The following is a 57,671-nucleotide window of genomic DNA, read 5'->3' as shown; positions in this document are numbered from 1 at the left end:
GTGCAGGATTTCGAAATCATCGGAAGACGGCGGATCGCGAAACTGGAAGGCGATCACATCTTCGATCGAACCGTGAAGCCAGCGATCGTATTCTTGCCGCTCGAGCAAAACGGGCATTCGGTCGTTGAAGGGCCTGATCTTATCGTTTGCGGTCATGGTCATGCCGGCGAACACCGGGCCGAAGTCTGGAGTGTTCTTGCAGAACCCCGCCCAAGCCATCAAGGGTTGCCGGTTCTTCGAAAACCACGATCTGGTTTTCTCGCCTTTGACACCTTCGGGGTTGGCGAAGTGGGTGAGTGGGATCAAACAGCGGTATCTGGGGTCAACGACGATGCGATCCCAAAGCGGATTGGTGAGATCGGCAACGAGGCCAATGCGGCTCGGTGGCTCGCCTTCACGCCTCATGTCGCGTGTCTGTCGCGGAAAACCCCATGGGACGGACTTCAACAGCCGCAATCCGTCCTTCTCAAGGACGATCAGTCCCCGGGTTCCTTCCACGGTTTCGCTCGGCACCTCAAGCGCCGGTGCGTTATCGACCGCGAAATGGGCGACAATCTCCTCCAGGCTTTTGGTGACTGCAAACAGGCGCGACACATCGGTCTCCTCAATGGAAGTTTCTGGATTTGATCTTCAGATTATCGATATGAAGGTCTGGAATATAGATCTCGCGCGCCTGTACGACGGGTTTGGGATTGTCCCGTGGATCGGGCCCTCCTCCGTGCTTGACCTGGTCGCCGCGACCGTGCGGAAGTGGGAAGTCGCCGTCCCGATTACCAACGCTCGACAGGTCGGCGGAGAAATCGAACAGGCGCTGGGCAACGAGGTGAACGACGTCACCCTCCCGCTGGATGCGGCCATTGATGGCCATCATGCTCGCGGTCATCAACACCCGCCGCTGGCGTTCGAACAGCGATGGCCAGACCACGGCGTTGACGATGCCTGACTCGTCTTCCAGCGTGAGGAACATCACACCCTTTGCCGATCCCGGCCGCTGTCGCACGAGAACCAGGCCGGCAGTCCAAAGCCATTTCCCGTCGCGTTGCCCCATCGCCTCGGCGCAGGTGACGATACCTTTCCGGTCGAGGTCTTTTCGGAGAAACGAGACCGGGTGCGCCCGCAAGGTGAGACCGGTGTGCGAGTAGTCCTCGACGACCTCCCTTCCCTCGGTCATCGACTTCAGCGCCACGTCGGGCTCCTGCATCTCGGCGATCACCTTGGCTTCGCGCTCAGCGGCGGCCGCCCAAAGCTCCAGTGGTTCCTCCCGGAGCGCTTTGATATCCCAGAGTGCCTGGCGCCGCTCCAGTTGCAGCGACGGCAGGAAAGCATCTGCCTCCGCAAGCTTGACCAGCGACGACGGCGATACGCCGGAACGCCGCCACATGTCATCGGCCGAGACGAATGGCTGTGTCGTTTTGCATTTAACCGTGAGATTCAAGTCCTAACAGTTTCAATAAGATAGCCCGGCACTTAATTTGAGACTTGGCATTTAATTTGAGATTCTGGCTTCACTCTTTGGCACTTAATGTGAGATTCGCCGCCAGGGAGAGATGGCTGCTTACGGTCACGCTTCCATGAGAAAATGACCTATATTACAGATGGTTACAGCCGAACTGAAAGGCGTTTGGCACGGAAAATTACACCGAGGAATCTCAAATTAGATGCCATCACCAGTCTGAACGGGCGCATTCTTACAGTTAAATGTCAAACGACACACAGAGATCGAACGCCCCAAATCCGAGCTATGGCATTGTTCATGCTTCGTTCGGCCTTAGCGTACGATTTCGGACTGCTCTTGTTCTGACCCCAAGATCGCTACATCTGGTTCCGAAGTCATGTCATCTCCGCGCCATCAGGCTTGCTGCGCTGTCGGCCTGAACAGGATCTCGTTCACGTCGACGCTCTCCGGCTGGCTTATGGCAAAAAGCACCATTTCGGCAAAGGTTTCCGGAGGAAGAGCATATTTGGCGGCGTTCTGCATGTGATCGGCGAGACTGTCATCCTTAACCAAGTCCATCAGTTCGGTGGATGATGCACCCGGAGAGATGATCGTCGAGCGAATGTTGTGCGGGGTCATTTCCTGGCGCAGACCTTCCGACAGGGCTCGGACCGCATGCTTGGTCGCAGAGTAGATCGCCGTCGTCGGACCGACACGGTGACCAGCCGTCGACGCGACGTTGATGAAGTGACCCGACTTGCGTTCGATCATATGAGGCAGCGCTGCTGCAATACCATACATCACGCCCTTCAGATTGATGTCGACCATCACCTCCCATTCGTCGACCTCGAGCCGCTCAAGCAAGGACAGTGGCATGACGCCCGCGTTGTTCAACATCACGTCAACCGTTCCGAACGTCCTGAGAGCCTCATCGACCAGCGCCTGAACATCTCTTCTCTTCGAGACATCAGTCGGCACGGCCACTGCCAGTGCACCGTTGGATTTGAGCTCTTCGGCGAGTTCTTCGATCCGCTCGGCGCGCCGCGCGCCGAGTACGACGCTGGCACCCTTGGCGGACAAAAGGCGCGCCGCCGCCTGGCCGAGGCCGCTGCTGGCACCGGTGATGATGATGACTTTTCCTGCGACGTTATTCATAAGAGCCTCCTTGTTTGGTACTGATGGGCAGAGATCCGAGCGGTCGACCGCCGAGCATTGTCAGCCTTTGAGTATGGGACCGAGTGCTGCGAACACCTCGGAGCCGGGCGTACTGACAAAGTCTTTCACGAGCCTTGTCGAAAGGCTGAGGACGGATGTTGGGATTGCTCCGGCCTGCTCCATCTCCTCGAATGCCGCTCTCTCAGTCCGTTCGGACGCGCTGCCGATCGTGTCGACCACGAAATAGACGCGATAACCCGTAGCGAGGGCATCGAGGGCTGCCTGCAGCACGACGGCTTCGGCTGCGAAGCCGGAAATCACGAGCGTCCTGCGCGGGGTCTTGCGAAGTGCCGCGACCGTCGCCGCGTCCCCGAACGGGCTGATTGGCGTCCGCTTGATGGTATTAGTTTTGTCGGCGAAATCTTTCAGGCCTGGAATGAGGTCGGCGGAGCCGCCAGCGACGTCCACGACGCTGAAAAGAGTCGGAAGCTCCAGGGTCGTGCCGACCTTGGCGAGTACGCTCGCCGCGCGCGAGATCGCTTCAGGAGAATTCGTCTTCGAACCAGACACAAGACCGACCTGAAGATCGCCGAACAGAAGCTGCACGTCATTTGGGTCGATGCGTGATGTGGATTCCTTTTGTCCCGTCTGCGCCAGAGCAGGCATCGAGCTAAGGGCCACGGCCGCAGCGGCAAGGGCACCGCCACGAAACACGTCGCGGCGGCTGAGAATGTTCTTCATGTCATGATTTCCCAGTTTCGGTCCGTATTGCGTCAGACGCGGCCAAGCGGATGCTTTGAGCCGCCCGTCACTGGAAGTCCTGGTGCTGGTACGCCGTCCTTCATGTCGCGGTTGCGCTGGCCCATTCCAAATGCTCCGTAGGGATAGCCGCCAGGCGTGGGGCGACTTACGGTTTCCAACGCCTCGCTCGCCTTATCATCAAGGACCAGGTCCGCCGCGCCGAGATTGTCGTTGAGCTGGTCCAGCGTTCGTGCCCCGAAAATCGGAGCCGCGACGCCCGGACGATTTGCGATCCAGCTCAATGCGACTTGGCTCGGTGTGGCACCGCACTCGTTCGCGATCCGGATTACGGCATCGATCGTCGCCCAGTTCCGGTCCGACTCGGCATACTCCTCGGAAACCCATTGGTAGAGTTCCTTATTGGAACCCGCGCGCGTGTCGGATGCAGGAACCCCTCCTCGCTGGTATTTCCCGGACAGGAACCCGCCGGCGAGTGGCGACCAGGGAAGAATACTCACGTCATTGTAGAGTGCTGCAGGGACCACTTCCCATTCGTTCTCGCGCGACAGGAGGCTGTATTGCTGCTGCAGGCTGGCCGGGACCTGCAAGCCCATCGCCTTGGCTGTGGATGCAAAGAGTTGAAGCTGCCAGCCTGTAAAGTTCGAGAGCCCGAAATAATGGATCTTACCTGCCTGCACGGCCTCGTCGAGGAACCTAAGCGTTTCTTCTACAGGGGTTTGCATGTCCGAGGCATGGAGCTGGTAGAGATCGATGGTGTCGACGCCAAGCCGCTCGAGAGAACCGTCAAGGGCTCGGTGCAGGTGACGGCGCGAAAGGCCGACAGCGTTCGGATCCTCGCCGCTGCCAGCTCTGCCCTTGGTCGCAAGAATGACCCGGTCTGTGATTTCGTTCGGTCGCGATGCGAACCATCTGCCTACGACCTGTTCGGCGACACCGCCTACATAGACGTTGGCGGTATCGATCAGATTGCCGCCTGCTTCCAGGTAGCCGTCCATGATCGTAAACGCTTCATCCTCCGGCGTTTCGTCGCCGAAGGTCATGGTGCCAAGAGCAAGCTTCGATATCGAAATACCCGTGTTTCCGAGTTTATTGTGCTTCATAATTATATGCCTCCATATCTCGAACGGTCGGTCAGACCGCAACTGGACACGAATATAGGCCGCACGATGGGCGGGATTACCCGCGATAATCTACATGCCGCTTTAAGCAGGGCTAAAGAATACCAACTGCTTTTAGACGCAAATTGCTACTTCGTTTCCCGGTACCGAAGAGCGTGGAGCAACAGACTGAAAGCCGGGGTGTGCTGACGGCGGCTCGGATAATAGATGTGGTAGCCGGGATAGAGCGGCGTCCAATCCTGTAAAAGTGGAACGAGCGCACCGCTGTCGATATGAGGATGAACCTCTTCTTCAGGAAGATAAGCCAATCCCGCACCTGATAGTACGGCCTTAAGGATGATGCCGAGACCGTTGAAAGTCACCTGCCCATCGACACGAACGTTGATGGTGCGGCCACTCTTCTCGAATTCCCAGGCATACAGCCCACCGAGCGTCGGCAGCCGGAAATTGATGCATCGGTGATTAGTCAGTTCCTGCGGCACCTTGGGCTTCTGACGGCCTGCTATATAGGAAGGCGCGCCGACCACAATCATGCGGGTCTTCGGCCCGATCGGTAATGCGATCATGTCCTTGGCGACAGTCTCGCCTAAACGAACGCCCGCATCGTATCGCTCACCTACGATGTCGCTGAGGCCGTAGTCGATCGTAACCTCGACCTTGATGTCTGGATACTCGGGCAGGAAGCGTTCGAGGACGGGCCAGATAATGGATTCGGCTGCGTGCTCGTCGCTTGTCAGACGGACGGTCCCCGCTGGCTTCTCCCGCAGCTCGTTCATCGAGGTCAGCGCTGCGAGGATGCCGTCGAGGCGCGGTCCGATCTCGTTCAGAAGTCGATCCCCGGCCTCTGTAACGGAGACGTTCCGGGTGGTTCTCGTTAGCAGACGAACCCCAATCCTTGCCTCCAAAGCCGTGATCGTTTGGCTGATTGCAGACGGCGAGACTCCGATCTTAACCGCCGCGCGCGTAAAACTTTGTTCCCTGGCCACTGCGACAAAGGCCTGCAAATCATCAATACTTTCCCGCGCCATTTGTTAGCCCTGCTTAATGCGAAATCCGCATTCTACCGAGTAATCGCCGAGGTTTACATCCCCTATGGTGGCCCAAAGACAATGGAGCCGATCGAAACTCATGCCGGATACGATTTCAGAAGCAGAACCCTCGACGCCTCTGTGGGCAGCCGTCTGGGCAACGGGCCTTGGCGTTTCCAGCCTGACCGCGGCCGAAATGCTTTCTTTCAGTCTACTGACTCCGATTGGGGAGGACCTCGGCATCACGGAGGGCATGGCGGGTCAGGCTTTGACGGCAACGCTGTCGTCGCCTTTTTCACTAGCATTTTCGTCGCCGTCCTCACGCGCAGGCTCGATAGGCGCAATCTGCTGCTGTGGCTCTCGGTGATCCAGATCGTATCCAACCTGATCGTCGCTTTCGCACCGAACCTTGCGGTTCTTCTCATAGGAGGAATGTTCCTCGGCCTCTCGCTTGCCGGAGGCAACTGTAGCGTTTTCGCTCGCGGAGACTACATCGTCGGCTTCGCATTGCCGCAACAGCGAACTCGAGTGCGCGGGTCCTTCTCGCGCACTCGAGCCCCGTCGCCGGGGTAAATGCTGAACGCATTGTCGCCACGGCATTCATGCGTCTCCCGCATAAGCGCTATCAAAGAACCGTGTCTAATCTGTCGGCTCCTTATTACTAAATCCATCAGGGCAAGCGAAGGAGCGTAAAATGGAATACAGACATCTTGGCCGCACAGGCCTGAAGGTCAGCCCACTATGCCTGGGGACCATGAACTTCGGCGAATACGCCGATGAAGAGACAAGCTTCCAGATCATGGACAAGGCGCTGGAGGTCGGCATCAATTACTTCGACACGGCGGATGTCTATGGCGGCCCTAACTCACCCGATATGAAGAAAGGCTATGGCATTTCAGAAGAATATATCGGACGATGGCTCGCGCAGGGTGGACGCCGCGAGAAGATCGTGCTGGCCACCAAGGTCTATCAACCGATGGAGGTTGGGCCGAACGACAAGTACCTGTCGGCCTACCATATCCGAAAGGCCTGCGAAGACAGTCTGCGCCGTTTGCAGACGGACCACATCGACATCTATCAGATGCACCACGTCGACCGAAAAACGCCGTGGGAGGAGATATGGCAGGCGATGGAACTGCTCGTGCAGCAGGGCAAGGTTCTCTATGTCGGATCCAGCAACTTTGCAGGATGGCACATCGCCACGGCCCAGTCGAACGCCAATGCCCGCAATTTCCTCGGGCTTGTCACCGAACAGAGCCTTTACAATCTCACAGCGCGGACGATCGAGCTGGAAGTCATTCCCGCCTGCCGTCACTATGGTCTGGGTCTCGTGGCATGGAGCCCTCTCGGCGGCGGGCTCCTCGGCGGAATTCTGCAGAAGGCGGCAGATGGTCGCCGCTCCAAACCCAAGGTCACGAAGCAGATCGACAAGCTCCGTCCCCAACTGGAAGCCTATGAGTCGCTCTGCCAGGAAATTGGTGAGAAGCCTGCGGACGTAGCGCTGGCCTGGCTACTGCAGAATCCTGTCGTCACCGCTCCCATCACTGGTCCGCGCACCGTCGAGCAGCTTACCGAGAACCTCGGAGCGTTGAACGTCACCCTGTCTCAGGACACGCTGAACCGCCTCGACGAGATCTGGCCCGGATACGGGGTCGGCGCACCGGAAGCCTATGCTTGGTGATCATGCCGAGAACTCCACCGGGCGACGCCCGGCTTTAAACCGAACTCGCATTCGAAAGGAACGGACATGAACAAACTTGCCGCTACGGCTCTGTCGATGACACTCGCAGCCTCGCTCCCCGCGCTTGCAGATGAGGACAAGAAGCGTTTCGGGTCTTTGCCCGTTACCATGGCCGACGTTCAGTCGGTCTCTCCCGCTCTGGCCAAATACACGCAGAAGGATTTGTTTAACGACCTCTGGAAGCGTCCTGGCCTTTCACCGCGCGACCGTAGCGTCGTCACGGTGGCGGCCCTGATCGCCCGGAACCAACCCGTCGAGATGCCGTATCACTTCAATCTGGCGCTCGACAACGGTGTCACGGCCGCGGAACTTTCGGAGATCATCACTCACCTTGCCTTCTATTCAGGTTGGGGGAATTCAATGGGCGCGGTTGCTGTAGCCGCGCAGGTCTTCGCCGAACGTGGCATCGGTGCGGACCAGTTCCCCGAAGCATCGCCTGCGCCACTTCTACTCGATGAAGCAGCAGATGCCGAGCGTGCTGAGGGGGTCGAGAAGAACGTCGGCTCTGTTTCACCGGGTGTTGTGGAATACACGAACGGTGTCCTGTTCAAGGATCTCTGGCTCCGTCCTGGCCTAGCTCCACGCGACCGCAGCCTCATCACCGTCACGTCCCTTATCTCGTCCGGCCAGGTCGGTCAGATCAACTACCATCTCAACCGCGCGATGAATGCCGGGCTGACGCAAGATCAGGCCTCGGAAATGCTGACACAGCTCACTTTCTATGCCGGATGGCCGAACGTCTTCTCCGCCGTTCCGGTGGTGAAAGACGTGTTCGAAAAGCGACCGAGCTAATCTCGCCGCGGGATATCGTGCCCGCTTCCGAGTGACTCGGGCACGATCACTATCGCTCACGCAGGGCATCGACGACGACCTTGAACGCCGCGGAAGACTGTCGTCGGCTCGGATAAACCAGATGATAACCGGAATAATACGGGCACCAGTCCCCCAGCACCTCGACCAGCCTCCCAGCCTCAATCTCGGGCTGGGCGAGCCCTTCCGGAATGAAGCCCAGGCCGAAACCGTCGATTGCCATATTGCGGATCTGGGTGATACCATTGCAGGTCATCTGGCCATCGACCCGCACTCGGAGCTCCTGACCGTCCTTTTCGAACTCCCAGACATACAACCCGCCCTTGGTCGGCAGGCGGAGGTTGACGCAGTTGTGGTGCGTCAAATCCTGTGGAATGATCGGCGCTGGATTGCGGACTAGGTAATCCGGCGATCCGATGACCACCATTCGCTGTTCCGGACTGATCCGCACCGCTATCATCCCCTGCGAGACGATCTCCCCAAGACGGACACCGGCATCGAAGCGTTCGGCAACGATGTCCGCCAGACCGTAGTCGACGACGAATTCCACGTTGATGTCCGGATAATCGTGCAGCACCTCACGGAGCTTCGGCCAGAGCACGTGGTCGATCGCGAAATCCTCGGCTGTGATGCGAATGGTTCCGGCAGGCTTTTCCCGCAGATCCGTCAGCGCGATCAACTCGCCTTCGATCTCTTCGAACCTCGGGCCCACCATCGTCAGCAGGCGTTCGCCTTCCTGCGTGGGCGCAACGCTGCGGGTTGTTCGCGTCAAGAGGCGCAACCCGAGACGCTCCTCAAGGCCGCGGACAGTGTGGCTCAGGCCCGACTGCGAAACGCCGAGTTTGGCAGCGGCCTTGGTGAAGCTCCGCTCGCGGGCGACGGCAAGAAACGCGAGCAGATCGTTAACGTTCTCACGCAGCATTCATGGGATCCTCACATCAATCGAGTGTGATCCTAGCAGGATCCAGCCAAGACGCCACCCTCTATTCATGCGCTGAGTCCATATGTCTTTGCAGAATTGGACACCTAATTCTTCTAAATGAGCTGCACTATCTTCTAATCAACCCGATCAGGAAGGATCAGCTCATGGACATCACGAGAAACGGCAGCACGCCCTCGAACAAGGGACCAGCGGATTGGTTCACGGGCACGGTGCGCATCGACCCCATGTTTGCAGCCAATGACGCCCGTCGCGGCTCGGCCGGAACTGTCACGTTTGAGCCGGGCGCACGCACGGCGTGGCATACGCACCCGCTTGGCCAGACCCTTATTGTGACCGCCGGCTTTGGCCGCGTCCAGCGCGAAGGCGGACCAATCGAGGAAATCCGTCCGGGCGACATCGTGTGGTTTCCGCCTGGCGAAAAGCACTGGCATGGCGCGTCACCGAAGACCGCGATGACCCATATCGCCATCCAGGAGCATGTCGATGGCAAGGTGGTCGACTGGATGGAACACGTCACGGACGACCAATACCAAGGCTGATCCGAACGTACCGAATTCGGAACATCGAACCCTCCGAACTCCCGCGAGCGGGATCCAAGAATGCTGTCCAAACCTTTAGAAGGAGATCGCGAATGTGCGAAGCGTGTGGTGATTTTACACATGGGGCTGGAACGAGCCGTCGTAGCCTGCTGATCGGCGGCGCAGGACTGGTGGCAGCGCCACTCATGGCAATGGCTGGACGTGCAAATGCGCAGTCCAGCGCAGATGGTCAGGCCGTCGACATCGGGCCGAGCAAGGTGCGGGCCTTCGGCGCAACGAGCGCGACATCCAAATTAAGACAGATCGAGATCGATCGTCGGGCCGTTGGACCAAGCGACGTGCTTCTCGACATCCTTTACGCGGGGATCTGCCATTCCGACATCCACTCCGTGCGCAGCGACTGGGGTCCGACGAATTACCCCATCGTTCCTGGTCACGAAATCGTCGGTCGAGTGCGTGCTGTCGGCCGCAACGTCACGAAGTTCAAGGTCGGCGACATCGGTGGCGTCGGCTGCATGGTTGCCTCCTGCGGGGAATGCGAGAACTGCCTTGCCGACCGCGAACAAAATTGCCTCAAGGGAACGACATTCACTTATGACGCTCCGGACAAGGTCAGCGGCGGACGCACTTTCGGTGGCTATTCCGACGCCATCGTCGTCACCGAGAAGTTCGTCATCCGGATGCCTCCCTCCGTCGATCTGGCGGCTTTCACGCCGATCCTTTGCGCAGGCGTAACCACCTTTTCGCCGATGCAGCACTGGGAACTGGAACCTGGCCAGAAGATCGGTGTCGTGGGACTGGGCGGTCTCGGACATATGGCAGTCAAGCTCGCCGTCGCAAGGCGGGCAGAGGTCACGGTCTTCACGACCACGCCCGAAAAGGTTGCGGATGCCAGACGTCTAGGCGCAAAGAACGCCGTCCTGTCGACGGACACCGAAGCCATGAAGCGGGTCTCAGGCCAGTTCGACCTGCTGATCTCGACGGTTCCGAAACCCTATCAGATGCAGCCCTTCATCGACACGCTGAAGCTCGATGGCACGATGGTCAATGTCGGGGCGCTCGGCACGCTGCAAGGCGGACTCAGCGGCATGCTGATGGGGTTCGGCCGCAAAAGTCTTGCGGGCTCGATGATCGGCGGCATCGCTGAAACCCAGGAGGTTATCGACTACTGCGCCGCGCGTAACATCAAGGCCGATGTCGAGGTCATCACGCCTAACCAGATCGATCGCGCCTACGAGCGCGTCATGGCCAAGGACGTTCGTTACCGCTTCGTCATCGACATGTCCGCGGGCCGGAAGGCTTGATTGCGCGAATTCACATCTCCCCTGTTCTGAAAAGAAAGAACGAACCATGAAACAGTTTATAGCTACTGCCATCACTCTTGCCCTCTACGCTTCGACCTCGGCCCACGCCGAAACATCGCAGTTCTCGCAGGGCGGCTCGCGCCCTTCGATGAAAGGACCGGAATCCAATTTCACCGGGTCGGTCACGGTCGATCCTCTTTATTCCGACAACGAGCACACAAGTAATACAGGCGGCCACGTGACATTCGACCCGGGTGCCCGCTCGGCATGGCACACGCACCCTGCAGGCCAGATCCTCATCGTGACGTCGGGGACTGGCTGGGTGCAGGAAGAAGGCGCGGAAAAGCGCGTCATGCGACCGGGAGACGTGATCTGGTGCCCGCCCGACGTGAAGCATTGGCACGGCGCGACCGCAACGACTGGCGTCGGCCACATCGCCATCACCAACATGAAGGACGGCAAGAACGTTGCCTGGATGGAGAAGGTGTCGGATGAGCAATATCTCGACTGAGCACTGAACCGGGGATCCGTCGATGAGACATGCAATGACATTGACCGGGGCGCTCGCGCTGGCCACCGCTCTGACATCGTTGGAAGCTCGGGCTCAGGATCTTCGTCCGGAGTCGCTTGCTTCCGCCACAGCCAGCTCGGACTGGACAGCCGAAGTGGTTGCCGAAGGGTTGGATTATCCTTGGGAGATAAAGGAGGCTGACGGTCGGATCTGGATCACCGAGGCCGCGGGCATTGTCGTCTCGGTCGCAGACGGACGACTGACCCGCCATGCGGTCCAGACATCCGACGCAATCGCCCGCGAAGGCGGCGGCGGTCTGTTGGGCATGGCGCTGTCGAAGGACTTCGGCACAAGCGGTACCGCTTATTTCTACCAGACCTATCGGGTCGGTGGCGATCTTGCGAACAAAGTCATCGAGGCGCGCTTCGACGGAAACTCATGGCGGGAAACACGGGTTCTGATCGACGGGATTCCCGGCCACCGTCTCTACAACGGCGGCAGGGTCGGGATCGGTCCGGATGGGAATTTGTATGTGACGACCGGATGGACGGAGAACCGCCAGCGCCCCCAGGATGTCTCGAGCCTTGCGGGCAAGGTCCTGCGCATGACGGTAGATGGAAAGGTGCCGGCCGACAATCCCTATCCCGGCTCCTACGTCTATTCCCTCGGGCATCGAAACCCACAAGGTATCGCCTGGGATGCGGATGGTCGGCTGTTCGTTGCGGAACACGGGCAGTCCGCCCATGACGAGATCAATCTGGTGCTGCCCGGCGGGAACTACGGATGGCCGATCGTTTCCGGCAATGAAAACCGTCAGGGGATGGAGCGCCCGCTCATTCACTCCGGCAACCAGACCTTGGCACCGTCCGGCATCGCATTCGCGGGCAATGACCTGCTTGTCGCGACGCTCGTCGGCAAGGGCCTCTACGCCTTCGACGAACGAGCAAAGGTCTTCAAGCCGATCTTCACGTCAGGCGACAGAGTTCGCGACGTGCAGCCCGTTGGCCGCGACATCTACCTCATCACCACGAACCGATCCCCGCGGGCGGAAGGCCCATCGCAGGATCGGCTGCTGAAACTGACCCGGACGCCATAGTCCGACCAACACATCGATACGACAGGAAAACCAGGAATGACATTCGATTTTCAGAACAAGGTGGCACTTGTCACGGGCGCTGCATCCGGCATGGGACTGGCCACCGCGAAGAAGTTCGCGGTAGCAGGCGCAGCGGTTGCTTTCGCCGATGTCAACGAAGACGCGGTCAAGGATGCGGCCGCAGAACTGGTTGCGGAAGGCCATCGTGCCATCGGTATCCGCTGCGACGTCGCGAACATGGAAGAGGTCGAGGCGATGGTTAGCGAGACGATCGCCACCTTCGGCGGTCTCGACGCAGCCTTCAACAACGCAGGCGTCCAGAGCCCCGTGGCGGAGACCGCGCTGGCCGAAGCTTCCGACTACGACTTCGTTATGGGCGTGAACCTGCGCGGCATCTGGAACTGCATGAAGTACGAGCTGCTGCACATGCGCGAACAGGGGAGCGGCACGATCGTCAACAACTCTTCGCTCGGGGGCCTCATCGGTATTGCCGAGCGCGGTATCTATCACGCCTCCAAGCACGGCGTCGTTGGCCTGACGAGGAGTGCTGGTCTCGAATACGCCCCGAAAGGCATCCGCATCAACGCGGTTTGCCCAGGCATCATTTCGACGCCGATGGTCACCGAAATGCTTGAGACGCAGCCGGAAGCAATGGACGTGATGATGAAGGATGTTCCGATCGGCCGCCTCGGTACGGCCGAGGAAATCGCCGATGCCGTGCTGTGGCTCTCCAGCCCAGCCTCGACATTTGTGATTGGGCACGCGCTGCCCGTCGACGGCGGCTACACGGTTCGGTGAGCGGGAACGAGGATACGATCCGATGACACGAGAGATCGACGCAACCCAGACGGATCCACCTCCGGCCGCCATGGTGTCCGAGGTCTGGCTAATGATCGTGCTTGGCACGCTCCTGGCCTTCGCGTCGATCTCCACTGACCTTTACCTTCCGGCCATGCCATGGATGAGTGCCGCGCTGCAGACCAGCCAGGGCACTCTCCAATATACCGTCTCGGGATACCTCGTTGGGTTCAGCATAGGGCAACTCTTTTGGGGACCGATCTCCGATCGGTTCGGACGGCGCATTCCGGTTGCCGTGGGTCTCGTGCTTTTCATGGCCGGATGCGCGGGCTGCGCCCTCTCGACCACCGTCACGCAACTGATTGCCTTCCGGCTCCTGCAGGCGGTAGGTGCCTGCGTCAGTGTCGTGCTTGCCCGGGCGATGGTGCGTGATCTCTACCAGCGCGACCGCGCGGCAAAGTTTCTGTCGACACTCGCGAGCGTCACGGCAATCGCGCCCTTGCTCGGACCAAGTGTCGGTGGGCTCATCCTGAGGGTAGCGGATTGGCAGGCGATCTTTTGGTTGCTGGTCGCGATCGGCTTCGCGACGCTAGTCGCTCTGTTCACCATACCGGAGACGCTTCCTGCGGAGCGTCGCAATCCGCAGACGGTGACAAAAGCCTTCAAAGCCTATGGATCGCTGCTCCTGGATAAACGTCTACTCGCCTATGCCGGGGCGCTAGGGTTCTTCTATGCCGGGATCTTCGCCAATATCTCTGGTTCGTCATTCGCCTATATCGACTACCACCGTCTCTCGCCACAGGCGTTCGGGTTGGCCTTTGCCGCGGCGACCATCGGCCTGATGGGGATGAACGTCGTCAACGCCCGTCTGGTGGTGCGCTATGGCAGCGATCGGATGTTGAAAGCAGGGACGATCGGCGCTGCTCTTGCAGGCTCCCTACTGGCGTTCGTGACCGCAACGGACTTCGGGGGCGTCTATTCGATGGCTGCGGGTCTCTGGCTGTTTGTCGCGATGAACGGCCTCATCAGCGCAAATTCGATTTCCGGAGCGATGACCGATTTCCCGATGAGGGCTGGGGCGGTATCGGCGTTCATGGGTGCAATCCAGTACGGCAGTGGCGTGATAGGATCCGCGATATCGGGTTCCTTCGCAGATGGCACCCCGTGGCCCATGGGAGCTGTGATTGCTGCCAGCGGCTTTGGATCCCTTATATGCGCAACGTTGATCGAATCTGGAAAAAAACATAACCGAACGCCATGATAGGACGCACGCTAACAGCACGCGGCTGAAATGCGATGACCAACTGACCGCTATGGCCAAGTTTCTCACTAGGCGTAGCCTGACTGCGTCCCCTTTGGGCGAGCAAGTTGTGTCTGAACGCGAACGTCAAGCATTAGATCTCCCCTATAAGCTGATGCATAGGGGAGATAACAACAGACCCAATTCCGCCCACCGAAGGCCGGGCGAAATGGAATGCCGAGTTCACTAGAACTTGTAGCTGGCGCCTACGAGAACCTTATGCTGTGTTGCGCCAAACTCACCGATCGATGAGCCGAAGTCTTTGTTGCCGAAGTCCGAGTACCGATACTCACCACGAACCAGGATATTATCGGTGAGGGCGTGCTCGACACCGCCACCAGCAGTCCATCCGATCAGAATGTCGTCCTTCTTGTCCGCACCAGCAATATCGACCTTGACGCCTGCCGCTGCAACACCTGCGGTGGCAAAAAACAGAGTGCGATCCCATGCATAACCAACGCGGCCGCGGCCAGACGCATCCCATTCGACAGTTGCGTTGTTGGTCTTCTCAAAATTGTAGTTGAAGTCGTTCTCGATACCGAAAACGATGTTTCCATGCTGGAAATTGTAGCCGGCATGCAGACCCGCCGACCCGCTGTCGAGATCCACGTCGGAGCCGAAAATCGTTGCTTGGTTCCAATTATATCCACCCTGGGCGCCGAGATAGAAGCCAGACCAATCGTAAGCAGAAGAGACCTGCGGCTCGCTTGGAGGCGAGGGCTGCTCATAGACTAGATCGGCTGCAAGAACCGGTGTTGCAGAAGAAAGCGCAAGTGCTGCGAAGGCCAGAAGTCTGAGTTTCATGGGATCGTTCCTGTGTTGTGTTTCGAAGCAGGATCGCCTCGTGCTCGGCCTGCTTATGCAGCCCACTATGGTTCAGAGGCATGTTGCAGAGTGTCTTTTCAGATTATGTTTTGTTGCGATGCGGAATTTCGATCGCCTGCGGTGCCTATCGAGTTGTCGTATTTCAGCAGCGTCCATGACGGGTCGCCATGCGCTCTCGACTAATGTTGGCCAGCAGTTGCTGGCTGGCTTCAGTCAACAAGCGCCCTAACTGATCGACGGATATGCCGTCGGCATGCATCATCTGACGGATCAGCGGGTCTTTTAGAACGTCTTGAACTGTCAATTCACCATCGAACATGATGATCTCCTATGTGGGGCACTTATGGACGTCTCAGATCGCCTTGAGTTGTCGAAATCAGGCCGTATCGAGGCGGAGTGTTTGATTAGATTACACTGTGGGCAGAGATGCTGGAGGGCGATCTCACTGCAATGCCTGACTGCGCTGTGGTTGCCCTACAACACTTGCCTACGCCCTACAGCCGCGTGCTGCGTTAAACAACTACTGTCAAAGACGCGAGTGCCACCCAAGCGCAAGGCGGCCCGGCAGACAATCCCCAATGCTCGTCAGTCGTTTCTGCAAAACACTGACGATGGAGCATTCCTGCAGAACCGGCGGTGATCTTGGGCTTCTCGATACGCTGCTTCGTCTTGACGACGATTTTCGTCCCGCCGCGCCTGCTGTCGCTGCCATGCTTCCCGGGCACGATCACGCTGCTCGGGCGTGCCGTAATAATTACGAGAGTATTCCGATGATTGATCGTAGGGGTAGTCGTCACTTACGCAGCCGGAAAGTATCGGTAGAACGATCACCCATAGACTAACGGCTACCTTCGCTTTCAATGTCGGCATGTCTCATCCTCGCTGGTTCTTTATGGAAAATTACTGCCGCCGCAGCTTTGCTGCACCGAGCGGTGCCAGCCACCATCAATCCAGCTTCGCCATTCCCCGCGCCGCATCTCGACCAAATTTCAGCGTCGTGAACGGCAAAGCCGCAGTCTGAACGAGCACAAATCCCGCGCCGTTCACCACAGCCGCTCCGATTTCCACGGCTTGGCTCGGACGTCCGGCGTCTGTCTTTTCTGCGGCAATACCGGACGGCATTGCGTGACCCCCGGGTGAGATCGAGCCGACAACCAAGGGACCTCGGGTGTCGCAAGCCGGGTCGCATCGATCGTAGCGGGTAACCTGGATCGAATTCTTTATCGCTGCCGCGTAATTGACCTTCTCGACCCGACCCGATTTGACGGGTTCAATGACCGGACGTTTGGTTGGAATGACAGTGTATGGTTGTGAGGCGAATTGCGTTTTGCTGACCGGCTTCAGTAATGGCGCGGCATCGACAATGTCCCGCAGTGCCGTTGGAACGCTCACTGTTTCCGGACCGCCAGGATACGAGACCATGGCCTTCTCCGGAACAGTGACATGTGTTGGCCCAAGATCGCTGTAGGCGAACATGCAGATTGTACCGAGAACAAGGCTGCTTACCCCCAATGCAAGTGATGTCAAACGATTGAAGCGCGGCTTTGGTATCGGCTGTATTTCAAGATCATGGCGATGCTGCCACACGCGCTCTGCTCGGACTACACCGGCATTGGATGTTTCGCGTGGGGAAATGATATCGTCTTCGTGATAGCTGGACATTGGATGCCTTTCTTTGGCAATTAAAGATGGCAGGCAGAGCCTGTACGACCCAACTATTGGAGCAGAGCTCGAAATAGGTTGGAATTGCAGAACTGCTTCGTCATGGCTCAGTACCGCTCGTGAACGACACCCATGATATCGCCATACCGCGACACGCTTACGAGGAGATCGTCGCCGCTCCGGCTTGCGTTCACCAAATAACGCTCGCCGACATCCTGAACGCTCCTGACCCTGTAGCCCCGATCTTCAAGCAAGGTGATGACGTCGTCCGGTCCAAAGCTCGACCGTTCCCTTGACCAATGGTTCTGATCGTTATGGAGGCGATTCCACGAATGCAGAAAGTTGGCTTCCGTATTACCGTCGAACGCGTAGGTATCTGAAGGCTGGCCGTCATGGATAACCACCTGCGGGAAGGCCGGGAGGGCGGCGGTAGCGCTTAAAGCAGCAGCCGCACTGAAAACGATGATGTAGCGTCTCACGAAACTCTTCCTTGGATTGAGCGCCGCACGGATTGACCCGGGACCGAGTGCGATCATTGCGCGTGCGACGAACGAAAACTATGCCAACATGATGCACCAAGCCGCTGTTGCTGTGTGTCGTTTGTTGTTGCAAAATGTTGCGTCCGCTCTCACTGGCGCAACTGCGCAAGCAGAGCATCGGCTCCCTTATCGATCGCCACCTGCGAGGCCTTGAGAGCTCCAAAGCTTGCGCCGACGTTCATCGCGTTCGGGTACTGCTTGGTGACATAAGCCGACAACAACGTGTTGCTCGTGGCGTCGTAAATCTCGACTGCGTAGGCCACGGATCCAGTCATCGACCCTTCCTTGTCGCGTGCTGCCTGCACGGCATTGTAGACACCACCTCCGACGTCGAGATGCGAGAAAGGGCCAAGCACGGGCGTGGTCGTCTTTGCTCCGGTGAGCGTCAGATGGATCCTTAAAGTGCCTGGCGCAGATGAATTGACAACGGAAAACCGTGTTCGCAGTTTCTGCGTGAACTGGGACTGCATGTAGGTAGCAAGTGTATTCTTGTCCTGCTCGCTGATCTTGACGAACTGGTTGTCCTGACCGCGATAGATGGTGACCGGATCGACAATGATCTTGTCGTACTGCCGCCAGTTGGTGCCGCTGTTGTACCGGTAGAGAATGCGGCCGCTGCGGTCACTCGGATCGGGTTTCAGGTGCTGGGCGGATGAAAGACCGGCATAAGCAGTTGGATCCGCCGTTGTGCAACTGGCAAGAGTGCCGCTAACGATGAGGCAGGCGCTAGCTTTCAAAAGTATTTTCAAAGATTTGGCTCCAGCCGGGGTTAGCGCCGTGCGGCGAGTGTGGCTGGATGAGCGATAGCCGAAGGGAGCGTTACTGTGTTTTAAATGATGTTAGGAAATGTTCGCGCCATGAAAACCTTAAACACCTTACGCGTGGTCGGTTATTTTTTCGCGCTGAACGGCTTCGCCCTTCGGCAGGATCATTTCTACGACAAGGCCATTTGGCTGACGATCCAATAGCGTAAAAAGGCCCTTATGACCTATCGCTACAACCCCTTGGGCAATCGAAAGCCCCAAACCGAAACCGCCGCTTTTTGCGCCTGTTTGCCGGGATTCATCAACCTTGAAAAAAGGCTCAAGAACCCTCTGCTTCAGGTCATCAGGCAGACCAGGACCATCATCGGAAACTTTGATAATGACCGCGTCACCGCGGTCTTCCAATTCGATCTCGATATGCTGGGCGTAGCGGGACGCATTGTCCACCAGATTTGACATTGCCCGCGTCAGCCCCTGTGGCATGCACATATATGTCAGACGCCTAGGGCCAATAAAGCGGATGTTAACGCCAGTATCTGCGAAATCGTCCGAGATCGTTTGAAGAAAACTTGACAGGTCCACCTTTCGGGCGGGCTCGAATTTGTTGTCCAGAAAACTGAGGCTGGCGTCGATCAGCGAGGACAGCATTGTGATGTCAGCCAGCATCATCTCTTTCAGCGCCGTTTCGTTTGATCGATCAATACGCATGCGCAAGCGGGTAAGCGGTGTTCTGAGGTCGTGGCTGATCGCTCGCAGCACCCTCGTCCGCTCTCGCAACATCGTCTGAATCCGGCCTTGCATGACGTTGAGTGACGCTGCCAAACTCCGGATCTCGGATGCACCTTCCGCTTTGAATGGTTCCTCAGAGTGATCGTCCATGCTGACGCGCTGTGCTGCGGCCGCAAACCGCACAAGGGGCTCCGTGATCAGCCAACTGCCGAGATAGGCAAGAAGTATAAGCGGTATGACGATTTTGAGAAGCCCGCTTGCCATGGCAGGCGCCAGCCAGACACTGGTCGGGAACTGCGGCATGGCGAAAGCTAGGGCCCTCGTCTCACCAACTTTGACAGTGAGCACCGACGGTCCGTCATTGCCCCAGATCGCGGAACGGATCGATGTCAGAATTCCATCGTTGATGAGGTCTTTGACCCGCGTCAAAATCTCCGGGTTTGGTGTGCCGGCTCTATAAGAAATGGACGCTTGGGAGGGCGTTGCACGCTGGGTCGGAACACCCAACCGACCAGCGTATTGAAGTGCTGCGTCTTCCTCACTCGGCGTCCGTCCACGCGCAAACTGCTCAAGTATCGTTTCGATGCGTCCGGCGTACAAACCGATCTCGATTCCCTTGTCATGGCGTCCATAGATGAACGGCTCCGTCGTGGCCGCAACTGTTGAGACAAGAACGACCAGCAGGATCGCGAGGAAAAAAAGCTGTTTGCGGATAGAGGCTGTGCGGAGGCCCCTCATAGAAGGCGCTCTACCTTGGAGGCAAATAGGTATCCTCCAAGCCGGACGGTCTTGATGTATGTCGGGTCCTTCAGATTGGGCTCAATTTTCTGTCGGACGCGGCTGATATGGGCATCGATACTTCTTTCGATAGGGCCCGCTGAGCCAGCGTGAGTCATCGCCAGGAGTTGCTCACGTGTCAGTATCTTGTTTGGGTGGCAGCAAAAGGCCCAAAGCAGATCGAACTCCGCTGTTGTCATGGAAACCTGGGCTCCTTCAGGGTCGAACAGCTGGCGGCTCTTCGGATCAATCCGCCATCCTGAGAACGTCATCGGTTCAAGTTCAGGCTCCGGCTCACTGTGATCGGACGCCCTGCGCAGGATGTTTTTAATACGCGCTATCAGCTCGCGCGAATTGAATGGCTTTGTAACATAGTCATCAGCACCCAGTTCCAAACCAAGGATGCGGTCGATATCTTCGCGCAGGGCCGTCAGCATCAGGATCGGCGTTTTTCCGGAGGACCTCAGCCTTCTACAGATGCTGAAGCCGTCCTCGCCGGGCAACATGCCGTCGAGAAGGATCAGATCAAAGCTGTGACGGGCAAGCATCCTGTCCATTTCGACCGCGTTTGCGACCGAAGCTGCCTCAAAACCGTTACTTTTGACCAGATCGACCAGCATATCGGCAATATCTCGGTCGTCCTCAACGACCAGAACCCGTGCCTGGGTTGGGGTTACCATTCGAATCGTTGAATTGTTGCCCGGCTGCTGCGGAGACATCGCCATAAAAACTCTTGCCGGGTCTATCCCGTGTGTTGCGGTGAGCGAGATGCGGCACCGTGCCGCACTTCATTCTACCTCTATCCCATCTCGTGCAAAACTTTATTCGGAAATGTTGCAAGATGTTGCGGCGCTCTTTGCATATAAATCTGGTTAGCTAACGTTCCAATACCGTAGATCGGAGTGGGTCTTATCGAAACCGGGCATCGACAATGACAGCGGCGATGTAACAGGCTCTGATTGTCAACAAAGAGAAAAACGCCGCAGACACCCAGGCGATTAGATGACGTCTGGAATGCGATCGCCGAGGCAATCTCTCTGCCAGTGCGAGACATTTGTGCTTGGCGAACCGTGCCGCTGCAACAAGAATGAAGAATGCGAGGATGATGTAACCGCTGAACGATGCAGCATTGATCAACCACAACATCATCAAACGTCCTCCCAAAAATGACTGTTCCTGTCTTGGAGCGACAATCTGCGTTACGTGAGAATACCCCGAGCGCCGCGGCTTGCCCTTAGCTCTATGGTCTGCCGCATGACATCCCTCCGAGTCGGCCGGAAAGCCAACTTCGCGAGCAATATTCGGGCGGAACGACATATCTCGCCTCATGACTGAACGTTCGTCTCCCGTCTGATGAACCGTCTCTGGCGCAGAGCATTTGCCGCGATGACCCACCAACGTGCGTTCCGCTGCATCTTCGGTAATCCCGCACGATCACTCTCGACGTCCATCCGTGGGGCTGTAGACTGTGCGAGAAACTTCACCCTTTCGAAGAAGGCGTTGCTGTCGAACAGCTTCGAGTTGACCTCGCTCCCATGTCTGAGGATACCGGCATGGAAGAACACTTCCAGATTAATGACCGGGATGGCGCGAATATTGCGCAGCACGTCAATGTCAGGTCGCGTCGTGATGGCAAATACGAACTGGTCGGAGCGGAGCGCGTCGAATGCTTCGGGCACCGTCGATACCATCACCGACTCGTATCCATGCTCTGCGAGTTTGGAAACGATCGTAGCTCCGGCGGCCTGTGGTAGAAAGACAAGAATTTTTAAAGGATTTCGAGCTTGGAGCATGTTGCGGTCTTCCTCATCGCTGGTGAGGAAACATAGCCCGGACCGGTGCAGCGCTGTGTTTAGTTTTGTGCACTTTTGTGCGTGTTCGACTTCATCTGGCTGTGTATTTGGATGATGTTATGTTCGGACATGTTGCAGCGCTGGTTTTCCACTCCAATGCGCCTCACCTGGATAACAAAAGACAAACGGAATCAACCAAGTAGACATCTGGCAACTGCGTGCGTCGAGGCGGCTGGTGATGGCTCGCTTGGAAGAGTTCGAGCCACTGTACCTGTGCCAACGTTCTCATAAGCTACTGCTAGCAAGCAGTTTTCAGCAGCGAGCTCCGGTAGAGCACGCGCTCGCCGCTTGCCACTTACACCGCAACCTAAATCCCCGACTGATCTTCGGAGTAGCCCTCCATTTTTGATGAGCCGGTGGACGCGTTGTCATTGACGAATGGGTAGGAAGTTTGGTTTCGCGGCCAGCCTTTGAATTTATGCGTGCCACTCATATGTGTGTGCATGAATGAAGAAATAGTAGGGTCGCATTCCCCCTGATAACCTAAGTGCATCCGGGGCACAGCGCCTCATTCGCTTTATTTACGGGGAGAAGACTAATTTCTCATTCAGTTGCATCGCGGACTGGAGCGCTTGCGCTTGCAGCCCTTGGCCTTCTCATCATCGCAATTGGCCTAATTATGGCGATTGGCGGCCTATACCTGATCACTCTTGGAGGATCGTGGTATTTCGGTTTTACCGGCGTGGCACTCATTGTTTCTGGCTATCTCATTGTCAGACGGCGATCTGCTGGCCCGGTGGTTTTTCTTATCGTGTTTGCCGCCACAATCGCGTGGGCCATATGGGAAGTTGGTTTCGACTTTTGGCCGCTTGTGTCGCGGCTTTTTGCCCCGGCTGTCATCGCACTGCCGGTCCTTCTGGTGACACCTGCCCTGCATCGCCACAGCCCCCGACGACTTGAGGCTCCGTCTTACGGGGTGGCTACCGCTATCTTGCTCGCTCTGATCGCGACCGCGTATTCGGCGTTCCAGCCTCATCCGATCATCACTGCCGACAACGCGCCGCAGCCCCTCCCCGGTGCTGCCGTCGCACCCATAGCGGGCACTGACTGGCCATACTGGGGCCGAACACCATCCGGTACGCGCTATGCACCGATTGATCAGATTACGCCGTACAATGTTTCCGGTCTGCAAGAGGCCTGGACCTACCGGACCGGTGAAACTCCCAATCCGGACAAGGGCGAAGGATTTGTGACTACCCCGCTCTTTGTTAATGGTCTGCTTTACGGCTGTACGCAGTCCAATGCGATTTTTGCGCTTGACCCGGAGACGGGCCAGGAACGCTGGCGTTTTGATGCGAAAGCCACCGGCAACAACCGCCCGCGTTGCCGCGGTGTGGGGTACCACGATGCCTCGCCGGCGGGCACGGAGTTTTCGGCAGGCCCCAATCTGGCGCTCTGCACCCGCCGTATCATCTCGACTACGGTGGATGCGCGCATTGTCGCTCTCGATGCCACTACGGGCGCGCCATGCACGGACTTTGGCGATGACGGCGTCGTCAACTTGGGCACCGGCATGGGCAACATCAAGCCGGGGTTCTATTTCCCCACTGCCGCGCCGACGATAGCCCGTAACCTGATCATCGTGGGTGGCCTTGTCTGGGACAATGCGGAAGTCGGCGAGCCGTCCGGTGTCGTGCGTGCATTTGACGTGCGAACCGGTGCACTTGTCTGGGCTTGGGATCTTGGCAATCCGCACATCACCGGACTGCCGCCGGCAGGCGAAGAATATTCGCGTGGCACGCCGAACGTCTGGTCGACACCGGCTTTCGATGATGCGCTAGGCCTCGTGTATCTGCCGACCGGCAATGCGACACCTGATTTCTGGGGTGGTCACCGCACTGAAGCAGACGATCGCTATTCGTCCTCCGTCGTTGCGCTGGATCTGGCCACAGGCCGTGAGCGCTGGCGTTTCCAAACCGTCCATCACGATATCTGGGACTTCGACGTGCCCTCTCAGCCGGCGCTATATGACGTCCCCAATGGCAAGGGCGGTACCATTCCGGCCTTGATCCAGACGACCAAAACCGGCCAGATATTCATGCTCGATCGGCGGACCGGAACCCCAATCGCTGACGTTCAGGAGCGGCCAGTTCCGCAAGGTGGCGTTGCCGATGATCACACATCGCCGACGCAGCCATTTTCCGTCGGCATGCCCACCATCGGCGTCGAGCATCTGAGCGAGTCACGCATGTGGGGCATGACGCCGCTTGACCAATTGGCATGCCGCATCGCCTTTCGCAAACTGCGATATGAAGGGCCGTTCACCCCGCCGAGCGAAAAGGCGACCCTTCATTTCCCCGGTTGGTTCGGCGGTATGAACTGGGGCTCCGTATCGATCGCGGAAAACCTTGGCTATCTAATCGTCAATGATATCCGCACCGGTGTGACAAGCCGCCTTGTTCCCCGCGCCGACTTTGACGCCACCCATAGCGGTCCAGGTTCTGAAGGCACTGGCGGCAGGCAGGCAGGCACACCGTGGGGCGTTGAGCAGGGCACGTTCGTCTCGGTGCTCGGAACGCCCTGCCAAGCACCGCCATTCGGCACCCTGACTGCCATCGACCTTGCAACCCGCAAGATCGCCTGGCAGATGCCGATGGGGACGGCCGAGGACCTTGGACCGCTCAATGTACCGACGCAGCTGCCCATCCCTATCGGCATGCCGACGCGCGGCGGCCCGGTGACCACCTCCAGCGGCATCATCTTTATGGCGGGCACCCAGGACTATTATTTGCGTGCGATCGATGTCCGCACCGGCCGGGAATTGTGGAAAGGCCGCCTGCCGGTCGGGGCCGAGACTACGCCGATGACCTACGTCTCGCCGCAGAGCGGTCGCCAGTTCGTACTCATCAGTGCCGGCGGAACAGGTGCCAGCAGGAAGACGGGCGACTACGTCGTAGCCTTCGCGCTACCGAAATAACAGCTAAGACCAGACCTCCTGGTGCCGCTACGCGTCTTCGGGAGGATTTCAATCCGGATTGGGTCGCAGGATTCGACTGCCGCGAACGAGTAGTGGGCCTCGTTTTGGAGGTATTGGGAGAGGCTATGACGATTATCCGGTAGTTGCCGCTGATCGGAACCGATATCATCCCTCGAGAAAATATCTCGCCGAGGCGAACATCTGCACCGAAAAACGTAAAACCAACTCCTAAGTAAAGATAAGCGGGGAATGCTTATTTAGAGTTGTTTTGAACATCGCCTAAAGCATCTAGTTCAACCCAAAATAAGCTTAACAACACTTTAATGTTTTAAGCGAATATTATCCTACATAATCTTGGGGTAGAGGCGCGAACGGCAGAAGCCGCTCTGAAACGCGGACGATGATGTTCACCCCTTTTTATGTCTCCGACCTCTGTTCATGGAAGTGTCACCATGTCACTCATGCAAAACCTCCGGATCAGGACGAAAGTCCTGTCTCTGGTCCTTCCCACATGCCTGATCGGCATTGGAGGGGCTCTCTATGTGTCCAGCAACTTTAAATCTGCCGACACTGAGTACTCCGACTTCATCGCCAATGACGGCAACGCGGAGATCGATATGGCGATCGCCAGCCAGCGCCTGGTCGCAATCGTCTATGATGCGTACCAAGTCTTCCTTTACGACGCTGGTACAGCAGGAATGAAGAGAGCGACGGATGACTACGCTGCAAGCAAGACGAGACTTAACGAACTGATCGATAATGCCGAAAAGCTGTTGCCAGAAGAAAGCCAGGCACTCGGCAGCCTCCAGTCTCAGGCTGAATCCATTATCGAGATCACCGACAAGGCGGTAGCGGCAGGATCGGCCAATCGCGATGCGGAAGCGAAAGCGCTACTTGTTCAGGCTGACGAGAAGGCTGCCAAGACGATCGGTGAGATGAGAACGTGGATCAATGGTGCCAGCGATGGCATCAAGACCAGGTCCGCAGAACTCTCCGAAAAGACGAGCGACACTATCCTTTATACCCTTCTCACCCTCGCCGGGGTATTTTCGCTTACGCTTTTATTGGCCGTGTTTGTTACGAAACGCGAAATCACGTCTCCGATCGAGCGTCTGCGTTCACGCATGATGTCTCTTGCTTCTGGAAAGGTCGATGAGGTCGTTCCAGGTGCCGATCGACGTGATGAGCTCGGCAGCATGGCGTCGGCAGTCGCAGTCTTCCGTGACAACGCAATTGAAAAGGATCGTCTTGAAAAACAGACCGATGCTGACCGTGCACTGTCTGAAAGCGAGAGACTGGAACGGGAAAAGCAGAAAGCAGAAGATGCAGCGAACACGAAGTTTGCCGTCGATTCGCTTCGCGGGGGTCTGGAAGCTCTGGCAAATGGGAACGTCTCTCACCGGATCCGCACTCCATTCACCGGCACGCTTGACGAGCTTCGCTCTAACTTCAACGGATCTGTCGAAAAACTCCACTCGGTTCTGAAATCCGTTGGACAGAATGCGGCTGGCATCGATGCTGGTGCAAATGAGATCAGATCCGCCGCTGACGATCTGTCGAGACGGACGGAACAGCAGGCTGCATCTGTCGAGGAAACCGCTGCAGCGCTGGAGCAGATTACAACAACAGTAAGGGACTCAGCCAAACGCGCTGACGATGCAGGCAAACTGGTTGAGAAAGCGCGAAGCGGCGTCGAACGTTCGGGCGAGTTGATGCAAGACGCGGTACAGGCCATGATGGCGATCGAGAAATCCGCAGGTGAAATGGGCAACATCATCTCAGTTATTGACGAGATCGCGTTCCAGACCAACCTGCTGGCCTTGAATGCTGGTGTTGAAGCTGCTCGTGCCGGTGAAGCCGGGAAAGGGTTTGCAGTCGTTGCGCAGGAAGTTCGCGAACTCGCGCAACGTTCAGCGACAGCCGCAAAGGAGATCAAGACCCTGATCGCGGCTTCCGGTTCGCAAGTTCAGACTGGGGTCAGCCTGGTGAAGCAGACAGGCAACTCGCTTGACACCATTGTCGACGAGGTCCGGGAAATAAGCCGTCATGTCAATGCGATCGTTGAATCTTCCCGCGAGCAGTCTACGGGGCTGCAGGAGATAAACACCGCTGTTAACGTGATGGACCATGGCACTCAGCAGAACGCAGCCATGGTCGAGCAGTCGACTGCGGCGAGCCACAGCCTTGCTCGAGAAGCTGCTGCCCTCAACCAGTTGCTGGCACAGTTCGACTTGCGTGGTGGACAAGGCTCGGACAGCGTTCTGCGGGGACAGTGGGCCGCCTGAATACGCAATAGTGTGACTCGGGAGTGGTGCCAAAAGACCATTTTGGCACCTAATCTTTCGGCGAACGAAGTAAGCAGAACTCCTCGCCACGGAAGCGGAGTGCAACGTAGCTGCACTGATTCATATGCTCGATGAGGCATGCTTGCTCTGGCGCTGACATTTCTACCATCGTGCAGCGCTCGTCCGCACATGCCTGACTGTAAAATTGACCGGTGGGAACATGCGCAACGAAAAGTGCCGTCTCCGGTCCCTTCGGGTCGATTTTTTCATATGCTGCGGTCAACCTCTCAAAAGTTGCACGATCCTGCCCCAGAGGATTGAGGTCGATACCCATTTCGCCGACCTCGCCGACCACTGTCATGTAACGCGCATGCTCAGACTCGGAACAAACAAGTCGATCAGCCTTTGCAGGAACCGAACACGTGAAAACGATGGCACTGGCAATAATCGTTATATTTCGCATGACCAATTTCGGGCTATGCTTGTCACCGAGCAAATCCCTACTGCCCTTCCCTAGTTCTGTCGTCACAAAAAACTTCATTACAGCTAACCCGTTTTCTGGCTTTTCGAAGACGCAGGGTAAAGCATTTTTCAACACCCGCAACGTACCACAGCTTATGTAGTCGGGGCTCCAACTCCCGGGAACCGAGGGACATTGTCAGCTTCGACACCAGTACACAAAACTTACTTCGGATATGGCTCCCCTTCGCCATGAATGAAAACACCGGAGATCGCCTGACCAAATCAGAATGGATTTAAGATCTTGATGAGATCTCGAACCAGAGACCTGCAAATGTAAAGGCTCAGGCGGCCCAAGGATTGATTACTCTTAATCCGGCTGCTTCAAATAGGCTTGTATCTCACGTTGCAATCGCGAGATCGTTCTGTGTAGCTGTAGCGGCAATGTATTCATCAGCCTTCCCAATCGCCTTTCCGGATGTTCGGGCACTGGCCATCAGGTTCTCGTAGAATTGGGAGGTGCCTACATTAAAGGGCAGAATGCGCCCGTCAAAGATCGGTAGAACATCACCTTCAAGGCGATCGTGTAGAATTGTCTGACGCTTTCTCGATGGCATTGAGGCAATCCCGAAACGTCATCGGCACTGCTGTTGCCGTGTCGCGCTGTTGTTGCAGCGCTTCGACATCACTGTTTGACGTTTCGGCGTCACGACCAATGTCCGCGAAAAGCGAGCCGAGTGTCACGCGTCTAGATGGTCGTCCTACATTTGAAGCCTCATCCCGAGCATAATTACAGAAAGCTCGCACAATTTTCAGATCGATGAGCTTTCAAGGCAAATGAACCGCTAACCCTGCAAAAAAATATTAGCGTACACAGGGAGAGAGGGCTGCATCACTAAATTGATCACGAAGCTATTAGAAGAAAGATTTAACTGGCCGTAAATTATAAAAAGCATGAACCACTTACTCAGAGCGCTGGCATGGAACATTCTCGGCAATTCTCGCTTTTGGGAGCTTCGACCTTCACCCTCCAGAAAGCAAAAAAATGGCCTTTTCCATACCCACTGACGCTGCCCGCGTTCTCCAAGCCCTAAGCAGCTCTCAGGCCATCATAGAATTTGATCCATCTGGGCGAGTCCTCGCTGCCAACGAAAATTTCTGCAATCTAGTTGGGTACGAGGCGGCGGAAATCATCAACCAACATCATTCGATCTTCGTCGCTTCCGATGAGGCAGCCCACTCGGATTACAAGATGTTCTGGGCGAAACTCGCAAGAGGCAACAGCGACCGTCGTCAGTACAAGCGTCTAGCTAAAGGCGGCAGGGAAATTTGGATCGAAGCGTCCTACAGTCCTGTCTCGCGCGCGGGCAAGGTCTACAAAGTAGTGAAGGTTGCGACCGATATCACGGGCACTGTAATCCGCGCCGCCGAGGATGCTGGCAAGGTTGCGGCATTGTCCCGGGCGCAGGCTATCATCGAGTTTACGCCGGACGGCCAAATTCTCGGCGCGAATCAGAATTTTCTCCAAACTATGGGATACGAACTCGAAGAGATCTTGGGGCGGCACCATGCAATTTTCTGCGATGAGGCAATTGTGCAATCGGTGGAATATGATCAATTCTGGAAGCGGCTCCAGGATGGTGAGTTCATTGCATCCGAGTTCAAGCGTGTGGCCAAGGATGGACACTTCGTTCATATTCAGGCGTCTTACAACCCTATTCTTGATGAGACGGGCCGCGTGCGAAAAGTGCTTAAGTTTGCGACTGATGTCACAGCTAGAGTACAGAATGTCGAAACGCTTGCTGCTCGCTTGAATGATCTTGCCAAGGGTGATCTCACAAAAGAGATCGAGCAGCCGTTTATACCGTCGCTCGAGCGCCTGCGCGTAGATTTCAACACTGCAGCGCAACGTCTCTGTGAGACCATTTCAGCCGTTGCCAGCAACGCGGAGGCTATTGCTGCATCGGCAGCAGAGGTTCGATTGTCGGCCGACGATCTTTCGCGCCGAACCGACGATCAGGCCGCGTCGGTGGAGCAAACCGCTGCTTCTCTTGAGCAGATTACAACGACAGTAGCAGACAGCAGTCGTCGAGCCGATGACGTTGGTCATCTTGTCGAAATGGCGCGCGTAGATGCTCAGAAATCCGGAGAGGTTGTCAGTGAAGCGATGGTGGCTATGGGGGCAATCGATGTGTCTTCTCGCCAAATCTCTGGAATTGTGGGGCTGATTGAAGAGATCGCGTTCCAAACCAATCTTCTTGCACTGAATGCTGGCGTGGAGGCTGCTAGGGCCGGAGAAGCAGGGAAAGGGTTCGCTGTCGTCGCGCAGGAGGTGCGATCGCTCGCCCAGAGGTCCGCGACAGCCGCCAAGGAGATCAAAGCCCTTATTGTCTCATCAGCTGAACAGGTGAAACGCGGTGTCACTCTCGTGGATAAGACCGGTGAAGCACTCACAAAGATCGTCACACAGGTCAATGAGATCAGCACGAACGTTGCAGCAATTGTTGATGCTGCCAGAGAGCAGTCCATCGGTCTGACAGAGATCAACAAAGCCGTGAATGTAATTGACCAACGCACACAGCAAAACGCTGCAATGGTCGAACAGACGAAGGCGGCGAGCTCGGCTTTGTCGAATGAGGCCAAAGACCTGTTTAATCTTGTGGCGCAATTTTACATGGACCGAGCAGCGAGCGCGCGCAAGACCTCCCCTTCTGGGGTTGGACGGGCCGCCTGATTGGATATTGTTTGACAATAATGCCGTTGCCACAACTGATGAGTGCCGCACAGATGGTGCAAGTGTGATTTGATGGACTAAGTGAGGACCATCGCAATCAGCTTCTCCTAGACTATTCTCCAGAAATTTTCTTCCGCTTCGGCCGGAAATGAACGAGCAGCGATTTAAGCTCGACCTCGCGCACCCGGCGTGCAGCCTCGTCGGGTGAAACCCACGCTAGCTTGCGTTGGCCCTGTTCTTTATAATCGGCCTTCTGTTCCGTGACATCCATCGGAAAGACTTCAACGATGCAGGGCGAGACATGCTGGTTATCGAGCCATTTTAGGTAGGTGTAGCGACCGACTGCGCGTTTGCCGACACGGCCGCGCACGCCAGACTCCTGAAAGGCTTCAAGCGCCGCTGCTTCATACGGTTTCTTTTTCTTCATCGGCCAGCCCTTGGGAATGATCCAGCGGCCAGTTTCCCGCGAGGTGATCACCAAAATCTCGATGTCATCGCGGTCGGGAAAGCACCGGAAGCAAAGCGCAGCATATTGTTGGCGGAAATCAGCACGTTTCAGTTGCTCGGGCATTGCTGCGAGCTGGGTAAGCAGTCCACGAGACGCGGATGGAATGGTCTGCTTTTGTTTCTTTCCTGGTTTCACAGCCATCTCAACCTGACTATTACCCCTCAAACACTCAATCCCAATTGGCACAATAACTTGAAGCGACTGCCTCAACCGAACCAGTAGCTCCAGGCAGCGCCGACAACGACCCCCGTTGTCACAAGAGCAATCGTCGACGGTAAATCACGGCCCAATGCTGGGAGCACGACTGGTTGCGGTGGCGCCAACCCATTGCCAATCGGTGCGGCAAGCCCTAGGGGATAAGCGCTTGCAGAGGCGGTCGCCTCAAGCATCTTGCCGGGCGCACTGATCGAGACCTTCGTGATAGTATGCTCATCAAATTTGACTGAGAAAGCGACTTTGTCAGCGTCCCTAATCTGGCGGAGCGCCTTCTCTGCGGCAGATACCTCATCTTCCCCCTCAACCAGCGAGGTCTGGGTTACGAGGAAGAATGGCATGTGAAGTCCTCAAATTTTCATTCCCGCGATGATCGCAGCTTGTCTTAGTGGGCCATCAATTTCACATACACGTAAGCTATGGAGCAAGCGAAATCATCGGTCGAGACCAGGGATTGGCAGCCGTTCACAACAATTAGGGCCTAGCTTTCACACAATGCCTAATAAGCCGCCTTACTGATACGCTAAACAATGCGAACTAATCGCGCGCTGAAGCGGCCTATTGCCGATCATTCGTCAGATCTTGCCACTACACATTCTTGTTGAACGCACCGACAGGTTTACGAATCGGGTATGGGGTCCTCCTCGCCTTGAACCAAATCGGACCGCCGACACCCTTATTGTTAGCATTGAACTAATGTGCTGAAGTTGTTCAACAGTCGACGTTGTCGTTTGGCATCTAATCGCGAAAGCCCGCATTCAGTAATTCCAACAAGATAGCGCGGCACCTAAATTGAAATCGGGCACTTAATTTGAGACTCTGAGTTCGGTCTTCGCACTTAATGTGACATTCGTCCCCGTGGAAAAGATCACCATCAACGGCCGAGGCTGATCGGGAAATGCCATATATCGCAAACGCTTATTTCCCGAATCCTGGAGAGCTATGCGCCGGCAATCGCACCAAAAAATCTCGAATTAGGTGCCATGACTTGTCGGAACGGGCGTATTTTTAAATTAGATGCCAACCAACACGAAAGAACGTGAAGCGGCAAAACGTGCGCGTCGACAGCGGGCGCGGTCGCCAACGATAAAATATCGCCTACAGCGATTTTCGATTTGACAATTCCTTTGCTCGATCCTATCTTCGTCATCGTGATGATTGCTCATAACTGAACCCGTCTATGTGTGGGGCCGGAGGCCCTGTGGGGATTAAAATCCCCGATTCAATCCTGCGTCTGGCTAGGGACCGCGGCACGCGCGCCGCACCCGGCGGGCTCGGGTGCGGCATGTTCGAGGTCAAACGTCGCTGATCAGTCTTCCTGTTTCTACGGGCGCCGGCCATCCCGGTCGGCGGAAACAAGGAGAACTATACATGAGCAAGAACGGTCATCGCCAGCGGCGGCGTCGTATGTTGAACGCGGTAATGGTCTTCAAGGTCATTGTCGCGTTGGGCCAGGTAGCAAACGTTATCCTGCGCTTTTGGTCCTGGTTTTCAGACCGGCAATGAGCGGCGACCTCGGAAATAGCCCTCAAGGAGCACGTTATGAGTACAACGAAACGCCCGATGATGAACGATGCTCTCAGACTGCTGCGTCTTTATCTCGGCCTGTCGCAAAAGGAGCTCGCCACCGAGCTGGAAATTTCCCAATCTATGGTTTCCGAAGTCGAGAGCGGCACGAAAGCCGTCTCCATGGAACTTTTGGAACGCTATAGCACCAAATTTCATGTCCGCATGTCGCAGTTGCTATTCTTCGCCGAAGAACTGGACGGCCAGCCAATCCCAAAACGAGGAAAGCTGATAGTAGCAAGCGGCGTCCTTTCGCTGCTCGAGAAGCTATCACCGCGCGACGTCTCGCATGCGTCGTAAGCCCATCCGCTCGCCCATTGAACGGTACGATCTTGTACGTTCACCTTTCGCGCAGCGACCGACGCAACGCGAGATCGCCGATTTGCTTGGGACGACGCGCGAACATCTGCGCTATCTTGTGAACCACAAGGAGCACTTTGTCGTACGCCGTCAGGAAGAGATCGGGAAAAAGAAAAAGCTTCGCGATCTGAAATATCCGGTAGCTGATCTGCGCGGCGTCCACGAGCGACTGAAATATCACCTCAACAAGATAAAACAGCCGAGCTATCTTTTCAGCCCGCGGCGTCATCGCGGTCAGCGCGACAACGCTGCCCTGCATCTCGGCCAGAACCAGTATCTGACCCTAGACCTGAAGCAGTTCTATCCGTCGACGACAGCCACAATGGTGCGGCGTTGGTTTCAGGACGAGATGGGAATGTATCCGGATGTCGCCGGGCTGCTGACTCACCTTGCTACCATCGATGACCAAGTGTCATTCGGCTCGCCGCTGACACCTGTGCTTTGCACACTCATTCACCGGTCGATGTTCGACAAGATCGCCGACCTTTGCGATCGCCATGGCCTGCTCTATTCCCTCTGGGTGGACGATCTGACCATTTCGGGGAAGTTTGTGCATGGCGACGTGGTCCGCGAGATCCGCAAGGTCATTGCTGGTGCGGGTCTGCGATCCCACAAGATCCGCTTCCGGACAAGTAGTCGACCAGTCTTCATCACCGGGATCGGCGTTGTCGGGCGCCAACTCGTCGCCCCGAACAGCCTCAATCTGCGGATCAAGGAGCTCTGGGAAACACTGCGTCTCGCCGAAACGATCGACGAGCGCGACAACTGCATCCAAGCTCTGCTCGCACAACTCGGGACGCAACGGCATATATGCGGGGCGTCGTCAGTTATCGGGCGCAGGGCTGCCGATCAGATGAATGCCCTACGCCAGAAGCGCCGCAAGACGCATCTCGAAGCGGCCGAAAAAGCTGCGGCGGATCGTCTGTCCCGATTGGCAACGATCGTTCAGGCGCCTGAAGACGCACCGTTCGATCTTGGCTGAAAGAATGACCCAACCCGCTTCATGGAAACAGCGCGCTCCTGACCTGCGCAACAAACTCTTCGACTAATCGCGCATCTATTGGCGTTTCGACGACTGATGGACGGCTATCACCGACTTCCGACGGCATCCCCGGACGCGACCAGCCCTCGATTTCATCCAATCCCTCGATCGCCAAAGTGATCGCATAAGGTCCTACGACACCTCCATCATTTAGGAAATCATGCAGTGACTGGAGATATCGTTTCAAATTGTTCTCGAACGCGTTGATGTCCGGCCGCTCCCGTGAAAAATCGAACGGGTGCTTAATCCAGGCCATCACGTTCCAGTCTGTCGCCAAGAATAGTCGCTCGTGCGCCGTTAGCGCTTCGAACCCGCCAGCGCAGCCTCTCAATCTTGGATACCAGCCACCGTTAAACGCTGCCGTCAGTTGTTGGGACGGCTTCCCGATTTCATAGCGCTTCCTTGATCTGTCATAATGTTGTCGGGGAAGTATCCCGATAAGCAATCGCGCACCTTCTCCGTCGTCATCGTCGTCGCTAAACCCTCCCGCGCCTAGTCGACCAATGCTCGCGATATTGTCGTCTGCCATCAGATCTCGCCGGAAGCTGTCAAACAGTCGGCTGAGATCACCCTCCATCTTTTCAAGATCCGCAAAGTGTTCTCGAATTTCCGGTACACTCAAAACCCTGTTGCGAGGACCAGCTCGTACATAAAACGCGCCAGACATCGAATTTTGATAGGGTTTTTTCCAGTGTGGCGGGATCCTCACGTCGAGAATGTAACCTCCAGGGACATCGATCGGAACGACATCAATCTTTGTAGGCAGCGGCGTGATGGTCGACTGGATGACCTGTAGAAACCGATTACAGGTTTTCTCTCGATCGGCAGTCAACGGAACGTAGCTGTCCCACACACCATCCGATTCAATGACACCGATTATGAGATGACCGCCTTCGCCATTCAGGAACGCAACCACATCGTCTACAAAACGCTCCTTGGCTGATTTTGCCCCTCCGGGGTACTTCTTGTCGAGATCGACCTCCCGTTTGAAGTCGTAGAATGTACCTTCGGAAATCCTCCGGTTTTCGATCTCGTCGCGTGTAGGGACCTCGATCATTTGGAGACCTTCATTCTGAACAACTCAATCTGCGGGCATGGTATCGGCAGAATACGGAATGCGGAATCCGACCTGGCCATGGTCGAACGTGAAGTACATGCCCCCTTCCCCCAGGACATCGACGGCGATGTCACCGAGAGCCTCGAAACTGTCCTTTTCCCATTCGCCATACTTGGACCAAATGCATCGCAGTTCTGACGTCAACTGCTCAAGATATGGCTTAAACCAGTGATCATTTAATGCGACCGTGATTTCTGGAACAGCGCTCACAGACATATCTTTTCCATCAAGATGACCTAGCAGATAGCATGCAGCCTTGGTCAAGTTGCAGTAATATGTCGTCATCTCACTGAAGATCCGGTCGTGATCGTGATGGGTGCGATAGGCACGAATCGCCTCGTTTGCCCGCGCCTGCGTTTCATCGAGGTGATAGATGAAAACCTCGGCTGTGTTTCGGCGTGGAATATTGACCCCTCTGGCGGGGTGATCGGCGTCCAATTTTGACCCCCCTGCTGTTTCATCTGTCCATTCGTCTTTTGAAGGCGGATGGAGGGGGAGTTGAAGCGAGTGGATACGATTGCACGTGTTCGTCGAGCCTTTCACGTTCAGGGCTGGTCGGTTAAGCAGATTGTCCGGGAGCTGCATGTCTCCCGCAATACGGTCCGCAAGATATTGCGGTCCGATGAGACGGACTTTTCTTACGAGAGGGAGCGACAACCGTTACCAAAGACAGGTCTTTGGAAAGGTGAGATCGAACGCTTTCTAGCCGCCAACGAAGGCAAGACATCGCGCGAACGACTGACGCTGATCCGGATTTACGAAGAACTACGGGCACTCGGTTACGATGGCAGCTACGATGCGATCCGCCGTTATGCAAAGGGTTGGTCAAAAGACCGCGGTGCCGTGACGGCCGAGGCCTACGTGCCGCTCTACTATGCGCCCGGCGAGGCCTATCAGTTCGACTGGAGCCACGAGATCGTGCTGATCAACGGCGTGACGACCACGGTGAAAGTCGCGCATGTCCGTCTCTGCCACAGCCGCATGATGTTTGCGCGGGCATATATGCGTGAGAGCCAGGAGATGGTGTTCGACGCGCACGACAGGGCCTTCGACTTCTTCCGTGGCACCTGCACGCGTGGCATCTACGACAACATGAAGACGGCGGTCGAGGCCGTGTTTGTCGGCAAAGAACGGCAATATAACCGCCGTTTCCTGCAGATGTGCAGCCACTATCTCGTTCAGCCGGTCGCCTGCACGCCAGCATCCGGATGGGAGAAGGGTCAGGTCGAGAACCAGGTCGGCCTCGTGCGCGAGCGCTTCTTTACGCCGCGTCTTAGGGTCAAAAGCCTGGAGGAACTGAATGCTTGGCTCCTCGATAAATGCGTTGCCTATGCCAAGGCCCATAGCCATCCCGAACAGACGGCGCAGACGATCTGGCAGATGTTCGAGGCCGAGCGTGGCAGCCTTGTGCGCTACGTCGGCCCATTCGACGGGTTCCACAGCGTCCCAGCCTCGGTGTCGAAGACCTGCACCGTGCGCTTCGACAACAACAAATATTCGGTCCTGTCGACAGCCGTCGGCCGCCCTGTCGAGGTTCACGCCTATGCTGATCGGATCGTCATCAAACAGGATGGAGTGACGGTCGCTGAACACCAGCGTAGTTTTGGTCGTGGCGACACTGTCTACGACCCTTGGCATTATGTGCCTGTTCTTGCTCGCAAACCCGGTGCCTTGCGCAATGGCGCTCCCTTCCGCGAATGGGTCTTGCCAACCGCGATGGAAAAGGTCCGCAAGCGATTGAAGAGCGCTGACGACGGTGATCGGCAGATGGTCACCATACTCGGATGCGTTCCTGCCGATGGTCTTACCGCCGTCGAGGCTGCCTGTCAGGAAGCGCTCGATCACGGCGTCTGCTCGGCCTCGGTGATCATTAACATTCTGGCGCGAAGCCGCGATCCGGCTCCCGCAGCTACCCTGCAAATCCCGGATGCGCTTCGGCTTGCCCATGAGCCGGTCGCCGACTGCGCCCGTTACGACAGGCTCAGGAGGGCAAGTTGATGGAACGAACACAGGTTCTTGAACTGATGAGCACATTGAAGCTCTACGGAATGCGCAGCGCCTACGACGAGGTCATGAGCAATGGGATCAAACGGCAGCACGAACCGCCGCATATTGTCGGTGACCTCCTGCAGTCGGAAATCGCCGAGAAGCAGGCACGCTCCATTCGTTACCAGCTCACCATCGCCAAACTGCCGCTGGCGAAAGACATTGACGACTTTGACTTCACCGATACGCCCATCAATGAATCCCTGGTGCGGGAGCTGGCTACGGGCACCTTTGTCGCCGACCAGCGCAATGTCGTCCTTGTCGGCGGCACGGGGACGGGCAAGAGCCACCTCGCCATTGCAATTGCCCGTGCGCTCATTCGTAACGGCACGCGTGGGCGCTTCTACAATGTCGTTGACCTGGTCAACCGCCTGGAAACGGAGACACGCAACGGTAAACAAGGTCGGATGGCAGATTACCTTACACGCCTCGACTTCATTATTCTCGATGAACTCGGCTATCTCCCGTTTGCCCAAGCCGGTGGTCAGCTCCTGTTCCACCTAATCAGCAGACTTTACGAGCGCACATCAATCATCGTCACGACGAACCTGGCCTTCGGCGAATGGCCATCAGTGTTCGGTGATGCCAAGATGACGACAGCACTCCTCGACCGCCTGACACATCACTGCGAGATCGTCGAGACCGGAAACGAATCCTGGCGCTTCAAAAACCGCTCTCAAAGCTAAAGCCGAAGATAATAATCACCCGCACTTGGCCTACCCTCTGCAACCCCGGCCAGCGCCGGGCAGGCCAAGCGCTGATCGCCTACAGGGGGTCAAAATTGGACGCCGATACGGGGTCAACATTCCAAGCCGATTGACAAGCGGGGCCATTGCAACACCCTGCACGAGTTCGGAACTTGGCGTTAGTCGATAACTGGTCTCATAGCCACGATCCAGGCCCGCAAGAGCTTCGGCATAATCAACCGCAATGGTCGCGCCGTCGAGAGCCGTCATATTCACGTACCGGCTGATCTCTCGAATGTATGCCCCGACGGTCTCAGCCAGCGTGCGGCCAGCGTTCTCCTCCATTCCGGAAACGGAAATGGAAAAATTGGGTGCACTGACCGGCGGCGCTTCGTCAGGTTCACTCATTTATTGTCCTCATAAATGCGATTTTGCCCATAGCAACGCTTTCAACGCGGAGGCCTTGGCATCAGGTAAAGCCGGGTAAATCTGTTTGCCGGCCTGGCGCTTACCGCTCTCACGCCGGGCAACCGAAACCACGAAGCCATTATCCCGATTGTAGATCACGATGTTGAATCCTTCGGTATTGATATAGGAATTGCCGTTTTGCGAAATCCGCCATTTCCGACCAGCCCAGCTTCTGCGACGCCCACTGAGCCGCCGCAGATCTTTCTCCCGTTCACGTGGCCTAACGTAATCATCTTCCATATGTTCGGCACAAACGCAGCCGACAGCCAGCGTTTCGGTATAATCCGGGTGCTCCATGAAATGGACGTATCGGATCTCGACACTTTCGCACATCTGGCACAGTTGCGAAGGCTCCTCCAGGTCGTCTACGCCGACACAATTCCATCCTTTGTGTGGAACAGAATTCTCTGACCATTTGCCTCGGCTTGTATGCCCTTCCCCCATGTTGATCTCTCCCTTGTCGCCTCACACCGCCATCAAAATTTGAAGCCGCCCATCATTGCACGCAGAATATCTTCCTGTGTCGTGCCTGGTGGAAACGTGTCGGCGGTAAACGGAACGTTGATATAAGCTTGGCCGTCCGATTGTGGGGCCGCGTGGACACCAAATTGCTTTAAGAGATCAAATCCAAGCGCACCGAGATCGACCAATGTATCGTAACTTTCCCAGTGGCCGCGCGTGTCCCAGAGACGGCGCAACTGCTCCGCCAGCTGTTCGATCGCGGTAATGAAGGCGCTATCCTCGGTGGGAACTTCGGGAGCAATGTCACTGAGCGTGTCATTTTCGTTCACCCCGTCGAGATGGCCAATCAAGTAAGAGGCAATTCGAAGCGGCTCAAGAATGATGCTTCCGACTTCGTTGAAAACCCGCACAACGTTGCCATGCCGCCGGTACGACCGGATCGCGTCACGCACCTTGCGACGGCAATCTGTCAGGCGAAGCGCAAGATTTTCTCGGAAGCGCGCTTCTTCTTGAACGGCAAATCCTGCGGACATACGGCATACCGCATACTCGCCCCACCATGCCTCCGCGAAATGCTGTTGATGATCACGTATGAACTCGCCGGAAGGACGTTGAAAATGCACCCCTGGGAAATGATCCTCGCGATACGCATTCTCCTCCACGTGAGCGCACTCGTGGGCAATAATCGCGATAGCCGTCCGGAAATCATTTTCGTCTCGCTCGGCTTCTTCGATGACGATGGGGCATATCGGTCCCGCCGAGAGAACGATATGTGTCTTAACGACGCCGTCTCGCATGACGACAACGCTCTTGCCCACTCCGGCGAGTGCTTCGTCGTTCGTACGAGTTTCAGGCGGGAGGCCCTCCACGCCGCGATCAAGATCACGAAGTGCCTCGTCGTAGTCGATCGCGATCGTCACTCCATCGAGAGTGCTTATGTCAATATACTTGCCGACCTCGTTGAGAATGTGAAACATTTCCCGGCCAAGGCATTCGGCTCCGTATTGATTGGTGAAACCCTGCACCGATATCTGGATTTTTGGCAGAGTAAAAACTAACGCGTCTTCTTGCTCTGAATCGGTCGTAATAGCGACTTCCCCCTCGCAATAAATGTAAGTTTACTGTTCCGATTTAAGGTTGCACCGCCTCGCATTCAATTGGTCGCAGAAGCTTATCTGCAACTCGCTGGCCCGGCAGCAGTTTCATGTGGCCGGAATTCGTTTGCTTACACGCTCTTTATAGGCTCGCCCCTAAATCAAGGGAGCGCCAGCATCGAGCAGCCCATCAAGAAAGTCTTCGCGCGAGGATAGTAAACCCGTCCGCGTCGCCAAGATCAACGCCTCAACCACCTGACGTGCCAGTGAACGAGCCATCACTTGCTGCTGCGTCGAGATGTCTGTCATGGTGCGGCCATGCAGGAAGGCGCTCCTTATGTCGAAAATCTGTTCATACTGGTCGGCATATATACGGGCACCTAGCAGGCCGGCGATCCTTCCTCGCATCCGGTTCGTGGCGCGCATTCCTTTGTGACGATCAGGCGCCATCCGAAAACTCTTCTGATAATCGGCGCGCAGGCCAAGCGCCGCCTCGATCGTGGTAATGTGCGCGAGAAATTCGTCCACGCCCTCGGCGAGGAATGCGCGGACAAGGAAATGTGCAATCGGCGTCTCGAAAAGTACAGATCGCTTTGCCTGCTCAACGATCCCCCAACGGCTTTGATCCCAAAGCGGCAGATCGAAACCGACGGCGTCCTCGAGAGGAAACTCAATAGGCCGCACTTCCTCATAGGTTCCCCCGTGCCCGTCGTCGTAAACATAGTCCTGCCAGCTAAGCGTTTTCGGTGACGGCGGTGCACTCAGCCGGGCGAAGAGATCGCTGTCGATGGTATGAACCCACGGCACTCGAAAACCTCGCCAATCACCTTCGAGAATGGTCGACCAGCTCTCCCAGGGAGCCAGTAGCAAAAAGAACAATGCTTCCTCGAACGCAGCAGGAAACCGTCCCTTATGCGGCTCGATCCGCCCCAGGTCTTGGCTGAAGTCGATCGAGAACATCGGGACCGCCCTCGCCTCTGGCTCATGGTTGAATGCGATAACCTCTTCGACAACCAACCATTGGAACTGAGCGAACCGATCGGCGTCATACAGGTATTGCGGATAGAGCCGCTTTAGCCGAGGCTCGTCTACGATCGAGCGCAACTCGTTAGCGGTAAGCCGGCAGACCCTTGCGGCGCCGAAAGCAAGCGGCGGTAGGTCTGCTGCCAGATCGAGCGGAGCAAGATGTACCCGAGTGGAACCGTTGGCGCGCAGCGCGGCGTCCAGGCCAGCCGCGGCTTCCTGGACAGGCAACGCCAGTTTGGCGGCGGCGGCTTTCAGGTGACATGGCAGGCCCAGCGATCTCAAGGCCGTCGAGAGCGCGAAGGTCGGCCCTGTGTTGCCCGCGCCGGGATACCCATCTCGGCAAGCGTCTCTTAGACGTACGAAAGCTGGGTGCTTGAGGATATTATCTGGCCCTGGTGGGCGGAGTTGCCACAAGGCAGCAATCGCATCGAGCATTTCGGCACTCGGTCCGAGCAGTGCCTCGCTCATCAGCTTATCCGAAGCCGCCGCAACAACTTGCCCAGGACGGCCTCGTAGTTCTCGGCCTTCGAGAAGTCAGCATAAAGCTTACCCTTCAGGAATTCAGGTAGCTCGCACTCCTCGTAGAGCAGCGGTAGCACCACGACCTCGCCACTGGCAATCTCCCTATTCATCGCCACGTCTAGCTCCTTCTTTACCCATGGCGCACCGATCGACTTCTTCGACAACACGACTGCGATGTACCGGCAAAGTTTTATGCCCTCCTCGATCTTGGCAATAAGCGAGTCCCCAATGTCGATTTCGGCCTCATCCAGCCACACGTGCTTCACGCCATGAGCCATGAGATCTCTACGAAGCTGACACACGAAGGGCTTATCGATGCCTGTATGGCTCAGGAAAATACCATGGTATTTCTCATGCGCGGGGTCGGCTTTGTCCACTGCCAGGCTGTCGCGAACGAGTTGGTTGGCCGCAGTTGTCGAGGTGGGAGGCGTCAGCAGCCAACCGGTCGTCGCCCCAAGCGTCACCTTGCCGCCGAGACTATACCCTTCCGGCGTCGTGGCCATTGAGCTGAACCCTTCAGCCGGATCGGATAGGCAAAGACTCCAGCCGCCGGCCTTGGACAACTCGTCGAAGTAGCGGAAGAACGGGCTGTCGGGGTCGAATTCGCCCAGCCGCCGCCCCTTCTTAACGAGAAGATCCGACCGTTTGACAAAACTGGCTATCTTCGGCGTGACATACCCGAGATGCGTTTCGCGGTATCCGAAGAAATTCATGCGTTTCGGTTCGGACATGCACCAGACCACGGTGGCACCGTCCGCGATCGCGACCTCCATCTCTTTCTCCCTGTCGTCCAGGTCGAAGGCGCTGTCGATGTCATATTTGTCGTTCTGACGCTTGAGCTGGCCCAGCTCGTTCGGCTCGTTCGAAAACTCCCCGGCCGTCCCGAACAGGAAATGGCTGTAGCTCTCCGGATTGAGGATGATCGTGTCATATTCGTAGAGCGGATACGCGGCGCGGGCGCGATCGACGTCGGGACGGCATAGGCCCAAGTTCTCGATCTCCACGCCCTCGATAGCATCGCCGGTATAGGTCACACCCACCGTCAGCACTCTTCTCATCAAAAAATCCCTTCCCCATCTTCGCACTCGTTGTCCGTTGCGCCGTTTGCTCCAAGAGCGCCCTCCGCGGCGCGCGCCGGCTTCCGTCTATGACCTCGCCGCGGCTGCCGACAAGCAGCGATCTCGATGCCGGCTAGCACACAACGGGGTGCCAGACGCTCGGCCAGGCGCAAGGTGCCTTCGGTCAGCGGCACGACTGCAACCTGCCGGCCTTGTGACGGCGTCGCCATCAACAATCCGAACGTCTCGCATAGCCCTTTGTAGAGCCGCGACACCTGACCCGTGTGCCGGGTATTAATGATACCACCCTTGCATTCGGCCGAGATAACGCGGTCGCCGACCTCCGCCACAACATCGCCAAGCCCTGACTTGGGGTTCACAGTGATCGTTTGGCCCGCCGGGTTCCGATAGACTCCGCCATAGGCCGTCGTGCCAAGCCTCGAGACCATCGCGAACTTCTGGCCCAGCAGCCAGCCGGCAAAATCGAATTGCTTGCCATGCTCGCCGTCCGGATGAATGCGCACATGCTGCGCGTCCGCCGTGCGCTGGAGTTGCATGGCGTAGGCCACCATGACAGCGCCTTCGTAGAGGTGGAGCTCAGGGGTGCCATCAGAATTGCCGGCACGGTTCGGCGGTGGCTCGAGTGCAGTCGCAAGATCCTCGAAGTTCAATTGAGCCTCCCCAGGTGACCAAGCCACGGTGAATTAGTTGAAGACGAACCGTAGAGATCCTTTTTATATTGCAGGCGATATTCTATGATTCTGAAATGATAATCTCACTTACATTTTCTAGCATCGGCAAGGTAGAACTTGACTAGCCACCAAACCAGGACATCGAAAGGCGGCCGGTATGAGCTCTGACGCGTCGACCACAGCACTCGTGGCCGGAGGCCGGGCGACGGAAGCCGGTATGGATTTCCAGGCGCAGGTCGGTACGTGGTTCGCTGCCCATCTATTGGCGCGGCTTCCGGTCGGAGGTCGTTTCGGGATGGCGAACACCGCACTTCCCATCGAACTGCGACTTGAAACCGGCGAGGGCCTTGATGACATATCGATCGGAGATGATGACGGCGGCAGGATCGATATCCAATGTAAGACCAGTGCCGGTCTCTCGCAAAGCGCCACCAGTCCACTGGCAAAGACGATCGCGCAACTCGTCAAAACAGTGACCGACAAGCGAGCGGCTGGAAAGCCCATTGACAGAAGTAGGTCCCGCGCAGTTTTGGCAGTCGCAGCCGATGCGCCTCGATCACTCGATAATATCGAGAGGGCCTGCCGAGCATTCGATATGGGAGGCCAGTGGGCGACGACCAAGGCACAGCGCAACAAGGCTGAAGGCGACGCACTGGACCTGTTCGAGCTGCATGCGCGATCCGCATGGTTGACGCACGCTTCTGTTCAACCGTCCGAGGATGATCTCCTAACCATCGCTCGCATGTTCAGAATTGCGCGATTTTCCATGGACGAAGGCGCAGACAATTGGCGGGAAGCCTCAGCGATCCTCGGATCTCGGCTTTACGGCTCTCCGGCGAATGGGGACGCACCACTGCGCGATCTCAAGGCGATCGTGAGAGGACTGATTTCAAGCGGTGCTCCGGCAGACCGGGCGGGTCTAATAGGGGCGCTTAGGTTGAGAGGGCACAATGATGTCGGTGCACCAAACTTCGAGGCGGATCTGGCACGCGTTGAGGCAACCACGGTAGCCGAACTCGACCGCTTGTCCGGTCACACACGACTTCCACTGGGACAGGGCATCTCCATACAACGACAGAGCGATAGTCCACTTTCGGCCGCCGTTTCGTCCGGTTCTCTCATCGTGATCGGCGAGCCCGGAGCAGGAAAAACGGGTGCCCTGGTAGCAATGGCGCAAGCCCAACGCGACGCTGGCACGAAGGTCGTATTCCTCTCTGTCGATCGGTTTCCGGGGATCGGCACCACCGCGGATCTTCAGTCCGAGCTTCAACTTCAACGACCTCTGTGCGAAGTGCTCTGCGCGGCCCCAGGCTCGTCTCCTAAACTGCTTATCGTCGATGCGCTGGATGCCGCACGTGGTGGTCCCGCTGAAGGCGTTTTTGCGCAGCTGATAGAAGCGATGGCTGCGTCGCAGAATGCCAGCTGGACAGTCGTTGCGTCGATCCGGACGTTCGACCTCAAGAATGGGCGCAGGTTCCGCAACTCCATACCGGGACCTCCTCCGAACGCGGATTACGCAGACGCGTCGCTCGGCAACGTGCGTCATTTTCAGATCCCCCGTTTGACAGACGCCGACCTTGATCTGGCGGGCAATACCGAGGTCCAGCTCGGTGGACTGCTTGCGGCAGCTCCCCAGAAACTGCGGGACCTCCTCCATAACGTGTTCAATCTTTCACTTGCCGCACAATTGCTGACTGACGGCGCCAATCCTGAGAGTATTCGCGGCGTCTCAACCCAATCCGACATGATCGACGCCTATGAGGATCACCGCCTTATCGGTAATCCCATGCGGCAGGCCGCGGCTGCCACTGTCGAACAGATGACCCGCCGACGTCGGCTGGCGGTCCGCAAAGTTTCAGTGCATCACGACCGGGTCGATGACGTCGTGCAGTCAGGTGTTCTCGCAGAAGCCGGGGATCTCGTGAGTTTCTCCCACCATGTGGTATTCGACCATGTCGCTGGGAGATTTTTCCTCGAATGGGATGACCAGGATCTCCTTATAGGACAGTTAGGTGGCGACAGCTCGATCGCATTGATGCTCGCCCCCGCCCTACGCTTCGCGGTCGAAAGGCTTTGGCGCGGTGACCGGTCGGGCAAGCCTGCCGTTTGGCGCCTCGTTGCTGATATCTATTCAACCGCCGAAGTTGATCCTGTTCTTGCCAATGTTGCTTTGCGAAGCGCGATCGAGGGCGTCCACAGCCGGGAAGACATTGCAGGCCTGATGGAATTGATCTCGTCGCGTTCGGCTCAACCCGCCACGGCCACAATGCTTTCGCGATTAGCTCGTTTCGTTGGCCTATCTGTAGATACTGTCGGATCTATTCCACGCGAAGAAGCACTTGCGTGGGCGCAGGTCGCCGAAGCCTCGATCCTGCCCGGTACACGTGAACTCTCTGATGCTACCCGATTTCTGCTGCATATGCTTTTCGAAAGATGCGACCTCTCCGACCCCACCATTGCAACAGTTTTTGGCCGGGCTTCAAGGGCCCTGTTGACATTTGCCTGGGCCACAGAGCCATCGATGCAGCAAACGGCGACCGGTGCCATCCGGTTCGTTGGCAAGAGTTTTGGCTCGGATCCGGTCGCATCTCGATTGCTTCTCGACCACATTCTGCGCGATCCGCATTTCTCGTCCTACGCGGACCGGGAAGCCACTTGGCTTGCCGAGCAGATCATGCCGATAGCGCGATGTGATCAAGACTTTGCCGTGGAAATTGCGCGAGTGCTTTTTTCCCGCGATATCGATGACGACAGCATATCTCATTTCGGCGGCCGACCGAGCCGCATCATGGCTCTATCTTCTAACCGAAAGCAGGACTATCGCCACAGTCGCTACAATCTTGGTCGACATGTCCCCGACCTTCTCGAACTATCGGCATATCTTGGCACACGCGTCGTCATAGAATCAGCCCTCAAGGAAATTGATCGAGAAATGCCGATTGGCGAGCAGCGCGAACAGGTCTCTATCCCTTCCCGCCCGACTTTCGACCTGCTGGGAAGGGAATACGCGCTGAATGCATGGGATCAACCTGGTGGTCGCGGCGACTCTGATCAGAATGCACTCGTCCAGTTTGTGGCGTTTCTACGCGGCTGTTCAGTCGGAGCATTCGAGGGAAGTATCGGGGCAGCGGCATGTGGTTACACAAGCCCGGCGGTATGGGCACGGTTGCTTGGCATTGGGGCCGAACGTGTTGCGGAAACGGCAGATCTGTTGTGGCCATATGCCAGCAACCCGACAGTCATGGCACACGAAGATACAGTCCGGGATGCGACGCGATTCACCGCGGCCGCTTATCCCTCAAGGTCGCTTGAGGAGCGAGCAGCGTTTGAAACCGTTGCTTTACGTGAAGACTTGTTCGAAGATGAGCGAGAACAACGCTGGTGGCGTCACGCGCTGAGCCGTTTTCTCTCGCAAGCCGATGTCGACATGCTTGCAACTGACGCGATGCGCAGTCTAAGGGCGGAGCTCGCCGAAGCCGGTGAATTAACTGAAAACACCCCGCTTCGGAGCTTCTCGATCCGCTCGGGTTCAAACCGCAGTGTTACGCGCAGCTTAATGGCAGGGCGCGGCGTCAACGTAGATCAAGGCATCGACGCGCAAATGATAGCGCAGTCGGAAGCTCTTCATGACTTGGTCGGGCAGACGCCGTCGACCAGCGAGGCCCCCGCACTTGCAGCCTTATGGGACGTGACGCAGGCGACGATCGCAATGTACGACGAGCATGCGGGGGACCTCAATGCCGAGGTTGAGCAGCCTGTGTGGGGTCATATCAGCAATGCTGTCGAGAGGATCGCAAGCAGCGAGGCCTATGTGCCCGGCAGTAACGTCATGCCGCCCCTCGCAACGTTCCTCGCTCTTGTGCGCCGCCTTTGGTTGAGCCGATTTCCGGAGCCACGGGATTCCGATGGCTCGGGTCTGAGCTGGGGGAATTGGGAGGTACGAATATACGCGGCACAGGCGTATGTGGCGCTCGCCAACAGATTTGGCGCAGATCATGGCGAGATACTGGACATGATCGAAGCATCTTTGGCTGACCCTGTGGCCCAGGTCCGTCTACAGGCGGCTCGCAGCCTGCAGGTTTTGAGCAGAGTTGCTCCCGAACGGATGTGGCCTCTAGCCGACACTATTGCGCGCAACGAGACCCACAGCAACATTCTTGCGTCGTTCCTAACACATTTTCTCTTTCAATTTGCCTGGCATGAGGTGGAGCGCTGCGAGGCAATAATCGAGGTGGTGCTGGAGCGCCATAACACGCTTGATGACGTCGATGGTACAGGGAAGGACGAAGTCGGATCGTCGCTTGGACAGCTCGCTGCACAGCTCTGGGTGCAACAGGAGCGCGAGGCAGCACTTCGATGGCTTGAAACGTGGACACAAGATCTGTCAGTCCATCGCGAGGAACTTCGGTCTTTCATTTCCATGCTAAGGCACTCTTTCTTTGCACGCTATTCGGCCACAGACGTGCAAGACGTCGCAATCTGCGACCGGAGCCAAAGGGCGGCAATGTTAGTTCTTGAAGCATGTTCGGCCGCATCCATCCGAAGCCATACACTAGTTGTGGTAGATAACGTGCAAGGCACCGCCCGTGATGCGGCGATCGAAACATATCGCGTGGCTGAGGATCTCATCCACCACCTGATGAACCAGCTTTATTTCGGGTCGGGTGCTCATCACGAGAACCACGACCCTGCGCCCGGACTTCCTAATTTCGACGCGATGCGTCTATTTCTTGCGGACTATCGTCCGATGCTCGACCTTCTCGCGAATTCTCATGAACCGTCGACACATCACCATCTGGTAGAACTCTACGAGTATCTCATTCCCGCGGATCCAGAGGGGGTTTTTGCAGCCCTACACTACGTCCTGATCGGTCCTGCCGCACGCGAGCACTATCATCATGAAGACCTCGCCAGCGGTGCTATTGTGAGGATGATCACGCGCTATATTGCGGACCATCGATCAATCTTCGAAGATAATGAACGTCGTGCCGCCCTCGTCGAAATCCTTCGGCTCTTTTCGGAAGTCGGCTGGTCAGAGGCATTGAGGCTCCTTTATGATCTGCCAGACCTACTGAGGTAGAATGACACACCTCACGTGCGCTTCTGAGCGAACGCCGCCGGGCCTTGGAACTTGCAAGTGCCTGGCAGCGAAGCAGTCAGAGCTATACGATTCCCCATGCCCGAAACCTCCCCCTCCCCGTCATCTCTCTGAGGCCGAGTTCCAAAACGATCCGCCGCGCCGCCTGCGGCGTGACCTCGAGCGTCTTCGCCACCATTTTTGCCGACACCAACGGTTTCGCCATCACCAGCTCGACCAGCTCCGGCAGCTTTGAAGACGTCCGGCGTCCGTCCAGCTTCCGCTCCATCATTTTTCGGGCGAGCGCCAGACGATCGTGCTCCTTCAGCCCGATCTCGGCGGCCGCCAAAAACCCGTGGGCGATGGCCAGCAGCCGGGTTTCCCGATCGCGATGCCGGCGCCGATCCACCGGGACGGTTCTGAGGCCGGTATTGATGGCGGCGAGATGGGCACCGGTGGTAACGCCGGTCTGGCGCATTATCGACGCGGCCAACAGCCGGCCAAGCCAGGGCGCGTGCTGGAGGACGGAAAGCTCGTTCCAGGCATCGAGGACGACGACGGCCTGCAGCATCGCTGGCAAGTTTCCCGCCTGGCGCACCACGCCCCGCCATTCGTCGAGCCTGGAATCCTCGTCCCAATCGAGATCGTAGATCATCGGATCTTTTTCGGCCGCGCCGCCACGGCCGGGCCGGGTCGCGTTTGCTATCGCGGCTTCGGAGCGGGCCAGCACTGCATCGATTGCGGCGTAGTCAACGCCGGGGAGATTTTCGATGTCGTCGGCATCTTCCCCCTCGCCTTCCGGATCGTTCACGACCGCGCGCCGGATGGCATCGCCGGTCGTGGCCTCGTCCGTGTCAGCCGCCGTGATCTCCGAGGTCTTTCGCAGCGTCCGAATACCGTCGGCCGACAGTGCCCAGCCGGGGAGTTGGGCGGCGATGCGCCGGCGAGTGCGCAGGACGTCGCGGGCGATTGTCAGTTCGTGGGTGGGTGTGCGAATATCTCTGATATCGTCGTGGAGGACGAGGTCTTCGAGGTGGACGAGTTCGCCGTCGATCCAGAGGGACGCACAGGCATCGGCGAAGTTGGAGCGCTCAATCCAGCCCTGGCCGACCGGCGAACGGGCGATGCGCTCGTCCAGACGCGCGAGAGCGACTGCCGCGTCGAAAGCCGGCCGCATCAGGGCCGTCATGCTGATTTTCGCGAGATCATAAGCCATTGAAATCATGGTAAACGATCTTTCAAAAGAACTCTATATGAATATTGCGGTTCGCCACATGGTATGATTGGCGGTTGAGCTTCTAACCATCGATAACAAACGTTTATCGATGGTAGTTGATCTGGAGTCGCAAATCAGAAAGAATCGGGCCAAATCACGGCCCTGAAGGCCGCCGAAACCCACGATTTTGGAGCGTCCGTGCTCAAAGCCAAGACATCACTGACCGCCGTCGAGCGGCGCGCTGAAGAACTCGACACCATCGCTTCCGTGCTGCCTATGGAGCGCCGCGACGAACTCGCCGAGCTTCTCACTGACCAAGACATCGAGACGCTGCGCCATCTCGTCAACCAGGGCATGGGCGACAACACATTGCGGGCACTCACCTCCGATCTCAGTTATCTCGAGGCGTGGGGCTTGGCAGCAACCGGGAAATCGCTGCCTTGGCCCGCGCCCGAAGCGCTCCTACTAAAATTCGTTGCCCATCATTTGTGGGATCCTGAAAAGCGTGCAGCCGATCCCGGCCATGGCATGCCGGCCGACGTCGACGGAAACCTTCGAAGCCAAGGGTTCCTGAAATCCGTCGGCCCGCATGCGCCGGCGACGGTGCGCCGGAGGCTGGCGAATTGGTCGACGCTGACCAAGTGGCGGGGCCTTGATGGCGCCTTCGCCTCCCCTGCCCTGAAATCGGCCATCCGCCTTTCGGTTCGCGCCGTCCCCCGGACGCGGGGTCGCAAGAGCGCCAAGGCGGTCACCGGTGACATCCTGGCAAAACTGCTGTCGACCTGCGCGACCGACAGCCTGCGCGATCTCCGTGACCGGGCAATCCTGATGGTAGCGTTTGCGTCCGGCGGCCGGAGGCGCAGCGAGATCGCCGGACTTCGGGTGGAACAATTGACCATCGAGCCGCCGATCAAGATGCCGGACGGCCCTCCCCTCCCCTCTCTTGCCATTCATCTCGGCCGGACCAAGACAACGTCGGGCGAGCAGGACGATACCGTCTATCTCACAGGCCGGCCGGTCGAGGCTCTCTATACATGGATGTCGGCGGCGAAGATCGATAAGGGCAGTATCTTCAGGGGGATTGGGCGATGGGGCACCGTGTCAAAGCGGGCGATCGATCCGCAGTCTATTAATACGATTCTCAAGCAGCGGGCGGAGATGGCAGGGTTGGAGCCGGGGGAGTTTTCGGCGCACGGGTTACGGTCCGGGTATTTGACCGAGGCCGCCAACCGCGGCATCCCGCTCCCGGAGGCGATGGAGCAATCGCGTCACCGATCCGTCCAGCAGGCTTCAAGCTATTACAATAATGCCACGCGCCGCAGTGGCCGGGCGGCGAGGATGCTCTAGACAGATTATGAGGCCGTGAGAGTATGGCGATCTGCGTGCATTCTCAGCTAATCGGAAAATACTCGACCCTTTTCAAGGCTGAAAGCAGTGCTTGAGTGGATTTCCCATCCGTAACCGCGTTCGTCACGATACATGCAAGTGCCATTAGAGTTTCCTCGTGAGAGCCGTCTCCCATCGACCTAAAACCACGCGCAAAACGCGTTTGCTCACCGAATTCCAAAGCGGCTTTGTCTTGGTAGGGACCGTCATTGGCAACTTTTTCGGGCGCTAAGCCTGAAGCAAACCCCCAACGAAGGTCATTTAGTTCTGATGAGCAGAAGACGCCGCATTGAAGGATCACAAAAGCGTCGAATGGATAACTATCTGATCCTTGCTCTTCAAATTGGTACAGAAGGTCGTCTTTAAGATCTGGGTCGATCTGATACGCAAACAGAAGCCGCGTCGGGACCGGATCACCATTCCTCTCTGCAAACGCCGCAACCTCGTTCATAGCCTCGCACGCCTTGTTGAGGGTATGTTCGGTCAGTGTCGATTTCACTTCCACGACGACGCGGATCTGTTCCCAAGTTACAACGGCGTTGACCGCTCCAGCGTCAATCGGCCATGCCACCCCGTCAAACTCATCAAGAACAACAAGATCGAGCTCCGGCCCCAGTTGCTCTCCTCCGATTGCGCTTGCGAATACATTCGTATGGGGCCTGTTTCTCTTTGAAAGCCATGTACCAATAAAATTTGCAACCGCGTCTTCGCGGATTACGCCTTTTCCTCCCGGCAACTTGTGTGCAGCACTGCGATGATATGCGGCCATCATTTCGTGATAGTGGCCCAACAGTGTCCTTGACAGTCGTGGTGGCAATTGCGTCATTTCGGGGTCCCAGTGCGTCCTATGTGTTACCCCGTGTAACCGTCAGATCTTAAAGTACCGTAGCGCGGCAGCTGAAAGAAGTGACCCCATGAGGACGCTACCACACACGTCAGTTGGAAGAGGGCATCGCGTTGGTTTCCCGCTGAACAACGGTCTGTGTGAACAAGCACAGAGCATTCAGGCCGCCCTCGCTCCCTCAGAAATGAAATAATTTGGCAACTATGTCAGGTCGTGAAGGTCTTTGCCCAAGGCCGGCCCCAATTGCCACTCACTAAATCTCACCTCTAAGCCTGCACGTTCGGGAGTGCAGCACATTGGGCCAACTAGATAATGATCCGCTTCTGGGAATGGGCCGAGGCGGACCAGTGGCCACGTCTGCCCATCTCCTGAAGCTTGTATTCTCAGAACACCGCTCTGGACGGTCACCCTTATCCAAAAATCGGATGGGTTGCCGTCATATCGCCCCGTTGCCCAGTCGGATACCTCATCCGTCAACACGCTGCCCAACAAGCCATATCCGTCTGAGAACTCGATCCCGGTCTTGACCCAACGTCTCTCGTCGAGCCTGACCATGAGTCCAGCCTGGTCGTAGAGATGTTCAAAATGGGCTTGGACTCGAATCTGGGCGGTGAAGTCACGATCAGCCCGGAACGCGTAAAAGTGGCCACTGTCGCGCACAAAGCCATAGTGTGTCTCTCGCCAAAAATCCGTGTTGGCGTCAGTCATTACGGAAATTTCGATATCAGAAGCAATTGCTGCCGTGGGCTCGTTGAGCCAATGTCCATTTTTAAGACTCGGCAAGGGCGTCTCCTTTGACAACTGGTGGACTTGCTCAGCCGCATCTCACCTAAACGGTCATTCCTTAAAAAGCGCAATTGTCGTCGACAGGCAAGGCCTGACAGGTTCATTCGCTTGGCAACTACATTGCGGACATGCAGGCCGCTCCGGAAAAACAGAAAGGCGGACGGACCGCTTTCGGCCCCAACTCGGACAGTGCGTCGATTGAAGCGAAAGTCCGGTGTTGGCGCATTATCTCACCGAGGCTGCCAACCGTGGTGTTCCGCTCCTCAAAGCAATGGAAAAGTCGCGCCATCGATCAGTTCAGTTGCGTCCACCTATTATGGCAATGCGACATGACGCACGGGGAGGAACGCGCGCTTACTGTAGTGGCTTGGAAGTGAGCGACTGGCAAAGGACGGCTTATGTTTTGGGACAGACTTTGATATTGGACACAGGTGCGCGTAAAAGAGGTGGGAAGCCTAGTGACACAGAACCATCGACGACTTCTGCACACGGGCCTACAGAATTACGATCATGCCGAGTTCGAAGTCGATTCGCCATTTTTCTCGCAAGCCCTCCAAGCACATCGTTGTCCCTGTTGTGCAATTGGCCTTCAGGTGTTTGAGCATGAATTGGAGACGAAACCACTGAAGCCAGGATACGGCCAGGTTCGATGGTTGCACCTTGAGATATGCCTCGCCTGTGGCTGGTGGAATTTTCGTCAAGACCATGAATCGTTACCATTTGAGGGACCTAGGGAGATTTCCAGGTCTACATGGTGGGAACTTACCCATGCGCTGCAGAGCGAGATTAATTTAGGTTCAACCACCCTCCCCCTCGAACTGATCAGAAAGCACCTTCTGCGGCGTTGGGAAGATCGGAAGTTGATTTCCGCCCAGCAGGCAGAGGATCTCGTTGCCTCGCTTTTACAGGAGCATCACGGCGGTCAGGTGATCCGAACCACAGCTAATGCAAACTCCCCCGACGGCGGGATCGATCTGTATCTCGCATGTGGTGATGACGGCACGGTTAGACGTGCAGTTCAGGTGAAACGTCGAATAGCGACGGATACCGAACCTGTTGACGAAGTACGTAACTTCGTTCGTGCGATGGTTTTGACTGGGTCTGACTGTGGAATTTTCGTCACTACTGCCTCGCGCTTTTCTAAAGTTGCGCAAGGTGTGCCGGACCTTGCGAAGGAGGCAAAATTCAAACTCGAGCTCGAACTCGTGGATGGTGAACGTCTGTTCGAGATGCTCCGAGCAACGAGCGCGACGATGACTGCCCAACTTCCTCCAAGGGTTGAGCCCGATCAGGAGTGGCTCGGCGGTAATGGGCGGACGATTCTGGCGCGCGAGCTATTCAATGGTGACATCAGAGGTTGGGCCTGATTCGTACATCAATATTCCAAGGCCTAATTGAAAACAGACCCCGAGGCGGGACTGACTACGTGGTCGCACGATGTCAAGAACCCGCCCACCCGGCTCCGGAGATCGGGATCCTGCCATAGCCGCTCAATTCGCAGCTATATTTTCGACTTCGGCGTCATGCGCCAGCCACTTCCTCATACCAATAATGACATTGGACCTAAACCCATTTCCTAGAGAGTTGCCAGCCGGAAACTTTCTACAGCGAGGAAAATATCACAGTAATATCAGTCGCTTCACGCTCTGATCGTTAGAAACTGACGTTTCCGGGCCGCTCGGAATGGAACGACTTGAGTCGCAATTCCGACGAAACTCCTCTCCGCCGTATGGTGTTCAGCACTTTTGGAGGCTCTTTTATTTCAACTGTCATTCACGCCGATCTCTTTCCGGCTTCACCGTTCGATCGCAACAGCGCCATCACCATCGGTCCAAGGGAAAACTCGCCCCGCGCCGCCCGGTTGGTGAGATCACGCAGATAGCCGCCGGCCGAATTGATGTGCCCTGCCCTCTCCAGGATACAGGCAATCGCAACTGCTGCGTTCTCGGGCCCCATGGCTTCGCAGGCCTCCTGATAGGCCGATGGGCTCACACCCAGCATCGACCTCACCACGACTGCGGCTGACATCAGATCGCGCCAACTACCCACAGCGCCGGCCGGACCATAGTCGTTAATTTGTGGGCACGCCTTCAGCACAACACCCAGAGGAAAGGCCTTCAGCGTCTCAGTGTCAGGCTTGCGTCCCTTGTTCGGCTTTTCGCCCTGCTCTTTTTCAGAGCTAGGTTCAAGTTCATTGCAGGATTCTGGTTTTGAATTCTGTATGTGCTGCTCAATATGAGCATCATTGGTGCTATTAAATTCTGAATTTGACTGCGTATCCAACAGATTAAGGATTTCCTCGCGCAGAAGCTCCAGTTCATCGAGAATGCTGGCGACGTCAGCCATGGTTGGGGAGCGTGGAATGCGGGCGACGAGGTCGATGTACATAGCCTCGATCGCCATCCAGTCGCCGTCAGCCCCCTCCTCTATCGCCGCAGTAATGAGCTTGCGAACATCCCGGCGGCAGATTGTCAGGTTCTCTTTCGCCTTACGGAAAGCGGAACGAGCAGCAACGACTTTCTGCGCGATGACAGCAAGCTCTTCAGATCTGGCAAGGATTGGCGATAGATCGAAACCAAACGCATTTTCAATCTCTCCGACACCGTTCTTCCGCGCATAACGCTTTCCGTTAGCACTGTCTTTGCGAACGATAAGACCAGCATCAACCAACAATGCGAGATGCCGACGTAGCGTGGCCCCTGCCATACCATGGGCTCGAAGGATCAATTGAGCATTTGAGGGAAACACGACGAGCTGCGCGTCCTGGCGCAATTCGTTTTCCGGATAGAAGCTCAGAAGCGCGTCGAGCACAGCCAGGCTGTTCGACTGCAAGCCGAGTTCTTCTCTCGCTTCCGAGGCATCACGGAAGACTTTCCATTTTTCGACCGTTTTGCCAGCCTTGATATCGTTTGTGGCCACTTGCCGCTTCACCAAGGCGAGCGTCATTGGCCGCCGCCCAAAAGGCGTCGTCACACTTCCTGTCTGCATTTCTTTCACCTTTCAAAAGGCAAAGAAAAGGCTACGCCAAGACGGCGTTGACTCTTGACTGGGATTCCGGGAAATGCGATTCTCTAAGCGACCAAACTGAGAGAGGCCTTCTGGAACACCGTTTCGGAGGGCTTTTTCTTTGCGCTATCGTTCCTTTCCTGTTTACGATTCGCCCTACTGCTTCGACCTCTTGAACGAAGCGTAGATCTCTGGGAGGGCCGACATCAGGTAGTCCGCAAAATCCGGAGCGGCCTTTTTGTCGATCATTAAAGTCAGCGTACGCTTGTCTTGCTTGTAACGAGCGGCCTTGGTGCCGTCCTCAGCTTTCCAAACTTCCGTTTCAGTCTTCACTGCCTTTGTCTTCTTAGGGGTGACAGCTTCGAATACTCGAGCGAAACGCTCGTCAGAATTCAAGCTTTTCACCGCATCGTCATTGAGTAACGTACGGGCAGTTTCGGAAGCGCCATCTTGTCCCAGGCGGCCCGACAATTCGTACCAACGGTCCCGACCGGTTTTAGGGGCCGCGCCGATCAAGCGGATAATATCTGCTGGAAGCTGTTTGGCGGCTTGGATCAACCGGGAAAGATTGCTTTTATCAACCGCAAGAGCCGCCATGATGACCGGCCGCTGAAATCCACCGGCTTCAAGCTCTGCGGCGTATAGGGCGCGCTCAATAAATGAAAGATCCTGCCGAGCGCTGTTCTCTTGCCCTTGCGCCAGAACCAACTCGTCATCCGACAAGGTGCGAATCGCAGCCTTCACTTTGATGCCGGCAGCCTTCACTGCTCTCAGGCGTCGGCGCCCGTAGGCAATCTGGTATCGACCTTCGACAGACGGGTGAGGGCGCACGAGGATGGGGACCTGCTGACCGTGCTCTTTTATGTTACGAGCGAACTCTTCGAACTGCTCTGGAGACTCCTCCAAGCGGTCTGCCACGAGCGGCGCGTCAATGAGATCTGGATCGAGTTCCGTAAGCGACTGAGACTTCAAAAGCTCAATGGAGCGCGAGACCGCACCTATCGCACCACGTGGGGAATACTGCGGAGTGGCAGCATCCTGCGCGGCAATGTCTTCGGAGTTTCCGGCTGGCAACTTTGGTCCAGCGAGGTCGGAGAGCAGGTGTTTTCTAGCCATTAGTAGCCCCCTCGGGTGTCGAGATTGCCGCCCCACAATAAGGGGTTTCCCGAAAGTTTCCGGCTGACAACTTTTGCGCTTCTACGCGAGATGCGAGCGTCATTTGCGCCCCCATGCGCTCTGAATGAGCTGTGCGATTTCAGTGTTCACATTGTCGAGCGATTCCATCGCACGGTCGTAGGTCGCGCGCGTAAACTGGTCACGGCTGACTTCATAAAGCGTCTGCTTTGTAATTCCGGCGTCGGAGATAGCTGTGCTTTTCAACATTGGATGATTTAGGACATGGTCACCGAACATCGTCCTCATAAACGATACCATCTGGTTCTGAGGACCATCACCGGGCTCGTAGCGAGTGACTAGGTACCGCATCCAGTCGTAATTCATGCTTCCGCCTGCATCGGCGACGACGCTCAGCAATTCCGATGTCATCAAAAGAAACTGGCACATGGACATGACGTCCAGCATCTGCGGGTGAACCGTGACGAGGACGGCGGTCGCTGCACACAGAGCGGAAATGGTTAGAAAGCCAAGCTGCGGAGGGCAGTCGACGACGACGACATCATAGTCGTCCGCCACTGAAGCAATCGCATCGTCCATGCGCGTGAAGAAGATGTTTTTCCGATCGTTCGAGCCCAAGACCTTTGCCGTATCGTGCTCGAACTCCATCAGCTCAAGGTTGCCTGGCACCAGATCAAGGTTGGCGAAATAGGTCTTCTTGATCACGTCTTTTAATGGGCGACGTTCAGCGTCATAGCGCATCGCACCGTAAAGCGTCTCATTGTCTTTCACGTCGAACTCCGGCTGGAAGCCGTGCAGTGCCGACATACTGGCCTGCGGATCAAGATCAATCGCAAGAACACGATAGCCGTTCAGGGCGAGATATTGCGCCAAGTGTGCAGCTGTTGTCGTCTTCCCGCTGCCACCTTTGAAATTGACGACTGTGATGACTTGCAGATGCTCTTTACCGGAGCGTTTGGGTGAGTAGCGCCTATCGTTTTTCCCAGTTAAGTCCAGGTATTCACGAAGGGCCTGGATTGTTTCGACGGTATACGAACGGCGGTTATTGTTGCCAATTTCGGGTTGGGGACCTTTACCCTCGATGGAGAGGTGACGAAGGTACCCGTCGTTAACACCGATAAGCTTTGCGGCTTCCGTCGAGGAGAAGGAACGCAAAGTTTTACGCGCCTCTGGCGGGTACAACTTCACACGGTGTTCGTGCAAAGCACCCGAGAGGTCGCGCGCGTGGGCGCCGATCAGTTTATGAATAGCCTTCTGAAGCTGCGCCGGATTTTCCAC

At 56.8% G+C, this 57,671-nt stretch carries 50 protein-coding genes and 3 pseudogenes (1 of these 53 running past the window's edge); 20 read left to right on the top strand and 33 right to left on the bottom strand.

Annotated elements, in window-relative coordinates:
- From RMR16_RS25735 to RMR16_RS25710, 6 genes and pseudogenes are all read right to left on the bottom strand, one after another.
- On the bottom strand, window positions 1–594 hold the 5' portion of the coding sequence (locus tag RMR16_RS25735) for an SOS response-associated peptidase family protein (RefSeq protein ID WP_320187953.1). 72 nt of this gene lie to the left of the window's left edge; 594 of the gene's 666 nt are visible here — the first part of the coding sequence; the start codon lies at window positions 592–594; its stop codon lies off the left edge, out of view.
- A gap of 10 nt (window positions 595–604) precedes the next feature.
- Window positions 605–1,423: pseudogene (locus tag RMR16_RS25730) on the bottom strand (OB-fold nucleic acid binding domain-containing protein); the annotation flags it as partial.
- 426 nt (window positions 1,424–1,849) lie between these two features.
- A complete protein-coding gene (locus RMR16_RS25725) occupies window positions 1,850–2,590 on the bottom strand; it encodes an SDR family oxidoreductase (RefSeq protein ID WP_320187952.1) in 741 nt (246 codons plus the stop codon).
- A gap of 60 nt (window positions 2,591–2,650) precedes the next feature.
- Window positions 2,651–3,331, bottom strand: coding sequence for an isochorismatase family protein (locus RMR16_RS25720; RefSeq protein WP_320187951.1), 681 nt, complete (start codon window positions 3,329–3,331; stop codon window positions 2,651–2,653).
- A gap of 32 nt (window positions 3,332–3,363) precedes the next feature.
- A complete protein-coding gene (locus RMR16_RS25715; protein ID WP_320187950.1) occupies window positions 3,364–4,452 on the bottom strand; it encodes an aldo/keto reductase in 1,089 nt (362 codons plus the stop codon).
- 146 nt (window positions 4,453–4,598) lie between these two features.
- Window positions 4,599–5,498: a LysR family transcriptional regulator gene (locus RMR16_RS25710; protein WP_320187949.1), complete on the bottom strand. Its 900-nt coding sequence runs from the start codon at window positions 5,496–5,498 to the stop codon at window positions 4,599–4,601.
- Window positions 5,499–5,579: 81 nt separating this feature from the next.
- On the opposite strand from RMR16_RS25710, the gene RMR16_RS25705 reads away from it, so the two are divergent.
- The 3 genes from RMR16_RS25705 to RMR16_RS25695 all read left to right on the top strand — a co-directional run bounded on the left by RMR16_RS25705 (window position 5,580) and on the right by RMR16_RS25695 (window position 8,031).
- Window positions 5,580–6,071 (top strand): MFS transporter, encoded by a 492-nt coding sequence (locus tag RMR16_RS25705; protein WP_407026494.1) that lies wholly within the window; start codon window positions 5,580–5,582, stop codon window positions 6,069–6,071.
- Window positions 6,072–6,192: 121 nt separating this feature from the next.
- Window positions 6,193–7,179 (top strand): aldo/keto reductase, encoded by a 987-nt coding sequence (locus tag RMR16_RS25700; RefSeq protein ID WP_320187947.1) that lies wholly within the window; start codon window positions 6,193–6,195, stop codon window positions 7,177–7,179.
- A 66-nt stretch (window positions 7,180–7,245) separates the two neighbouring features.
- Window positions 7,246–8,031 (top strand): carboxymuconolactone decarboxylase family protein, encoded by a 786-nt coding sequence (locus tag RMR16_RS25695; RefSeq protein ID WP_320187946.1) that lies wholly within the window; start codon window positions 7,246–7,248, stop codon window positions 8,029–8,031.
- Window positions 8,032–8,080: 49 nt separating this feature from the next.
- Here RMR16_RS25695 and RMR16_RS25690 read toward each other — a convergent pair whose 3' ends face one another.
- Window positions 8,081–8,971 carry a LysR family transcriptional regulator gene (locus RMR16_RS25690; RefSeq protein ID WP_320187945.1) on the bottom strand — a complete coding sequence of 297 codons (891 nt, stop codon included), beginning with the start codon at window positions 8,969–8,971 and terminating at the stop codon, window positions 8,081–8,083.
- 164 nt (window positions 8,972–9,135) lie between these two features.
- On the opposite strand from RMR16_RS25690, the gene RMR16_RS25685 reads away from it, so the two are divergent.
- The 6 genes from RMR16_RS25685 to RMR16_RS25660 all read left to right on the top strand — a co-directional run bounded on the left by RMR16_RS25685 (window position 9,136) and on the right by RMR16_RS25660 (window position 14,501).
- The gene (locus RMR16_RS25685; RefSeq protein ID WP_320187944.1) at window positions 9,136–9,531 is read left to right on the top strand and encodes a (R)-mandelonitrile lyase; all 396 of its coding nucleotides are present in this window, start codon (window positions 9,136–9,138) and stop codon (window positions 9,529–9,531) included.
- A 92-nt stretch (window positions 9,532–9,623) separates the two neighbouring features.
- A complete protein-coding gene (locus RMR16_RS25680; RefSeq protein WP_320187943.1) occupies window positions 9,624–10,835 on the top strand; it encodes an NAD(P)-dependent alcohol dehydrogenase in 1,212 nt (403 codons plus the stop codon).
- A 46-nt stretch (window positions 10,836–10,881) separates the two neighbouring features.
- Window positions 10,882–11,346 (top strand): (R)-mandelonitrile lyase, encoded by a 465-nt coding sequence (locus RMR16_RS25675; RefSeq protein WP_320188705.1) that lies wholly within the window; start codon window positions 10,882–10,884, stop codon window positions 11,344–11,346.
- 22 nt (window positions 11,347–11,368) lie between these two features.
- The gene (locus RMR16_RS25670) at window positions 11,369–12,442 is read left to right on the top strand and encodes a PQQ-dependent sugar dehydrogenase (RefSeq protein WP_320187941.1); all 1,074 of its coding nucleotides are present in this window, start codon (window positions 11,369–11,371) and stop codon (window positions 12,440–12,442) included.
- A 36-nt stretch (window positions 12,443–12,478) separates the two neighbouring features.
- Window positions 12,479–13,240 carry an SDR family NAD(P)-dependent oxidoreductase gene (locus RMR16_RS25665; RefSeq protein WP_320187940.1) on the top strand — a complete coding sequence of 254 codons (762 nt, stop codon included), beginning with the start codon at window positions 12,479–12,481 and terminating at the stop codon, window positions 13,238–13,240.
- A 22-nt stretch (window positions 13,241–13,262) separates the two neighbouring features.
- Window positions 13,263–14,501 (top strand): multidrug effflux MFS transporter, encoded by a 1,239-nt coding sequence (locus RMR16_RS25660; protein WP_320188707.1) that lies wholly within the window; start codon window positions 13,263–13,265, stop codon window positions 14,499–14,501.
- 225 nt (window positions 14,502–14,726) lie between these two features.
- On the opposite strand, the gene RMR16_RS25655 is transcribed toward RMR16_RS25660, so the two are convergent.
- The 8 genes from RMR16_RS25655 to RMR16_RS25620 form a co-directional block, all read right to left on the bottom strand.
- Window positions 14,727–15,344, bottom strand: a complete 618-nt coding sequence (locus RMR16_RS25655) for an outer membrane protein (RefSeq protein ID WP_320187938.1) — start codon at window positions 15,342–15,344, stop codon at window positions 14,727–14,729.
- A 163-nt stretch (window positions 15,345–15,507) separates the two neighbouring features.
- The gene (locus tag RMR16_RS25650; RefSeq protein WP_320187937.1) at window positions 15,508–15,684 is read right to left on the bottom strand and encodes a hypothetical protein; all 177 of its coding nucleotides are present in this window, start codon (window positions 15,682–15,684) and stop codon (window positions 15,508–15,510) included.
- Between the two features lie 626 nt (window positions 15,685–16,310).
- Window positions 16,311–17,027 (bottom strand): hypothetical protein, encoded by a 717-nt coding sequence (locus RMR16_RS25645; protein WP_320187936.1) that lies wholly within the window; start codon window positions 17,025–17,027, stop codon window positions 16,311–16,313.
- 107 nt (window positions 17,028–17,134) lie between these two features.
- On the bottom strand, window positions 17,135–17,506 hold the full coding sequence (locus tag RMR16_RS25640; RefSeq protein ID WP_320188708.1) for a hypothetical protein: 372 nt from the start codon (window positions 17,504–17,506) through the stop codon (window positions 17,135–17,137).
- A 149-nt stretch (window positions 17,507–17,655) separates the two neighbouring features.
- Complete coding sequence (locus RMR16_RS25635) at window positions 17,656–18,315, bottom strand: DUF3313 domain-containing protein (protein ID WP_320187934.1); 660 nt, start codon at window positions 18,313–18,315, stop codon at window positions 17,656–17,658.
- A gap of 126 nt (window positions 18,316–18,441) precedes the next feature.
- Window positions 18,442–19,797 (bottom strand): ATP-binding protein, encoded by a 1,356-nt coding sequence (locus RMR16_RS25630; protein WP_320188709.1) that lies wholly within the window; start codon window positions 19,795–19,797, stop codon window positions 18,442–18,444.
- Entirely contained in the window at window positions 19,794–20,516 is a 723-nt protein-coding gene (locus RMR16_RS25625) for a response regulator (protein WP_320188014.1), read from the bottom strand. The genes RMR16_RS25630 and RMR16_RS25625 overlap by 4 nt, the downstream gene beginning before the upstream one ends.
- 645 nt (window positions 20,517–21,161) lie before the next feature.
- Window positions 21,162–21,629: a hypothetical protein gene (locus RMR16_RS25620; RefSeq protein ID WP_320187932.1), complete on the bottom strand. Its 468-nt coding sequence runs from the start codon at window positions 21,627–21,629 to the stop codon at window positions 21,162–21,164.
- A 598-nt stretch (window positions 21,630–22,227) separates the two neighbouring features.
- Between RMR16_RS25620 and RMR16_RS25615 the strand changes: the two genes are divergently transcribed.
- The gene (locus tag RMR16_RS25615; RefSeq protein WP_320188739.1) at window positions 22,228–24,606 is read left to right on the top strand and encodes a membrane-bound PQQ-dependent dehydrogenase, glucose/quinate/shikimate family; all 2,379 of its coding nucleotides are present in this window, start codon (window positions 22,228–22,230) and stop codon (window positions 24,604–24,606) included.
- Window positions 24,607–25,058: 452 nt separating this feature from the next.
- Entirely contained in the window at window positions 25,059–26,891 is a 1,833-nt protein-coding gene (locus RMR16_RS25610) for a methyl-accepting chemotaxis protein (protein ID WP_320187931.1), read from the top strand.
- 49 nt (window positions 26,892–26,940) lie between these two features.
- Here the strand turns inward: RMR16_RS25610 and RMR16_RS25605 are convergent, their stop codons facing one another.
- The gene (locus RMR16_RS25605; protein ID WP_320187930.1) at window positions 26,941–27,432 is read right to left on the bottom strand and encodes a hypothetical protein; all 492 of its coding nucleotides are present in this window, start codon (window positions 27,430–27,432) and stop codon (window positions 26,941–26,943) included.
- Window positions 27,433–27,751: 319 nt separating this feature from the next.
- Window positions 27,752–27,985 (bottom strand): annotated as a pseudogene (locus tag RMR16_RS25600) (VapC toxin family PIN domain ribonuclease); the annotation flags it as partial.
- 410 nt (window positions 27,986–28,395) lie between these two features.
- Here RMR16_RS25600 and RMR16_RS25595 point away from each other — a divergent pair.
- Window positions 28,396–30,084 (top strand): methyl-accepting chemotaxis protein, encoded by a 1,689-nt coding sequence (locus RMR16_RS25595; RefSeq protein WP_320187929.1) that lies wholly within the window; start codon window positions 28,396–28,398, stop codon window positions 30,082–30,084.
- A gap of 112 nt (window positions 30,085–30,196) precedes the next feature.
- Here the strand turns inward: RMR16_RS25595 and RMR16_RS25590 are convergent, their stop codons facing one another.
- Together RMR16_RS25590 and RMR16_RS25585 are read right to left on the bottom strand one after the other, a co-directional pair.
- The gene (locus RMR16_RS25590; protein WP_320188012.1) at window positions 30,197–30,727 is read right to left on the bottom strand and encodes an NUDIX hydrolase; all 531 of its coding nucleotides are present in this window, start codon (window positions 30,725–30,727) and stop codon (window positions 30,197–30,199) included.
- A gap of 71 nt (window positions 30,728–30,798) precedes the next feature.
- A complete protein-coding gene (locus RMR16_RS25585; RefSeq protein ID WP_320188710.1) occupies window positions 30,799–31,146 on the bottom strand; it encodes a hypothetical protein in 348 nt (115 codons plus the stop codon).
- 1,030 nt (window positions 31,147–32,176) lie between these two features.
- Here RMR16_RS25585 and RMR16_RS25580 point away from each other — a divergent pair.
- The 3 genes from RMR16_RS25580 to RMR16_RS25570 are packed head-to-tail and all read left to right on the top strand — an operon-like array spanning window position 32,177 to window position 33,713.
- Window positions 32,177–32,311 carry a hypothetical protein gene (locus RMR16_RS25580; RefSeq protein ID WP_320188711.1) on the top strand — a complete coding sequence of 45 codons (135 nt, stop codon included), beginning with the start codon at window positions 32,177–32,179 and terminating at the stop codon, window positions 32,309–32,311.
- A 57-nt stretch (window positions 32,312–32,368) separates the two neighbouring features.
- Window positions 32,369–32,671: a helix-turn-helix domain-containing protein gene (locus RMR16_RS25575; protein WP_320201334.1), complete on the top strand. Its 303-nt coding sequence runs from the start codon at window positions 32,369–32,371 to the stop codon at window positions 32,669–32,671.
- Complete coding sequence (locus tag RMR16_RS25570) at window positions 32,661–33,713, top strand: reverse transcriptase family protein (protein ID WP_320188713.1); 1,053 nt, start codon at window positions 32,661–32,663, stop codon at window positions 33,711–33,713. The genes RMR16_RS25575 and RMR16_RS25570 overlap by 11 nt, the downstream gene beginning before the upstream one ends.
- A gap of 19 nt (window positions 33,714–33,732) precedes the next feature.
- On the opposite strand, the gene RMR16_RS25565 is transcribed toward RMR16_RS25570, so the two are convergent.
- Both RMR16_RS25565 and RMR16_RS25560 read right to left on the bottom strand, forming a co-directional pair.
- Window positions 33,733–34,830, bottom strand: a complete 1,098-nt coding sequence (locus tag RMR16_RS25565; protein ID WP_320188714.1) for an ATP-binding protein — start codon at window positions 34,828–34,830, stop codon at window positions 33,733–33,735.
- Between the two features lie 24 nt (window positions 34,831–34,854).
- On the bottom strand, window positions 34,855–35,328 hold the full coding sequence (locus RMR16_RS25560; protein ID WP_320188715.1) for a hypothetical protein: 474 nt from the start codon (window positions 35,326–35,328) through the stop codon (window positions 34,855–34,857).
- A 60-nt stretch (window positions 35,329–35,388) separates the two neighbouring features.
- On the opposite strand from RMR16_RS25560, the pseudogene istA reads away from it, so the two are divergent.
- Together istA and istB are read left to right on the top strand one after the other, a co-directional pair.
- Window positions 35,389–36,910 (top strand): annotated as a pseudogene (gene istA / locus RMR16_RS25555) (IS21 family transposase).
- On the top strand, window positions 36,888–37,622 hold the full coding sequence (gene istB, locus RMR16_RS25550; protein WP_320188716.1) for an IS21-like element helper ATPase IstB: 735 nt from the start codon (window positions 36,888–36,890) through the stop codon (window positions 37,620–37,622). Before istA ends, istB begins: the two are co-directional and overlap by 23 nt.
- Before the next feature lie 30 nt (window positions 37,623–37,652).
- On the opposite strand, the gene RMR16_RS25545 is transcribed toward istB, so the two are convergent.
- From RMR16_RS25545 to RMR16_RS25520, 6 genes are all read right to left on the bottom strand, one after another.
- On the bottom strand, window positions 37,653–38,030 hold the full coding sequence (locus tag RMR16_RS25545) for a hypothetical protein (protein ID WP_320188717.1): 378 nt from the start codon (window positions 38,028–38,030) through the stop codon (window positions 37,653–37,655).
- 9 nt (window positions 38,031–38,039) lie between these two features.
- Window positions 38,040–38,534 (bottom strand): hypothetical protein, encoded by a 495-nt coding sequence (locus RMR16_RS25540; protein WP_320188718.1) that lies wholly within the window; start codon window positions 38,532–38,534, stop codon window positions 38,040–38,042.
- A 32-nt stretch (window positions 38,535–38,566) separates the two neighbouring features.
- Window positions 38,567–39,529 carry a hypothetical protein gene (locus RMR16_RS25535; protein ID WP_320188719.1) on the bottom strand — a complete coding sequence of 321 codons (963 nt, stop codon included), beginning with the start codon at window positions 39,527–39,529 and terminating at the stop codon, window positions 38,567–38,569.
- Between the two features lie 273 nt (window positions 39,530–39,802).
- On the bottom strand, window positions 39,803–41,140 hold the full coding sequence (locus tag RMR16_RS25530) for a hypothetical protein (protein WP_320188720.1): 1,338 nt from the start codon (window positions 41,138–41,140) through the stop codon (window positions 39,803–39,805).
- Window positions 41,140–42,252 carry a toll/interleukin-1 receptor domain-containing protein gene (locus RMR16_RS25525; protein WP_320188721.1) on the bottom strand — a complete coding sequence of 371 codons (1,113 nt, stop codon included), beginning with the start codon at window positions 42,250–42,252 and terminating at the stop codon, window positions 41,140–41,142. The genes RMR16_RS25530 and RMR16_RS25525 overlap by 1 nt, the downstream gene beginning before the upstream one ends.
- Window positions 42,252–42,923: a hypothetical protein gene (locus RMR16_RS25520; RefSeq protein ID WP_320188722.1), complete on the bottom strand. Its 672-nt coding sequence runs from the start codon at window positions 42,921–42,923 to the stop codon at window positions 42,252–42,254. Before RMR16_RS25520 ends, RMR16_RS25525 begins: the two co-directional genes overlap by 1 nt.
- Before the next feature lie 178 nt (window positions 42,924–43,101).
- Here RMR16_RS25520 and RMR16_RS25515 point away from each other — a divergent pair, with 178 nt between their 5' ends.
- Complete coding sequence (locus tag RMR16_RS25515) at window positions 43,102–48,024, top strand: ATP-binding protein (RefSeq protein ID WP_320188723.1); 4,923 nt, start codon at window positions 43,102–43,104, stop codon at window positions 48,022–48,024.
- An 82-nt stretch (window positions 48,025–48,106) separates the two neighbouring features.
- On the opposite strand, the gene RMR16_RS25510 is transcribed toward RMR16_RS25515, so the two are convergent.
- Window positions 48,107–49,246 carry an RHE_PE00001 family protein gene (locus RMR16_RS25510; protein WP_320188724.1) on the bottom strand — a complete coding sequence of 380 codons (1,140 nt, stop codon included), beginning with the start codon at window positions 49,244–49,246 and terminating at the stop codon, window positions 48,107–48,109.
- Window positions 49,247–49,435: 189 nt separating this feature from the next.
- Here RMR16_RS25510 and RMR16_RS25505 point away from each other — a divergent pair, with 189 nt between their 5' ends.
- Window positions 49,436–50,584 (top strand): site-specific integrase, encoded by a 1,149-nt coding sequence (locus RMR16_RS25505; RefSeq protein WP_320187922.1) that lies wholly within the window; start codon window positions 49,436–49,438, stop codon window positions 50,582–50,584.
- 43 nt (window positions 50,585–50,627) lie between these two features.
- On the opposite strand, the gene RMR16_RS25500 is transcribed toward RMR16_RS25505, so the two are convergent.
- Both RMR16_RS25500 and RMR16_RS25495 read right to left on the bottom strand, forming a co-directional pair.
- Complete coding sequence (locus RMR16_RS25500) at window positions 50,628–51,449, bottom strand: DUF6602 domain-containing protein (RefSeq protein ID WP_320187921.1); 822 nt, start codon at window positions 51,447–51,449, stop codon at window positions 50,628–50,630.
- Between the two features lie 219 nt (window positions 51,450–51,668).
- Window positions 51,669–52,268, bottom strand: a complete 600-nt coding sequence (locus tag RMR16_RS25495; RefSeq protein WP_416409725.1) for a DUF1349 domain-containing protein — start codon at window positions 52,266–52,268, stop codon at window positions 51,669–51,671.
- Between the two features lie 443 nt (window positions 52,269–52,711).
- Between RMR16_RS25495 and RMR16_RS25490 the strand changes: the two genes are divergently transcribed.
- The gene (locus RMR16_RS25490; RefSeq protein WP_320187919.1) at window positions 52,712–53,620 is read left to right on the top strand and encodes a restriction endonuclease; all 909 of its coding nucleotides are present in this window, start codon (window positions 52,712–52,714) and stop codon (window positions 53,618–53,620) included.
- Between the two features lie 406 nt (window positions 53,621–54,026).
- Here RMR16_RS25490 and repC read toward each other — a convergent pair whose 3' ends face one another.
- From repC to repA, 3 genes are all read right to left on the bottom strand, one after another.
- Window positions 54,027–55,241 (bottom strand): plasmid replication protein RepC, encoded by a 1,215-nt coding sequence (repC, locus tag RMR16_RS25485; protein WP_320187918.1) that lies wholly within the window; start codon window positions 55,239–55,241, stop codon window positions 54,027–54,029.
- Between the two features lie 174 nt (window positions 55,242–55,415).
- Window positions 55,416–56,375, bottom strand: a complete 960-nt coding sequence (repB, locus tag RMR16_RS25480; RefSeq protein ID WP_320188725.1) for a plasmid partitioning protein RepB — start codon at window positions 56,373–56,375, stop codon at window positions 55,416–55,418.
- 99 nt (window positions 56,376–56,474) lie between these two features.
- Window positions 56,475–57,671, bottom strand: coding sequence for a plasmid partitioning protein RepA (repA, locus tag RMR16_RS25475; RefSeq protein WP_320188726.1), 1,197 nt, complete (start codon window positions 57,669–57,671; stop codon window positions 56,475–56,477).

The organism is Agrobacterium sp. rho-13.3, assembly GCF_033957765.2.
Classification (GTDB): Bacteria; Pseudomonadota; Alphaproteobacteria; order Rhizobiales; family Rhizobiaceae; genus Agrobacterium.
This window is presented reverse-complemented; position numbering and strand designations above follow the sequence as displayed.

Bases quoted from the DNA above. Each gene is read 5' to 3' on its own strand.
- RMR16_RS25530 (WP_320188720.1), bottom strand. From the start codon at position 41,140: ATGAGCGAGGCACTGCTCGGACCGAGTGCCGAAATGCTCGATGCGATT.
- RMR16_RS25570 (WP_320188713.1), top strand. From the start codon at position 32,661: ATGCGTCGTAAGCCCATCCGCTCGCCCATTGAACGGTACGATCTTGTA.
- RMR16_RS25585 (WP_320188710.1), bottom strand. From the start codon at position 31,146: ATGCCATTCTTCCTCGTAACCCAGACCTCGCTGGTTGAGGGGGAAGAT.
- RMR16_RS25500 (WP_320187921.1), bottom strand. From the start codon at position 51,449: ATGACGCAATTGCCACCACGACTGTCAAGGACACTGTTGGGCCACTAT.
- RMR16_RS25575 (WP_320201334.1), top strand. From the start codon at position 32,369: ATGATGAACGATGCTCTCAGACTGCTGCGTCTTTATCTCGGCCTGTCG.
- RMR16_RS25565 (WP_320188714.1), bottom strand. From the start codon at position 34,830: ATGATCGAGGTCCCTACACGCGACGAGATCGAAAACCGGAGGATTTCC.
- RMR16_RS25675 (WP_320188705.1), top strand. From the start codon at position 10,882: ATGAAACAGTTTATAGCTACTGCCATCACTCTTGCCCTCTACGCTTCG.
- repB (WP_320188725.1), bottom strand. From the start codon at position 56,375: ATGGCTAGAAAACACCTGCTCTCCGACCTCGCTGGACCAAAGTTGCCA.
- RMR16_RS25725 (WP_320187952.1), bottom strand. From the start codon at position 2,590: ATGAATAACGTCGCAGGAAAAGTCATCATCATCACCGGTGCCAGCAGC.
- RMR16_RS25710 (WP_320187949.1), bottom strand. From the start codon at position 5,498: ATGGCGCGGGAAAGTATTGATGATTTGCAGGCCTTTGTCGCAGTGGCC.
- RMR16_RS25605 (WP_320187930.1), bottom strand. From the start codon at position 27,432: ATGAAGTTTTTTGTGACGACAGAACTAGGGAAGGGCAGTAGGGATTTG.
- RMR16_RS25720 (WP_320187951.1), bottom strand. From the start codon at position 3,331: ATGAAGAACATTCTCAGCCGCCGCGACGTGTTTCGTGGCGGTGCCCTT.
- RMR16_RS25705 (WP_407026494.1), top strand. From the start codon at position 5,580: ATGGAGCCGATCGAAACTCATGCCGGATACGATTTCAGAAGCAGAACC.
- RMR16_RS25610 (WP_320187931.1), top strand. From the start codon at position 25,059: ATGTCACTCATGCAAAACCTCCGGATCAGGACGAAAGTCCTGTCTCTG.
- RMR16_RS25620 (WP_320187932.1), bottom strand. From the start codon at position 21,629: ATGCTCCAAGCTCGAAATCCTTTAAAAATTCTTGTCTTTCTACCACAG.
- RMR16_RS25580 (WP_320188711.1), top strand. From the start codon at position 32,177: ATGAGCAAGAACGGTCATCGCCAGCGGCGGCGTCGTATGTTGAACGCG.
- RMR16_RS25540 (WP_320188718.1), bottom strand. From the start codon at position 38,534: ATGGGGGAAGGGCATACAAGCCGAGGCAAATGGTCAGAGAATTCTGTT.
- repC (WP_320187918.1), bottom strand. From the start codon at position 55,241: ATGCAGACAGGAAGTGTGACGACGCCTTTTGGGCGGCGGCCAATGACG.
- RMR16_RS25625 (WP_320188014.1), bottom strand. From the start codon at position 20,516: ATGGTAACCCCAACCCAGGCACGGGTTCTGGTCGTTGAGGACGACCGA.
- RMR16_RS25510 (WP_320188724.1), bottom strand. From the start codon at position 49,246: ATGATTTCAATGGCTTATGATCTCGCGAAAATCAGCATGACGGCCCTG.
- RMR16_RS25670 (WP_320187941.1), top strand. From the start codon at position 11,369: ATGAGACATGCAATGACATTGACCGGGGCGCTCGCGCTGGCCACCGCT.
- RMR16_RS25660 (WP_320188707.1), top strand. From the start codon at position 13,263: ATGACACGAGAGATCGACGCAACCCAGACGGATCCACCTCCGGCCGCC.
- RMR16_RS25650 (WP_320187937.1), bottom strand. From the start codon at position 15,684: ATGTTCGATGGTGAATTGACAGTTCAAGACGTTCTAAAAGACCCGCTG.
- RMR16_RS25535 (WP_320188719.1), bottom strand. From the start codon at position 39,529: ATGTTTCACATTCTCAACGAGGTCGGCAAGTATATTGACATAAGCACT.
- RMR16_RS25645 (WP_320187936.1), bottom strand. From the start codon at position 17,027: ATGTCCAGCTATCACGAAGACGATATCATTTCCCCACGCGAAACATCC.
- istB (WP_320188716.1), top strand. From the start codon at position 36,888: ATGGAACGAACACAGGTTCTTGAACTGATGAGCACATTGAAGCTCTAC.
- RMR16_RS25545 (WP_320188717.1), bottom strand. From the start codon at position 38,030: ATGAGTGAACCTGACGAAGCGCCGCCGGTCAGTGCACCCAATTTTTCC.
- RMR16_RS25695 (WP_320187946.1), top strand. From the start codon at position 7,246: ATGAACAAACTTGCCGCTACGGCTCTGTCGATGACACTCGCAGCCTCG.
- RMR16_RS25685 (WP_320187944.1), top strand. From the start codon at position 9,136: ATGGACATCACGAGAAACGGCAGCACGCCCTCGAACAAGGGACCAGCG.
- RMR16_RS25630 (WP_320188709.1), bottom strand. From the start codon at position 19,797: ATGAGGGGCCTCCGCACAGCCTCTATCCGCAAACAGCTTTTTTTCCTC.
- RMR16_RS25700 (WP_320187947.1), top strand. From the start codon at position 6,193: ATGGAATACAGACATCTTGGCCGCACAGGCCTGAAGGTCAGCCCACTA.
- RMR16_RS25655 (WP_320187938.1), bottom strand. From the start codon at position 15,344: ATGAAACTCAGACTTCTGGCCTTCGCAGCACTTGCGCTTTCTTCTGCA.
- RMR16_RS25515 (WP_320188723.1), top strand. From the start codon at position 43,102: ATGAGCTCTGACGCGTCGACCACAGCACTCGTGGCCGGAGGCCGGGCG.
- RMR16_RS25690 (WP_320187945.1), bottom strand. From the start codon at position 8,971: ATGCTGCGTGAGAACGTTAACGATCTGCTCGCGTTTCTTGCCGTCGCC.
- RMR16_RS25715 (WP_320187950.1), bottom strand. From the start codon at position 4,452: ATGAAGCACAATAAACTCGGAAACACGGGTATTTCGATATCGAAGCTT.
- RMR16_RS25525 (WP_320188721.1), bottom strand. From the start codon at position 42,252: ATGAGAAGAGTGCTGACGGTGGGTGTGACCTATACCGGCGATGCTATC.
- RMR16_RS25680 (WP_320187943.1), top strand. From the start codon at position 9,624: ATGTGCGAAGCGTGTGGTGATTTTACACATGGGGCTGGAACGAGCCGT.
- RMR16_RS25665 (WP_320187940.1), top strand. From the start codon at position 12,479: ATGACATTCGATTTTCAGAACAAGGTGGCACTTGTCACGGGCGCTGCA.
- RMR16_RS25595 (WP_320187929.1), top strand. From the start codon at position 28,396: ATGGCCTTTTCCATACCCACTGACGCTGCCCGCGTTCTCCAAGCCCTA.